Here is a 57671-nt window from a genome sequence, read left to right as displayed (position 1 = left end):
CGGCATAGCTACGCTTAGGGCGCAGCCTCTCCAAGAGTTGTATTGAGCATTGGGAATGATGAGTTAGGAGTTAGGAATTATCGCCTCTACTCCTCTGCCCCTCTGCCTCTCCACTCCCTAGTAGTCAGCTGGGAAAAATAAAGTTTAGATAATGCCGAGATTAGTCAATCCCAAAACCGTACCAACACCAATCAGGTGACCGGCACTCATTGCGGCGAGGAATGTAGCGACACTGGGATTATTGAACAGCGACGGAAAGGGCAAAGGCATCTTAGGTCCAACATGAGGATAGCGAATTGTCCGAGGAATAATCAAAAGGCATAATAGACAAGCGCCACTAATAATTGCCGCTTCAGTCCAGTTCCATGTGGTGCCAGTGTTGGGTACAGTGGCTTGGACTGCTAATAACATTGATGACATCATGGTTCTTTCTCCTGCATGAATTAACTGAATAAGTCTTAGAGAGGGGATTAATCCCATCTCTAAAGCCACGTAAATCCTCAGCTGATGAAGTAGTTGAATCCTCTCTCAATGGGAAGGTTAATACCTCCCTCATCAGTTAGAGTGACTACACAAAAGCTGACTGGCTAATGCTTATGAGTTATCTTGCTGGAGAAAGAACCAAAATCGTTTTTAGGAGTTTTGTATTGATCGCGGCGTTACTTATAACGCCTCTGTCATCGCAAAACTACAGACGACCGATGTTAGTCAGTCCTAAAACGATACCAATGCCGATAATATGACCGAAAGCCATCGCACCAACAAATGTTGGAATGCTGACGGGCAGGATAGGGAGCTTGGGGCCAACTAAGGGTTTTTCAATCCTAGTACTTAGCAAAAGCACTACTAAGCTGCTGATGCTGATGATGATCCCTACTGTAGGATTCCACGCAGGTGTTGCGGGAACAGATCCAGCTGCTGCTAGTAAAATAGATGAAATCAAGCTTTTGTCTCCTAAAATGTAGACCTACAAAATTATAAAATTACCAAGGCACAAAAGTTTTACAGATAGTTTAGACTTTTTCGATGATTATTTTAAATTTGTTAGATTTTCATGCGCGTTAAAATTTGCGGCATCACTCAACCACAGCAGTCTATAGCGATCGCCTCTCTGGGCGCAACGGCACTAGGATTTATTTGTGTACCAACCTCACCTCGCTATGTTACTGCATTGCAAATTCGGGCAGCAGTTGCAGAACTTCCGCCAAATATTGACACAATTGGTGTTTTTGCCAACGCTAGTGTCCTTGAAATCAGTCAGATAGTTGTTGATTCTGGGTTGACTGGTGTCCAGTTACACGGAGATGAATTACCAGATTTTTGCTACCAATTACGTCAAGCTTTACCCAATGTCGAAATTATTAGAGCCTTAAGAATTCGAAGTCTTGAGCATCTTGACACAGCGGCTGATTACACAAAATATGTAGATACTTTACTACTTGATGCCTACCATCCTGAACAACTTGGTGGTACAGGCAAAACCTTAGATTGGTCAATGCTAGAGCAATTTAACCCCAATTGCCCCTGGTTTTTAGCTGGGGGACTAACAGCAGATAATATTGTCGAAGCTCTAAGTCAGGTTAGTCCTAGCGGCGTTGATTTATCTAGTGGTGTAGAACGCGCACCTGGAGATAAGGATTTAGATAAAGTAGCACTTCTATTTCAGAGTCTAAAAAACATTGATTTACTTAGAAGTTAGGAGTGATAAGTTGTAAATTAACTCCTAACTTCTAATTCAGCACTTAAAAGAACGCTGGTTGGTGGCGAATTAAGTTAAAAAATTCTTCACGAGTTTTGTGCTCATCTTGGAACACACCAACCATTGCGCTAGTGACAGTCCAAGAACCTGGTTTCTGGACGCCTCGCATCACCATACACATGTGGCTAGCTTCCATCACAACGGCTACGCCTTGAGGTTCCAGAATGGTCTGAATTGCTTCGGCAATTTGGCGGGTTAACCTCTCCTGCACTTGTAAGCGACGGGAATACATTTCAACAATGCGGGCCAGCTTACTTAGTCCCACAACTTTTTGGTTGGGGATATAAGCAACATGCGCTCTACCCATAAATGGCAGCATGTGGTGTTCGCACAGACTAAAGAAATTAATATCTCTAACTAATACCATCTCGCTATGCCCTTCATCAAAGATGGCATCGTTAACGAGTTCTTCAAGGGATTGGGTGTAGCCACTGGTAAGAAACCGCATTGCTTCGGCCACTCGCTTGGGTGTTTTGAGGAGTCCTTCGCGTTCGGGGTCTTCGCCAACTCCCAATATTAGTGTCCGCACGGCGTCCTTCATTTCCTCCAGCTGTTCCTCTTTTGGCGGGAACACATCCGCTTGTCGCCCGTTATGGGTGTTGCGATCGGGTCTAGGAGTTATGGCTTCTGCCAAGTCGGGAATTAGAGGTGATTGAGAGAAATTGGAACCGTTGGAACTAGCGATAGTCATGATTGAGTCTTGGTTATGGTTTAGTCATTAGTCATTGGTCATTAGTCATTGGTCATTAGTCATTTGCAAAAGACAAAGGACTAAGGAATAAGGACTAATTAGAGTGCGCCAGCACTGGGCATCAGGGTCAATTCATCAATAACTGCCTGTTGTGGTAACAGAACCGTGTAAAGAATTGACTCAGCCACAATTTCCGGGGTTAACATTTTGGAACGGTCTAAGTTGGCATGGACTGTTTCTGTATCCCACAGTTCGGTATTGACTGCACCAGGACAGATAGCTGTGACACGAATGCCGTGGGTGCGTTCTTCTTGTGCCAGGGTTTGAGAGAGGGCAATCAAACCAGCTTTGCTGACACTGTATGCTCCCCAACCGGGAAAGGGTTGCTTGGCGGCAATTGAGGCGACGTTGATAATTGTGCCTGTGCCCCGATCGCGCATTGAAGGTAAAATCCCCACAATGCACTGAAACACGCTAGTAAGATTCAAGTCAATTACCTGCTGCCAGCCTTCTAGGGGGATTTCGCTCAAAGTAGCTGTATAAGCTATGCCAGCATTGTTTACCAGAATGTCTATATCACCAAAGTCAAGGGCGATCGCTTGGATCTTTTCTTTTACTTCGGAGATCCGCGCTAAATCGACAGCGTAAGCTTTCGCTTCCACCCCAGTATGCTCGACTGCTTCTCTTACCGCCTCCAACTTGTCCCAAGAACGGCTGACTAAGGCGACATCTATTCCCGCTTTCGCAAAGGCTAAAGCCGTTGCTTTCCCAATTCCACTACTTGCCCCTGTAATCAGGGCGCGTCGTTTTTGCTCAACACTCATAGTGTCTCCCAATTTTTTGGCAGTTCCCAAAGCCTATTACCACCCAATTATTTACATTTCTCGGTTTGGATAGATTAAAGGAATCTAAAAATCTGATGATTTCCATTAAGCAACTGCTATAATGCAGTGCAATAGTAGGTAGATTGTGAGTTTTACCAGTGAAGACAACAAATAGTCGCCTGGAAAACCACGCCGTACACTCAAATTAGATTACTTAATAATACAAAATCCACTCAATCAAGTTGAGTAGATTTACCAAACATGCAAATGCCTATGGCTAGATTGTTAAAAATCTTTAAGCACATAGGCAATTATAGCATTGCTGCTTGGCTAATCAATCATTATCCAGTGTCTAATGGGCAACTTCTGTAAAAACACCAATTTTGCGGAATTTTTCATAGCGCAGTTGGCGGCGTTCTGGAGCGGTTAAACGATTGAGTTCGTCCAAATTTTCTAGCAGCACTTGCTTGAGAGTGGTAGCGGCTTTTAAAGGATCGGAATGAGCGCCACCAGTGGGTTCAGGTAGTATTTGGTCGATAATTCCCAACTTTTTCAGGTCGTGGGAAATAATTTTCAGAGCAACGGCGGCTTGGGGAGCCTTACCAGCATCTTTCCACAAGATGGCGGCACAGGCTTCGGGAGTAGCGACAGTATAAACGGAGTGTTCAAACATGAGTAGGCGATCGCCTACGCCAATACCGAGTGCGCCACCGGAACCACCTTCACCAATGACTGTGCAGATAATTGGCACATCTAAGCAGAACATTTCCCGCAAGTTGTAAGCGATCGCTTCTCCTTGACCTTGGTGTTCTGCTTCTACCCCAGACCAAGCTCCCGGCGTGTCGATAAAAGTTAGTATCGGCATACTAAACTTATTAGCGTGTTCCATCAACCGCATGGCTTTGCGGTAGCCGCCAGGGTAAGGCATTCCAAAGTTACGGGCAATATTGTCTTTAGTATCGCGACCTTTTTGATGACCTAACATCACCACAGGTTGTCCACTCAGACGACCGACACCACCAACTAAAGCCGGATCGTCACCACCACAGCGATCGCCATGCAATTCCATCCATTCATCACTAATAGCCTGAATGTAATCGAGAGTACTGGGGCGACGCGGATGACGAGCGACTTGCAATCGCTGGGACGGGGATAGACTAGTGAAAATTTCCTCACGCAGTTGCATAGCGCGTGCTTCTAGTTGACGAATTTGACCAGAAACATCGACGCCATTTTCTTCTGCAAGTTGCCGAATTTGATCAATTCGGGTTGCGAGTTCTGCTAAGGGTTTTTCAAAATCTAACAGTAGCGGTTTACGCTCGGTAGTTGCCATCGTAGGGGTTATGAATTACGAGTTATGAGTTATTTATCCTTTGTCTTTTGTCAGTTGTCCTTTGTCAGTTGTCCTTTGTCATTTGCAAATAACAAATGACCAATGACTAATGACCAATGACTAATGACAAATGACCAATGACTAAACCAGCAGCGGTCTAAATCCATGTTTTACTGATACTCGACCAATCTGCTCCATTTTGTCTACGGTAATCTGATTCCGTCCCCACGAAAAGTTCGTGTATAACTTCTCAAATTCCAGCAGCATTGATTCGGCAAAACAAGCAAACAACTGGCGGGCTGGCACGTCCATATTGACGATTTTCATAATTTTCCAGTCAATATCCAGGGAATGCTCTACAATTCCACCATTTAACACGTGTACACCAGGATGCTGAATTTTCGTCGCTAAGTTTTTAGGATAGCCACCATCAATCAACAAGCAGGGTTGTTTTAAAGTGGTGGAGTCAATTTCCACGCCTTTAGGCATACTGGCAACCCAAACTACCACATCAGCTTGGGGTAGTGCTTCTGTCAAACCCATGATTTTTCCCCGCCCCAGTTCGCCTTGCAACTCTTTGAGACGTTCTTGATCGCGGGCGATCAACAAAAGTTCTTGGACATCTGTTTTCGCATCTAGCCAGCGTGTAACTGCACTACCAATATCCCCAGTTGCACCACAGATAGCAACAGTCGCTTTTGATAGATCAATTCCCAGTTGTTTTGACGCTTCTTCCACCTGCTTACAAATAATGTAGGCAGTATGCGTGTTTCCTGTGGTGAAGCGCTCAAACTCTAGTTTAATGTTGCGGACTTGGCTAAACTGCTCTAACTTAAAATTTTCAAAAATAATCGAGGAAAATCCGCCTAAAGCTGTGATGTTAATACCATGCTTCTGTGCATGGGCCATGGCGTTGAGGATTTTGCGCGTTGCGGCTTTGATGCGGCGACTAGCTAGCATTTCCGGCAAAAAGCAAGATTCTACATACCGTCCTTCAATTTGTTGCCCAGTTACACTGGTGACAATAATACTATCGACAATTTGCGGTGGGGCGCTGCACCAAAAATCTAGCCCTTGATCCGCGTATTCTGGGTATCCCAATTCTTGAGCTACCGCTTGAGCGTGTTCTAAACTAGTCAGATGTCCAATTAGACCAAACATGTAGTGATTATTAGGCTTATTCTGTCTTGAGCGCGTGGAATTTAGTAGAGTTGGGAGTTAGGAGTTAGGAGTTCTGAGTTCTGAATTTCATCTACTCAGCACTCAGCACTCGTTACTCAGCACTCTTTTAAACGGCTATGAGTCCATAGGCTGACAAGCGCATAATATCGCGAGTCGTGAAACCGATGTTACTTAATGCTTCACCGTACTGGATCATGAAATCTTCTACCAAAGCATCTTTTTCCATTGCCATTGTGTGAGCATCACCCTCGACTTGGTTGAGCATTCTCCAGACGATGGGTAGGTTCTGGCGATTTGCAAGTTCAAGTTCAGCTTTGGATTCTGTAAAATGTTCTTTCAACCAAACTTCTCCAAAGTTGAGGTGGCTATATTCTTCTTTTACTACTCCCTCAGTGATTTTGCGGGCAAAAGCATCGGCGACTGGGATGTAAATGTTGTATGCTGCGATCGCAAAACATTCAATAATTAAAGACTGAATCAACAGACAAGTAACTACCTTCCCTTGCGCCGCCGCCGTTTGGAAATTTTGGTGTAGTCCAGAGAAAAACTCCTTGGCAAATTCCAAATCTGGGGTGACTTCCAAATTACGCCCACAAGCTTCAAATCCCTTTTTATGGCGGCTTTCCATCTTGGATAGGCGAATCAATTCATCATGAGATTCTGGCAGCAGTTGGGCTAGTGTGATGTAATTCTCATGGGCTTCTTGTTCCCCTTCAATTACGATCGCATTAATCCGACTATAAGCATCTTTGTATGTTTCGCTTTTGAAGTCTAATTCTTTAAATTGGTCTGCAAGCTGCTGCATGGTTATGTTTACTCCTGTAAATCTGAATTATTTGACACCAGGATTCAATTTACCCTATGAACTGAGGGTAACAATCACTGTGGTTTAATTTAACTTAACAAGTAACTATGTTTATAGATTAACTGTTGCTGGGGGCGATGCTCTAGTCCTAGCGAAACAAATGCTTTGCAGCTCAAGTTATGTCCAAACCAAACCCGAATCTGAAATCTGGTAATCTTTTGAGCCTAGTAGTGTTACTACTAGGGGCATTTATCGTTCTACTACCGTTGTTTGTGGTCTTTCTCACCTCCTTTGCACCAACCGCCGCCAGCCCAGAAAATTTGTCCAAAAATAACTGGTCTTTAGCAAATTACCGCGTTGCATGGCAACAGGGAAAATTTTTGCTGGCGTTTGCTAATTCTACCTTGGTAGCGATCGCTGTGACGGCGTTTCAGATTGTCACTTCCGCTTTAGCTGGTTACGCCCTAGCACGGTTGAAGTTTCGGGGACGCCAAGCACTGCTATTGGTCGTTTTAGCAACTTTGGTGATTCCTTTTCAGTTATTGGTGATTCCTATCTTTTTGGTTTTGAAGTGGGGATACCTGATAAATACATACTGGGCGCTCATTTTACCCACTGCGGTCAACGGATTTGGGATTTTCTTGTTACGTCAGTATTTCCAGACAATTCCTGTGGAGTTAGAGGAAGCCGCGGCTATAGATGGGGCGAACCGACTACAAATTTTATGGCGGGTGATATTACCTTTAGCCCGTCCGGCGTTGGTGACACTGTTTTTGTTCACCTTCATCGGCGAATGGAATGATTTGTTTAAGCCTTTGGTATTTACGACACGACCAGAACTAAGGACGGTGCAGCTGGCGTTGGCTGAGTTTCAAGAGCAATTTACGAATAATTGGCCTTTGATGATGGCGGCGGTGACAATAGCGACAGTTCCAGTGATGGTATTATTCCTCATCGGTCAGCGTCAGTTTATTCAGGGTATTGCCACGACGGGAATTAAGAATTAGCAATGAAACTGTAGGAATTTGAGATTTTAGATTTTGGTGAAGCATGAAGCAAGTAACGACAGGCACTTAAGCTGTCGATGCGTTGGCGTAGCCCACCATACCTTAATCTTAGAGATTTTTAACAATAAATAAATTATCCAATCTTATAGGGTGGGCGAGACACCCACCGCACAAGTAGTTAGATATTGTTTTATTTAGAAATCCCTTATAGATCATCAATACTTAAAGTAAATCCAGCAGAAAAATATTAAGTTTTGTAACGCTATGCATAATTGTTCCTAGCCAAGCCGAATCAACAATCATACACATCCTGTAGGAAATGGAAACAGTTATGAACTCTGAAACATTACAGCAGTTAAAAGACGAGATTCAACAGAAATTACTTGAAAGCGTTCATAACGCTGACTTATACTCAGTGCTTCAAAAGTACGGAGTATTAGATGATAGAGCTTTGACCGTTCAGTGGGAGTGTAATCTTGACCCAAATAAAATCAAATCTGGTAATGCAGTTAATGAACAGCAACCTAATGAATTATTGCCAGCAACCCCAGGAGAAACAGAACAGGCAATTGTGCTAATGCAAAAATCATGGTGTATCCCTTGCCCTTCAACTGGCAGTCCTCTCGGCTGTAACTGCTAAATAATTTAGTAACGTACTATTTATCTCGGTGCGTTACTTTCAAAATATTAATTTTTGCCATCTGTCATCTATAGTTGACTTACTTCCTATGTATCATACTTAAGTTTGCTAAAGCAAAGAGGTGCAATATTAAGTATGAATAATTTTTGGTACAGCTTTAAAGGTCTAGGAATTGCAATAAGTGGTGCGGTAGTTTTGTCTACAAACTCTGCTATTGCTCAAATTGACCAAAACATCAATCTACCTAAGAATTATGGCGTTACAGCACAGGACAATATCGAAATAATTCCAGGTAGCACCCAATATAAAACTAATCTGTCTAAAAGTTTAAATGTATGGTGTATTCCTTGCCCCTCAACTGGTAGCCCTTTAGGCTGTAACTGCTAAATAATTTAGTTTCCGTACTACAAAAAGTTTATTCCAATAATTATAAGAATGCTGAACTTTGCATTTACTAGTTAGGCTAAAAAGATAATCCTAAGTATCACCATACCTAATTAGCAAAGAGCAGTATGTCAATATAGTCTTATTTTTTGGGTGCAAGTTTGTAATGTCTGGATACCGAAGCAGTTGGTGCTGGGAGTTAGGAATAGTGAGTACTTTAGCAATTGCTGGAGTGCTCACTTTCTTTGAGAGTTTTGCCTTAGCCCAAATACAAAAGGATGACACCCTTGGATCTGAAAGTTCAATCATTACACCAAAGCTAATCGATGGTCAGCCTATAGACCAGATTGATGGTGGGGCAGTTCGTGGAACAAACTTGTTCCACAGCTTTGAACAGTTTTCTATCTCTGCGGGAAGGACAGCGCATTTTAACAATGCAATAAATATTCAAAATATCATCAGTCGGGTGACAGGCAATTCTATTTCTAATATAGATGGCATTCTGAAAGCTAACGGCACAGCCAACCTGTTTCTGATTAATCCTAATGGCATTGTTTTTGGGTCTAATTCTTCTTTAAATATCAGCGGTTCATTTGTGGCAAGTACGGCGAGTAGCTTGAATTTTGCTGATGGTACAAAGTTTAGTGCTACATCTCCTCAAACTACACCTTTACTGACACTAAGTGTTCCCATTGGTTTACAATTCGGCGCAACTGCGGCTCCCATCCGCAATCAATCCCAAGCCAAACCAGATGGTGCAGTTAATATCTTCAGACAAGGCGTTGGTCTACAGGTGCAGCAAGGCAAAACCTTGGCACTTATAGGCGGCGATATCACGCTAGAGGGGGGAAATATCACCGCAAAAGACGGAAGAGTTGAGTTAGGAAGCGTAGCAGGTAATAGTCTGGTCAGTTTAAGTCCGACAAACCAAGGTTGGACATTTGGATATGAAGGTATTCAAAATTTCCAGAACATCGAACTAATCCAGTTAAATAAAATTCGATCTACTGTAGATACTCATGGAGAGGGTGGCGGCAATATCCAGGTGCAAGGCAGGCTTGTGCGGGTAGCTGGCAGTTTCCTAATTCTAGTTAATCCCTTTGAAGTGCAACCAGGAGGGAATTTGACAGTGAACGCCTCAGAGTCTGTAGTACTTGAACAAGACTCGCAACTGTTTACTCAGAGTTTCTCCAACGCAAACTCTGGAAACATAAATGTCAATACTAAGAAGTTGGTGGTCAAAAGTGGAGCACAATTGCAGGGGCAATTGACCATAAACGCCTCAGATTCCGTAGAACTAATCGGCGGCACCTCCATTCCTGTCTTCCGAGATGGTAGTGATTTAATATCCAGTGGATTATTTAGTGCAACTTATGGCGATAAAAACGCTGGCAGTATCACAATTAACACTGGAAAGTTGCGTATCCAAGGAGGGGCAAGAATATCAACAAGCTCTGAGGGCATATATAGGTATATTCTTAACCGACTTACACCAGCTACAGGAAAAGCAGGAAATTTGACGGTGAATGCCTCAGAGTCTGTAGAACTAATAGGAACCTCACGAAATGGTTCTAGGCTCAGTGGCTTGTTTTCTGAAACTCAAGGGCCTGGAGATGGCGGAAACTTGACTCTAACTACAGGGCGATTGATTATCAAGGATGGGGCTGCAATAACTGTGAGCAGCCAAGCTCGAAAAAATGTAATCTATGTCGGAGATCCAAATAACTTAGGGAAAGCTGGCGATTTAAATATAACCGCTCGCTCCATACTTCTGGACAACAAAGGAAAACTTACAGCTGAAACCGAGTCAGGTTTAGGCGGGAATATTACGCTACAGGTGCGGGATTTATTACTGATGCGTCGCGAAAGTCAAATAACCACTAACGCAGGTACGACAGGGCTTGGCGGAGATGGCGGTAGTATCACTATCAAAGCGCCTAATGGCTTCCTCGTCGCTGCTCCCTTTGGAAATAGCGATATCACTGCTAATGCCTTCTCTGGCTCAGGTGGTAAAATCACAATCACCACTAAAAACATCTTTGGATTTGTGCCCCGCACTCGTGCAGAGGTAGAGAGACTTGATCCAGAAGAAATAAATCCGAATAACCTCCGAACAAATGACCTCACGGCATTTTCTCAGCAAAACTCTTCATTAAGTGGCAATGTACAAATCAACTCACCAGATGCTGACCCCAGTAAAGGATTAGTGGAATTGCCCATAAATCTGGTTAATGCTTCGCAGCAAATTGTCGCTGGTTGTAATTCTGGTGGAAAAACAGGAAGGAGTTCATTGATTGCTACTGGTCGTGGAGGACTAGCACCCGATCCCACAGAGCCATTGATAGCTGATGCAGTGCTTGCAGATTGGATCACACTCTCTCCAGAGAGTCAGAATCGTGCTGGCGATATTCAGAAAAGAGGGGTTGTTCAGGCGCAGCGAAACACAGAAGAAAAATCGCAAAAAGTTAATTCTGTCAATGAGCCTACTCAAATTGTGGAAGCCCAAGGATGGGTAATGGATGCCAATGGAAACGTGGTTCTGGTTGCTCAAGTACCCACTGCGTGGCCCCATAACTTCTCGCTCACTGCTACATCTTGTGCTGCTAATTAGAAATTGACTTTGTTAACTTGCCGTATTCAACTAATTGGTCGGTGCGTTGGCGATGCCTGCGGCGGGCTGCGCCTACGCAATGACGGATCAGATTCGGGTACTCTCAAAATCAGGCTTATTGCGTTTGCTCTTAACGCTTTCTGAGAAAGCGATCGCTCAACTGAACCAAGCATTGTTGATTGCTCTTGATCTGTCAGGGCGAGATGATGATTAATCTCTTCACCTCACCAACTGGGCGGCGGAATTGAAAAATTGACGACACAACCCCTTAGTGATTAAAACTGTTGTCAACAAGTTAGCAAAAGCAACCATGAACATAATTAAAATCTCATAAGATACAGCATCCAAGGGTTTCACACCAGCTAGCAACTGTCCGGTGGTAATTCCTGGGATTGCGACCATACCGATGAGGATCATTTGATTGAGAGTGGGAATCAATCCGGCTCTGATGGCGTCTTTGCGGTACTGGCTAACTGCTTGCTCTGGAGTTGCACCTAAGCTCAAATGAGTTTCTATTTCAAGATGGCTGGAATTAATGGTGCTGACAAGGCGATCGCCTGCGATCGCAGCCGCATTGGTAGCATTACCTAAGACTATCCCTGCTAGGGGAATTATATATTGTGGTTCATACCATCTCTCTGGTTGAACGATCAAGAAGTTGGTGTAAAGCACTGTCAAGACGGTACTAATTAAAATTGCACCCCAGACCAAAGGCAACACATGAGGAATTTTTTGGCTGATGCGATTTCGTGCGACAATCGCCGTAATTGTCAGCATTATTGCTAATAGCGCCAAAACTGCCCAAGCATTGTCTAAAGCCAAGATGAAATCTAAAATGTATCCCAATACAAGAAGTTGTAAGATGGTTCTCCCAGTAGCAAGGGCTAAGTTCAACTCTAATCCTAATTTTTCCCAGGCAGATAAACCAATGGCGATCGCCATCAATCCCACAGCAATAGTTAAATCCCCGAAATCCAGCTTGATCAGATCCTGCATGGGTTCTCTTTCTCCTGGTATTTTCTTCTCAAAGCAGCCCACACACCCGGAACTTTGATCCGAGGTGTTGGATCTTGGTTGATATATATCACTTTCATCAATTCAAAATTCAAAATGGTACGACCTTAACATGGCAAACACCTAGTATGCCTACTATCTGTAAATTAAATGTGCGGTAGTTTCCCGCGCCACAATTTAAGTAAAAACCCTAATAGATGCGTATCTTGGGCGATAGTCTTTTAGTAGCTCCTCTTTGATTAACCATTCAATCAGCAAAAATTGACTGTCGAAGTGCATCCTTTGTATCTCCCGATAAAATGAGAACTCATGATCCAAAGTGTAAATCCCATCCCTGCCTTTGATATCAAGCAGCAATACACCGCCATCGAAGCAGAAGTAAGTACAGCTGTCCTAGAGGTTTTGGCTTCTGGTCGCTATATCGGCGGCCCCTTAGTTGAAGGCTTTGAACAACAGTTTGCTGCTTATAATACTGTTAGTGAATGTGTGGCTTGTAATTCTGGTACTGATGCACTCTACTTAGCGTTACGAGTCTTGGAAATTGGTGCAGGCGATGAAGTGATTACAACGCCTTTCACCTTTATTGCAACATCTGAAGTGATTAGCGCCGTGGGTGCAAAGCCTGTTTTCGTTGATATTGATGCTACTACGTTTAACCTGGATGTAGAGCAAGTAGCGGCGGCGATTACACCCAAAACCAAAGCGATTATCCCGGTTCACCTATTTGGACAACCTGTGGATATGACATCATTGATGGCGATCGCTCAGTCCCACAATTTGTCAGTAATTGAAGATTGTGCTCAGTCTACAGGTGCAATGTGGGCCGATCAAAAAGTAGGAAGTATTGGACATATTGGTTGCTTTAGTTTCTACCCTACCAAAAATCTTGGTGGTTGCGGCGATGGCGGAGCAATAACGACTAATGACCCAGCGATCGCCACTAAACTGCGGATACTACGAGATCATGGCAGTAGAATTAGATATTTACATGAAGAAATCGGTGTAAATAGCCGCTTGGATGCTCTCCAAGCAGCCATTTTGCAGATTAAGCTACGTTATTTAGGTATTTGGAACGATCGCCGCCGAGATATTGCCAATTATTACTACCAGTACCTGTGTCAAGTTCCAGGGATTGTTCCGCCCCAAGAATTACCTGAGGGTATTGGGGTATGGAATCAATACACTATTCGCATATCAGGCGAAGGGCGAAATGGTTCTAGCGCCAAATATCGAGATTGGGTGCGTAGTCAATTGCAAGAACAGGGTGTGAGTTCAATGATTTACTACCCTCACCCTTTACATTTGCAACCAGTTTATCAAAATCTGGGCTATAAAATTGGGGACTTACCAACAGCAGAGCAAGCTTGCCATGAAGTCATCTCTTTGCCTATGTTCCCAGAACTGACAGAACAGCAACAAGACCAGGTGATTTATGCGTTGAAAGAAGTTATGAGTTAGAAATTAGAAATTAGAAGTTAGGAGTTTAAATTTTGGAGTTTTGAATCAATAAATTTCTTCAATTCATCACTCCTAACTCTTGTACAGACGCGATTAATCGCGTCTCTCCAAACTCCTAACTCTTGTACAGACGCGATTAATGAGCCAGCGCGTTGCGGGGGTTCCCACGCCACTTCCTTCAAGTCGGCAAAGCCGCCCAACGGAGTGGCTCCCCGTTGTAGCGACTGGCGTCGCGTCTCTCCAAACTCTTAACTCATTACTGCATTTGCAGTCGCTAAGGCTTCTACTAAGCCACGCACAGCGGCAATCATTGCGATTTCGCTATTGAGTTGGTTGATGGCGGAACCAACACCAACACCAGCAGCACCAGCAGCGATCGCTAAAGGTGCGGTAACGCTAGAAATGCCTGAAGCACACAATACAGGCACTGATACCACACGGGAAATCTCAAAAGCTGCTGCCAAGGTGGGAGCAGCTTTTTCAATTAATCCTAAAGTTCCAGGGTGAACTGGGTTACTGCTAGTACCACCTTCGGTTTGGATAATGTCCGCTCCAGCTTTCACCAGTTCTTCTGCTAACTGCACCTGTTGATCTAGTTCCAGGATGTGGGGAACGGTGACAGATAGGGTGATTTCCGGGAGGAGAGCGCGGGTTTGCTTAGTCAGCGCTAGCACTTCTGGAGCCTCAAAGCGGCGTCCTTGAGCATAGAAGGAATCGAAATTCCCGATTTCAATTAAATCAGCACCAGCTGTCACAGCTTGCACAAATTTCTCTGCTTCTACTGCTGACACACAAATTGGTAAATTTGTCAAACTTTTAGCTAACTGGACTAAGCCCGGATCGGCGGCAATATCGACAAAAGTAGCACCGCCAAATTCAGCAGCTTTGACAGTAGCAGCGACGCTAGCGGCGTCGAAGTTATTCAAACCGCTGATCACTTTTAGAACGCGGCGGTTAGTAAATGCACGTTGGAGTGTGGAATGCATCGTCATAGTTTGGCTGTTGAAGCTACGAAAATTAGGTATATTCTACCGTCCCTTCGCTGATGAGGGACTAAATAACTATGGCAGTTCCCAAATCTTGATAGTTTTATTTTTGAATTTTGAATTTTGAATTACGCTTTGCAGTACTATAGCAATCCATTTATATCTGTAGGATCTTTTACCACTATCCTAGTCAAACTCTGGAGGCCACAAATCTGCAATTGGTACTTCCCATCCTGGGAGCAGTTCGGGAACTGTTAAAATATCGCCATCACGAAGTATTATTGCCTCTTGTCCAAAGTTGTAAACTTCAACAATCCGCTCATCTGGATTGAGCAAAATTCCTACCTTAGTTCCCAAACCCAGAAATTCTTGAATTTTGGCTCTCAGATCCTGTAAATTATCGCTAGGGGACTTCACCTCTACAGTCAAATCGGGAGCCAATTGAGCAAAAGACTTCGGACTGCGACGCAAGCGTTCGGCTAAAACAAATGAGGCGTCGGGTGCGCGCAAATCTGAATTTGGCAATCTGAAACCAGCACTAGAAGCTGCTGTTCGTCCCAGTTTGCGCGGTCTAACCCAGTTACGTAACTGGGCTACCATTTCAGCTGCGACTTCATCTGATTCGTATCCTGATGGACTCATAACAATAATATTACCCTTGACTAGTTCCATACGGAAGTCAGGATACTGTTGCTGCATTTGTTCCAAGTCTTCAAGCGTTAGCGACATAAAACCTCTAATTATCACACGCCTTGTATCTATATTATGGAGACAACAGACCTCTCCAGGAGCGATCGCCCCATGAATTTCCCAGCCATCGCTAAACGTATCACTCCAAATACTTCCTACGTTTTGCTGTAGAATGTCAGTTGGAAGAATTAGAAAAGCTGGATGTATCTCTAGAAGTTACAAGTGGCTGACGAACTAACTTATTTAGATTAAATTTTAGAAATCAAATAGTTAGTATTGCTTATTTTTCAAAACACTCCATTGCTGTTTGTAATTTCTCAACTTGCCTGGGTGCTTACATTTCGCTAAAAAGTGCGTAGGCATAGCCCGTTGCAGACATCGCTTGCACAAAAATTTCCCTATTCTGAGCAATTTCACCCATTTTTTTATGAGTCAATGCCAACTGATAATAAGCCTCAGCTAAGTCTGATTTAGCACCGATTTTATCCAGAATTTCTATTGCTTCTGAATGATGAAAAATTGCTCTCAGAAATTCTTCCTGTTTTCGAAAAAGTTAAGTTAAGCGATCGCTTACGTTCTATCCAGTGGTTTAGGTATCTTACAAATCATACCCATACTGCTGTATCTTTTACAACAGTTTTTGCTCTATTGGGAATTATCCTGTCGTGCTTAATTACAATAGCAGTAATTTTTGAATCCCTGCGTTAAGAATTGAGGGAATAGGGAGTGAAGAATTGTCTCCCTTATCTCTCTCCCTTTCCCCTCGCGTTCAAAAACTTCAACTGGTGGTATAAACAGCTAATCTGTAATAAATCCACACCTGCTGCTTGGGCTTTTCGTAATGGGTTGCCGAAAATCGCTTCTACCTCCAAGGGACGATTTTCGTCGTAGTCAATTTTCATGCTGGGGCGGTAAGGCGTCATCTTGACAGTATAATCCAGCATTGTTTGAATGAAGCGATCGCTGATGGTTCGCCCATAACTTTTCGCCCCTGCTGCTACTTCATACATCAACTGTTCAACTAACTTGCTAGTATACTCATGCGCCATTAATTCATCTGTTCTAGCGTTGAGAATCACAGATAGCCCATTGTAGGGGATATTCCATACCAGCTTTTTCCAGCGTGCTAGTAGCAAATCTTCAGCTAATTCAATTGAGATATCAGCGCTTTCAAAGTTATCAGCAATTTGCTGCATTCTCTCAGTTATCTCACTTGGCTCATAATTATAAGCATATTCACTTAATGTAATCTGCCCATAGTCTAGGTGGTGTATATGTCCTGGCCTCACTTTGTTAGAACACAAAAAGCACAACCCACCGATCACAGTTACATTACCAACAATTTGAGCAACTTCCTCTTCTACACCGAGTCCATTTTGCAATACCAATACCACCCCATCGTCTTTAACCACAGGTGGCAACATCTTTGGTAGTAAATGGTTTTGCGTAGTTTTCAGTGCCACCACCACGACATCGCATTGTGGCATCTTTTCTACGTCGTTGTAGGCGTGAACTTTGGCAAGGGTGAAGTCGCCGTCTTTGGACTCCACCACTAAACCATATTTGTTTACATGTTCGTAATCACTCTTGAGCAAAAAGTGGACATCTAACCCAGCTTTTTGCAGTCTGGCACCATAGAACCCACCCAATGCTCCAGTTCCTAGAATGGCATACGTGCGATCGGACATTTCTTCTATAAGGGAATTTTTTTTGAAACATCATAAAGTGATGTCCGAAGGGGAGTACGCGTCTACATGTAGTTTATTGACTACCTGCTTTGAAATTTATTTTATTTAATAAAACTTAAAAGAGGTTTATTATCCTTTAAAATCTTTTGCAGAGATTTAGGTAAGATATATGGCTGATATTGTTGATATTGCAGTTACGGCTGAGTCTTTCAAAACACTGGTAGCGGCTGTACAAGCTGCTGGCTTAGTAGAAACATTAAAAAGTCCTGGCCCGTTCACTGTCTTTGCGCCAAATGACGATGCTTTTGCCAAGTTACCAGCGGGAACTATCCAGACTCTGTTACAAAATATTCCCCAGCTAACGCGAATTTTAAAGTATCATGTCGTTCCGGGAAAGCTGCTACAAGCTGATTTGGCACAACTCGGTACAGTTAATTCTGTGGAAGGTTCACCGATTAAAATTGATTCTTCTGATGGCTTTGAAGTAAAAAATGCCACAGTTTTAGCAGCAGATATTGAAGCTGATAATGGTGTGGTACACGTTATCGATACGGTGATTTTACCAGGTTAATTCAGCTAGGGTGGGTGTTTTCCACCCTACTTATCCAAAATCTTTATAATTAACTAACTATTGGTAGTATCAAAACGCAGCTTAATAGTTTAATTTATGTTATATTTGCAAAGTGATTACTCACTCAGATGTTAATGTAGATTTCGTTAGTTTAAAATAATTAAATTCTTAAAAAGCTAACATCTATCCCAACAAATTAATGCTCGATTTTAACACCCTAGTTGAGTTCTCTCGTGGCAATTGCGTGAGTATTTGTGCATTTCTCGTACCAGCAAACTTGCTTGTCACAATTTTAACGATGAGCCTAGTAGCGTTACGTCGCCCATCACATCAAGTGTGGCAATCTGCTGGAATTGCTAGCTTTTTCGCTTCTGTAATGATATTGCACGTATATACTTGGTTCATGATTGGCGTGGTGATGGCTCCTACTTATATCTTGCTGTGGCTAGCAATCACCTGTTTAGTAACTAATTTTGCAGCAATTCTTTTTCAAAGACGCTACAGCAATAGCCCTAGTCTTTCCAACTGAAGTCTATCAGGCGTCTATGGGTAAGATTTCCAGAAAATGATCCTTTGACGCCTCTCCATTCATGCTCAAGGATGGCATATAGCCAAGAGTCTCGCCATTCTCCTTTAATCCAATGGTGTTCTCGCAAATATCCTTCTTGTTGCATTCCGATTTTTTGCATAACTCGTGCTGAGGCAATGTTTTCTGGGTGACAAGTCGCAAAGACGCGATGTAGGTCTAACTCCTGAAAACCAAATGATACAACTGCTTTTACAGCTTCAGTTGCATATCCTTGTCCCCAGAATTCCTTAGACAAACAGTATCCAATAGAGCCTGTTTTATTGATAGTATCCTTAACGGATATACGATAGATACCAATTAATTGCTTTTGAGCTTTCAAAGTTACTGCCAAAGCAAAATGCTGACGGGGTTCTTTTCCTTGCAATGAAATCTCTCTTTGCAAAAAATTTTTGGTATCTTCTTCGTTATTAGGGCCAAAGGTCAAATAGCGCACAACTTCACGATCGCTGGCGTATTGATGAACCGCTGGCCAGTCTGATTCTACAAAGTCTCGTAGTATCAGACGTTGGGTTTCTAGTGGAATCATTTGGGAAATTCTGCACGTAACTGATTGACTACCCGATCTAGTCCCACGGAATGGGCGGCTTTGAATAATAAACGATCGCCTGCTTGCACAAATGTCTTCAACCTAGCCACCAAATCAGCATGAGTTGCAAAGCATTCCGATGGCACACCTTCGGCACTAAGGGCGATCGCTTCGGCATCTTGTCCATCTACCAAAACCAACAAGCCGTCTAAATTCAACTTTCGCACTGTTTCTCCCACGCGCTGGTGCAACTGCTGCGATCGCTCTCCCAATTCTTTCATTGCACCCAATACGGCTATCTTCCGCTTTCCGGGTGTGTCTGCCAATAATTGCAACGCAGCGATCATAGCTTCTGGAGCAGCATTATAAGTTTCATCTAAGATTAGCACATCGTTGGGTAAGCTAAATCGCTGCGATCGCCCTGTGGGCATATCCACCATCACACCTGCTTTAAGACTTTCCCAATCGATCCTCAAAACCTTTGCCACCGCTAAAGCCGCCAAGAAATTAGTCGCATTGTGACGCCCAGGCAACGGCAGAGGTAGTTGGATTCCTGCAACTTCCACAGTCTCGTTATCAATTAACTGCCCTTGAATATCCCCACCAGACAAGCCATAAGTTACAACTTGTCCTGCCCAAACTTTCGCCGCTGTGGCCATTAATAGGGGATTATCGTGGTTGAGAATTGCCACGCTATCAGCAGACATTTCGGCTAGCAACTCACATTTTGCCTGAGCGATCGCTTCTTCGGAACCCAGTAACTCAATATGCGCTGTCCCCACATTGGTAATCACTCCAATTGTTGGACGCGCTATTTGCGTCAGTTCGGCAATTTGTCCTCTACCCCGCATCGCCATTTCAATCACGGCGTAGTCATTTTCTGCGCCAAGTTCTAGGAGAGTTTTCGGAACACCGATTTCGTTGTTGTAATTTCCATAAGTTTTGTGAACTCGTCCTTTTGTTGCCAAAACTGCGGCGATCAATTCTTTGGTTGTAGTTTTACCCACCGAACCGGTAACGCCAATTACAGGAATATTAAAGCGATCGCGCCACCATCTGCCAATTTTTTGATATGCCTGAAGGGTATCTTTTACTTGTAAGATAGGAAATCCTGGATTTTCGTATTCAAAATCCACAATTGCAGCTAAAGCACCCTTTGCGATCGCTGTTGGCACAAATTCATGTCCATCAAACTTATCGCCTCGCAAAGCTACAAATACTTCGCCCGGCTTCAGGGAACGGCTATCTGTTTGTATACCGCTACTTAGTTGTGTTAAAGCAGCTTCAGATAAGTTTACAGTCCGAGCCAAAATAACTTCAACCAATTGGGCTAGGGTGGCAGAACAACGCATAAGTAATTTACAATTTAAAGTTCAAAATTAGAAAATCGAATTATGGCACAACCCTGTATTGAACAACAAGATTTGCGACTTCTCGAAGAAATGAGGAATCTAAGCCTAGTCACAATAACACCAAAAATAGTGCCAAAGAAGCTTAACTCCTTTGGCACACTTTGTTTATAAGCTATTTATATAGTTTAATTAAGCATATATTCTATCGTCCTATCCCCGGTTTTTAATTAAGATTACTTGCACAACTTGTATTGCTATCTCACTAGAAACCCCTAAAGCTTGATATAAATCATTTAAGAAGTTTTTTTCTTCTTCAGCTACAATACCTTCAGCTAGAACTAGATCGGTGGCTACTGCAAAGGCTGCTTCCCGTAAGTCTTGAGACAGAGAATCTTTTGCTGCATTAAATAAAGCGTTAAAACCATCGCCCTGGAGAATGCCTAAGATTTTGTCAAACAGCCTATTCATCATCTCATGATGATAACTTTTAAAAAGTTTCATCCGAGACAGCACATAAGTGATAGAATTTGCTTGCTCAACAGAAAGGTAACCGTCTGAGGCTGTTGCCGTCAAGATAATGACAGCAAAGGCTTCCGCTGGATTGAGTGCTGTTTGGGTTTGGCTTTCTGTACCCAACACAGCGTCGAATAGACCCATTGTAGTAGCTCCTTGGTTAGAGTCTCAATAGCGCTACAGTTACCTGTGTTTTTGGTAGATTTCCAGGTAAGAATGCAACGCTGTGAGACTTTCATGCTTTAGTGTTCCCAGGATTTATTCACGGCGAACACTTGCACCCAATGGTTTTTGGCAATAAATACATTGCCATCTCTAAACTTAGCGTTCTCCTGCCTTTTCTATTGTTTCAATTACCGCCAAACCTATACCAGAAGCAGCTATTAACAGTACTCCTGATAACAAATAGGCGTTGGTCAACATCCGTAGAGCTTCATCGAAAAAAATGTAGGTGGTCATTGCTTCACCTTTTGAAATTTGTGCTGCTAGTACTTTTTATTTCTCCACACACCGATAGGTGAATTTCGCTGAGAAACTGCTAGCAATTGCATCTTAACAAAACTTTAGCTCTTTCAGAACATCATTCAAACTTTTTATTTCTGAAGATTTGATGAATTTTAGAGAGTGTTGGTAAAAGAAATTACTTAGGTTGATTTAGAGCAAAATTTGTCTCACCCTAAAATTACGTAAAGATAGTTGTTAAATTAGTCAACTAACTCACAAAGAATCATGACAATAAATATGCACAAATTGCCTATTTTTATCGACTTTGTTGTGAAATTCCAAGGAAATATACAAAAGATTCCCGGTTTCTGAGAGAAGTCGGGAATCTGAGCTACAAATCAAATAGGATTACTATGATCTCAGTGCATATACGAAAGTTACTCAATCAGGAATTCCGAGGTTTCACCTAAGGGACTTCCAACTAAAAAAATGTCCCATCGCTGTGTAAGCAGGGGGAGCAGGGGGAGCAGAGGAAGAAGAGGAAGCAGGGAAGGAAGAATCCGATCATAGTCTTCGCTCTAAAAATTGGATAATTTAATTTCTGGAAATCCCTAAAATAAACAGCGCTCAATTGTCGCTACAACTGATTGAGAAAGAGAATCAAAGTCGTAACCACCTTCTAAGCCAAACAGAATTTTACGAGTTATCCCTAGACAATAATCAGTAAATAAAGCGTAGTCTTCTGGCTGCAAATTGATACTTGCCAAAGGATCTGCGGCATTAGCATCGTAACCAGCGCTCACAATCAGTAAATCTGGCTGAAAGTTAGCTAAAAACGGTACGACTTGTGTTTCAAATAGTGGTTGATATACTTCAATATCACTACCAGGGGGTACTGGTAAATTTAAGACATTATTATGAAAGCCGCGTTCTGTCGATCTTCCAGTACCGGGATAGCAAGGATACTGATGTAGGGAACAGTAAGCGATGCGTGCTTCAGTTTCGACGATCGCCTGAGTCCCATTACCATGATGTACATCCCAATCGAGGATGGCGACGCGGTTAATTCCGGGTTGTTCGAGGGCAAATAATGCTGCGATCGCAGCATTAGAAAATAGGCAAAAGCCCATCCCCGCATCACTTTCTGCATGGTGTCCTGGGGGACGCGCTAGGACAAAAACTGGATTAGCCGACTTTAACACAGCCTCAACTCCATCCAACCATGCACTGACTGCCAACAATGCCACATCATAACTGCGTGGAGAAACTGGCGTATCTCCATCCAAAGGGCCACCGCCACTAGAGGCGATTTGCCAAAGTTTTTTGATGTAGGCTGGGCTATGTGCTTTAACCAACGAAGACATCAGTGATGGCTGTTCTGATGCTGATGTAGGCGATCGCCAGACAATTTTATCTGCGAATGTAGCTGCTTTTAAGGCAGTAGCGATCGCACTCAAACGTTCTGGTTTTTCAGGATGGTATTTTCCAGTCTTGTGATCTAAAAATTCGTCGGAATAGATGACTGGCAGCATAGGACGAAAAAGTTTGGCAGCAAGACAATGAATGCTATTGTATCGTCACTGGTACAAACAGTTTTTCCTTAGTAGTGGTCTGCCAATCCAAAAATGCGCTTGTTAGGATTGGGGAAAGGTTAAACGGTTAAAGGGGAACGGATAAAACACCTTTCCCCTTTACCCAGCCAAGTTCCGTTGGCGCTACCCACGTAACACCTATCTCAAACCCAAAAGCGATCGCCTTGTACTTTAATCCCAAATCGAGTGACTAATCTTCTCGTTTCAAGATATCATCATCAATCGAGGGCTTATCATTAATATCTGGATTTTCTCGTGTCCAACTATCATCTGTTCCAGGAGATTCAGAAACTATCACAAACTCAGTTTCGTTTCTATGGTTATTTCCCCATTTATCTAAAACATCTTTAATCAGCACTTCTTGCAACCAAATCTTAGCGACAACAGTTAGAGGTAGCGCTAGAAATAATCCTAAAAAGCCAAAGAAAGTAACAAAAAATAATTGGGCAATTAAGGTTATGGCTGGCAGCAACGAAACTTGATGCGCCATCACAACGGGCGTGATGAAATTACTCTCGACCTGTTGAATAATAAAGTAGAGAATCAAGACAGCTACGGCTTTCCAGGGATCATCTAAGAGGGCGATCGCCATTGCTGGGATGACACTAATTGTTGGCCCCAGGTTGGGGATTAAGTTCAAAAACCCTGCCAAAATTGCTAAAGCTAGTGCTGCCTTTATACCCAAAATTGATAAGCCAACTAGACTCATCAGCGCCACTACAAACATGGCAATGAAAGCGCCTGTAATCCATCCCTCCAAAGAGACTTCGCACTTATTTAAAATTCCTTCCACCCGCCGCCGATAAAATGAGGGGAAAAGCCGCACAAAGACTTTGCGGTAAGCCACGGGGTCGGCTAAGATCATTCCTGTTAAAACCAACACTAGCAAAATCTTGAGGACGACTTCCAAAGAGCCAGATACAAAGGCGAAGGAGTTTCCCAGTACCCGATTGACGAAGGGCTGTGCTTGTTGGATAAGGCTATTGATATCTGGGATGTAGGGAACTAACTCAGGAGGAATACGAGTTCTCAGGGCGTCAAGCCAACTATTAAAGCGTCCAAACCCTTTAGGAACCTGATAGGTTAGTTCTTGAAACTGCTGTGCAAATGGTGGCACAATTAGCCAGAAAAAACCCGCGACACCTGCCAAAAAGATAGCTACTGACAGGAGGACGGCAAATCCACGCCTCATCCCCAAGCGTTGGAAGCGTTTTGCTAGCCGATTTAAGGTGGTGGCTAACACAACTGCGGCAAACATTAGCAAAAGCACTTCCCGTATTTGCCACAGGATGTATAAAGAAAGAACTATGGCGATTAAGCCGATCCATTGACCGAGGTTCACAGGCTGACTCCCAACGGTTGGCGAGATGCAATTTTCTTGTAATTAAGCTAGGTTAGCCGATTTTAGGAACTTGTGCGTAGATGCTCTCGAGTTAATTTTGTTTCTGTGCTTGGAATCGCCACAGTAGCGCGATCGCTATAATCACAATCGGCAGTAAAATTATAATCAGCGCGTTGGTTGCTGTCGCCGGAATTGATAGACTTGGCCCTACGTACTTAATCAATAGCGATAACAAAGCCGAGAGTAAAAGCAGTTTTAGAACAAATCCTAGTTGATTTTCCATAACAGTACGGTAATACACATTTTTATGTTGGGTATACACGAATTTAGGCTACACTATCTACTTTCTAGAATAAAAACTAAATAGATATAAAGTCTTTCTTACCCACATTCTTGACTTATAACTGCCACGATTCTTAACAACATAATCACTACTTCAGCATTTGTTGAATTACCTGACATAGCATCTTTAGATGTATTTTTGTGCGATATGACACAATCATAAATTTCTTAATCTGATGATTTACTTACCAGTTTCATTACTGCTATTTCTAGTGTTGTTACTACTACTACCATTCTTTTGGTTTGCTGTGGCAGTAGATGTGGTAGAAATCGCAGTAGCCAAGCTGGGGTTTTCTCCCAACATCGCTTTTTTATTGCTTGTGCTAGTAATTTTCACAAGCACTATCAATATACCGTTATACCGTCTAGTAACTGACGTTCAACTAGCAGGTGACTTTGCAACCTTGTGGTTAAGGGAATTTTGGGGTATTCCTTTAAGGAAAATGCAACGCTCTACTGTGGTAGCGCTGAATGTTGGTGGTGGCTTAATTCCGGTGGTATTGGCACTCTACCAATTTACTCACGGAAATGCTCTAGCAATCTTGCTAGTAATTACCATTGTCACCATCGTTAGCTATTATGCAGCGCGAGTAGTGCCAGGAATAGGTATCCAAATGAATCCTTTACTGGCTCCCCTGACCGCTGCTTTATCTGCAATGTTAATCGCTGCACCCCATGCTGCTCCTGTAGCCTTTGCTGGTGGTGTACTCGGAACTTTGATTGGTGCTGATTTGCTACATCTCAAAGATATTCAAGCCATGAGTGCAGGAGTACTCAGCATCGGCGGTGCTGGTGTATTTGATGGCATTGCTTTATGTGGTCTATTTGCTCTGTTATTGAGCTGAAAAAGAGTCATTAGTCATTTGTCCTTGGTGAGCCAGTGCGGTCTTGGGGGTTTCCCCCATGAGCAACTGGTGAACCCGAAGGGTCATTGGTAATTTGCAAAGGACAAATGACAAAAGACAAAGGACAAATTTGGAGGGTACATCAAAATGCCTGTTGAAACTAATAACAAAAGCTCCATAAAACCGCCCAAAGTTAGGCAGTTTGGTGGGAGTTTCTTCATTTTACTAACCCTGTTGTTACTACTGAACCTTATTGTTCCGAGTTTTTTTGGGTCGCGATCGCTACAAGTTCCCTACAGCACTTTCCTGGCTCAGGTGGAAGCGGGGAAGGTAGATCGAGCGATTGTAGGTGGCGATCGCATTGAATACACGATCAAAACTCAAACTCCAGATGGTAAACCCACTGAACAAGTGTTTACCACCACACCAGTAGGCATTGATCTAGATCTGCCAAAAATTCTGCGTGAGCATCATGTCGAGTTTGCTGCACCACTACCAAACCCAAATGCTTGGATTGGCACTTTACTTAGTTGGGTTGCACCACCTTTAATTTTCTTTGGGATTTGGGGCTTGTTAATGAGTCGCCAAGGTGGCCCGGCTGCGCTAACGGTAGGTAAAAGCAGAGCTAGGATTTATTCTCAAGGCAGCACTGGTGTCAAATTTAGTGATGTGGCTGGTGTAGATGAAGCTAAGGCGGAATTAGAAGAGATTGTCGATTTTCTCAGAAACGCTGGTAAATACACCATACTAGGGGCAAAGATTCCGAAAGGTGTGCTGCTGGTAGGCCCTCCGGGTACTGGTAAAACATTATTGGCAAAAGCGATCGCAGGTGAAGCTGCTGTTCCTTTCTTCAGCATTTCTGGTTCAGAATTTATCGAACTGTTTGTGGGTGTGGGTGCTGCACGAGTCCGTGACTTGTTTGAACAAGCCAAAGAACAAGCTCCCTGTATTGTCTTTATAGATGAGTTAGACGCACTGGGTAAATCTCGTGGCGGTGCTGGGCCGATTATGGGTGGTAACGATGAGCGGGAACAAACTCTTAACCAGTTACTCAGCGATATGGATGGCTTTGATGCCAACACAGGCGTGATTATCATCGCTGCCACCAACCGTCCAGAAATTCTCGATCCGGCTTTACGTCGTCCTGGTCGATTTGACCGACAAGTTGTCGTTGATCGCCCTGATAAAATTGGTCGGGAAGCAATTCTCAAAGTCCATGCTAGAAACGTCAAATTAGCTAATGATGTCGATTTGGGCAAGATTGCTGTTAGAACTCCTGGTTTTGCTGGGGCAGATTTAGCCAACCTTGTGAATGAAGCCGCACTGTTAGCTGCACGGCGAAATAGCCAAGCTGTGACGATGGCAAATTTCAACGAAGCTATTGAGCGTCTGGTTGCTGGCTTAGAAAAACGCTCCCGCGTGCTGAATGAAACTGAGAAAAAGACTGTCGCCTATCACGAAGTTGGTCACGCTATTATCGGTGCGTTGATGCCGGGTGCTGGTAAAGTTGAAAAAATCTCCGTTGTCCCTCGTGGTGTCGGTGCATTGGGTTATACAATTCAGATGCCGGAAGAAGACCGCTTTTTGATGCTGGAAGACGAAATTCGCGGCCGCATTGCTATCCTTTTGGGTGGACGTTCTGCCGAGGAAATCGTTTTTGGCAAAGTGTCCACGGGTGCTGCTGATGATATCCAAAAAGCTACTGAGTTGGCAGAACGCGCCATTACTCTTTACGGGATGAGCGATCGACTTGGGCCAGTGGCGTTTGAGAAGAATCAACAGCAGTTTCTTGAAGGTTATAGTAACCCGCGTCGTGCTATTAGTCCGAAAGTGGCGGAAGAAATTGACCGCGAAGTTAAGCAGACATTAGATAATGCTCACCACATCGCCTTGAGTATTCTGCAACATAACCGTGACTTACTAGAGCAGACCGCAGAGGAACTATTGCAACGAGAAATTCTTGAAGGCGCAGATTTGCGCGATCGCCTCACCCAAGCTAAAGTACCGGGTGAAATGGCAGAATGGTTGCGGACGGGTAAGGTATCGGAAGATAAGCCGTTGCTGCAAACACTGCTGGTTTAATAATTGCAGATTGAATTGAAAAGCGATCGCCTACTTCAAGAGCGATCGCTTTTTTACGTCAAACTCAACCAGCCAAAAACTTGTTCTACAGTTAGTTCCAACTCAATACCCTCCAGGATGAGTAATTTATCAGCACCTTCGTATAATTCCACTCGCTGTCCAGGAAAAATCCCCAGCACACTTTCATCTTCTGCGTTGATTAACCAGCCAAGTTCAGTACCATTGCGCGAACAATGAAATAATTTACTCAACACTTTTTTTAATCTTTGGTCTGGAGACAGAATTTCAATTGCCCAGTCAGGATGAATTTCAAAGCGATTAACAATTCTGCCAGATGGAGTTTTAGGAATTCTGTCCCAGCGAAACACAGACACATCAGGAACGATAGAAGCACCACCAAAGGTGCAACGGAGTTCTGGGAAAGCGTAAGCAATTTTTTGGCTTCTAGCTATGCCGTTAATTGTTTCGCAAAGAGTAGCTTGGAGTAAGCTATGTTCACCTTGAGGCATAGGTTTTTGAATGATTTCTCCGTTGATAAAGTCTGATGCTGGTTCAGTTTCCGGCAGTTTGAGAAACTCGTCTAAGGTTAGTTGGGGTTGAGTTGCGATCGCCATAAGCAAATAGCATAGAGGGGATAGTTTTATTATGGGCGTGCGATCGCCTAATACAGTTCATTAAGGCAAGAGACGCGATAAATCGGCGTCTTTACAATAATCAGTCTTTTGTAGAGACGGCGATTTATCGCGTCTTTGTCTAATTACGAATTGCGAATTAACTTAAATCCTCAGTTTCCCGCAATTTTTCTAATTCCTCTGGGGTGAGTGGATTATTTCCTAACTTCAGTGCTTCTATCCAGCGTAGCCGTCGCTGCTTCACATCTTCTGAGTAGTCAAGTGCGCCACTGTCTACAGCAGCCTGAAAGTCTTCTAATGACCCAACCAAGTCGCCTATCAGTACTCTAGCAAGCCCTCGACTGTTTTGATAAATTTTATTGTCAGGGTTTAAGGTAACAGCTTTTTCACAGATGGAGAGAACATTTTTAGCATAGCCGTGTAAACAGCCAACCCAGCAGATGCTATTCCAAAATTCAGCAGAGTTTCTCAAACTTTTGTCAAATATTTGGGCTTGCTTGAAAGCTTCTTGTGCTTCTTTAATTTTGCCTTCTTTCACCCAACTGATGCCTTGACTCAAGGCAACCGCAGCCGCAAAAGCTTTGTCTTGCGCTAACTTTGGAGATACGCCTGCTGCTTCATGTAGCCCTCTAGCATTGAGCCACCTTGTGTCACTGTTCCATGCAACTGCTTCGAGGTTGGCACGGCTAAGGTTGGTATGGTTGAGGTTAGCACGACGAAGGTTGGCACGGCTGAGGTCGGCACCGCGGAGGTTGGCACGGCTGAGTTCGGCACTGCGGAGGTCGGCACGGCTGAGTTCGGCACCGCGGAGGTCGGCACCACTGAGGTCGGCACGTCTAAGGTTGGCACCATAGAGGTTGGCACTGCTGAGGTCGGCACCACGGAGGTCGGCACGGCTGAGGTTGGCACCACGGAGGTCAGCACCGCTGAGGTTGGCACCACGGAGGTTGGCATCACTGAGGTCGGCACCCCTGAGGTTGGCATCGCTGAGGTCGGCACCCCTGAGGTCGGCACCACTGAGGTTGGCACCGCTGAGGTTGGCACCGCTGAGGTTGGCGCCGGGGAGGTCGGCACCACTGAGGTTGGCACCACTGAGGTTGGCACCGCTGAGGTTGGCACCGCTGAGGTCGGTACCACTGAGATTAGCAGCGCTGAGATTAGCAGCGCTGAGATTAACAGCGCTGAGAAATAATCTTAAGTTGTTTTTAAAAGCAGAGACACCCAGGCAGTGACTATAGCCGATAATACGAAGCAAGCGTTTTGAGTCAAATTTATCACTTTTAGGTTGACCGCAGAGGTGAAAGGCAATTTTGTCTTTGAGGTCGTATTTTGTTTGGGCATAGCGATGCAACTCTAGAAGCAAAATCATCACATTCAGCCCTGCATACACATCCACTTGACGCAATCCCAAGTGAGTTTCTCGCTCTGGTAATTGCTCCCTCAATTGTTTTTTCTTCATCTGAGGTAGGTTTACATCTTCTGCATCAATAAATTCCCCACCGCACCAACGCAAGTAGAAATCCTCTAATCTTTGGAACAGTCTGCACAAGCGTTCCACGTCTTGAAATCCTGAACCCTCAGCCAACAACCCCACCAAATATTCCACAATTGCAGGGGTTAAATTCCCATAACCTAATAAATCGTAAATCTGCCAATCCATTATGATTGTGCTAACCAAGTCTTCTTCGCGCTGACGCTTGCTTACCTTGACTGTCCAATCTACAAAGCTTTCTAATAACCGTTCTGCAAATAAAAACTCGCAAAAACTCTTGTGGACAAATTCCACGGAGCCACTGCGATCGCCTGAAGCTGGTTTAATATAAAATGCCGTCAACAAATTATTGAGTTGCTTATCTTGTTGATTTTTTTCCGAGGCATTCTCCTGTCTGGCTTGCTGAATTAACTTTGCAGCTGGGTTGTTGCTATCTTTGAGCCGTGTTTCTAACATCGTCACTCTCGCAGATTCATTCCCAGACTGCACCACACACAAAGCGGCTTCAGTGAGAAACTGCCGCAAATCTTCACTCTCCAATCCAGTCAAGCGGGAGTTATCATTCTGATTTTCACTATCACGCTGTTTTTCTAGTACCCACTTCACCGATTCATCATAGATGCGGATTTTTGCCTTAATACCGTCTGCACCTGCAAACATTTGGACATTGAGACGATTGTCTCGGTGCATCCGCGCCAGTAAATAGAGTAGTAAGGGTTCTCGTGCTAGTTTATTTTTGACTTCATCAGGGCAAGCCTGCAAAAATTCTTCAAACTCACTCTTGTTAATTTGAGCTGCAACTGACCACTTTTCCAGCCATTTTTGTTGAATTGAATCATCCATTGGCTGAAGTTCGACGCGCTTCAAGTTTTTGGTTTGTGAAAGTAGCCGCTCAATTCCTTGCAGCGCTAGGGGACGACCAGTAATCAAAAACTGATGACGGCAAAAGGGGTCTTTTTGAAACTGTTCCACCTGTTCTAAAAATTCCTTCAAGCCGCCGCTGGCTCGTCCTTCTAGTAATAACTCGTCAAACCCATCCAGTAAAAATAAAAAGCGAGTATTTTTATCGGTCAGCCAGCCTGAATCACTGGTGACAAAATCAAAAAGTTGTAAATAGTTTTCTAAAGTATCAGTTAAGTTATCTTTTAGTACGCGCAAATCCCGCAACCGAATCAGAATTGGGGTAAAGCTGGGATGTAATTCGCGCTGTACCCAATCGGCAAACATCCGACAAAAGACACTTTTCCCCCGTCCGGCTTCGCCCTGAATAAACAAAACTTGTTTGTGTTTTGCATCTGGGTCATTCAGTATTGCCTTAACCCACGCTTCCAGTTCAAGATTTGCATCGTCGTTGACATCGAGTTCTTTGACTTGCAAAGGTACATACAAATCCTGAAAAGTAATATGGGTTTCATCAAAAATGTTTTCTTCTGGCTTTGGTTTAATTACCTGTTCCAAATAATCTTCAATATTCAGATTCTTCTCTAGCTTTTCTTTTCCTCCGGCGCTATACCATTTCCAAAGTTTGTCCGCTTTCTCTCCGACTTCTACCAATGCGTCTTGCATATTTTCATCGGTGTGACGCGCTACCCGTTCAGTTAAGGTTTTTGCTTCTGTCTCCGTTAATCCGGCTTCTTGTAAGCGTTGCTGTAAAATCTGATTAAATGATTCTGCTAGTTGAGATTCGTGGAAATAGAGAATGGCTTTTTTCACTTCCCGCTCATCAAATTCTTGCTCACCTAATTTCTGAATCTGCAAAGCTAAAGCATGAGAAGCTGGAAGGTCTCGATCAATTTTCTTGAGTAATTCGGAATCTTGTTTGAGAATATCCTGAAAGCTATCTATGTAAGCAGCCTGACTAACTAGTAGCACACAGCTTTCTAAACTTGGCTCTTTGTTGGTTGCATCAATAATGAACTTTAGGATAGTAATGGCGATGGGTGCAAAGGGAATTACTTCTTTACTAATTTGACCGAGAGGAGAATTAAATACATCTAATAGCGACGAAATCTGTTCTACATAAGGTTTGAAGTTTTGAACATTGGGTTTTTGCTCTTTAATTGCTTTTGCCAAATCAAACACGGCTTTAGCAGCTTCGGCCCCAGTCTTTGTTACCTCTACGCCTTGTCCCCAATTCAAATCCTGAATGTTTCGCAAAAACTTCCAGAGTTTCGTCATCGCCATAGACTATTCTCCAACAGCATCAATTTGGTAAAAATGCACCTGTGTAGCGCTTCTTGTTTGTATGCAATAGACTTTGACCTCTCTCCAAACCTCTCTCCTAAAAGGAGAGAGGCTTTAAATCTTACTCCCCTTCCCTTGTAGGGAAGGGGTTGGGGGTTAGGTCTTTATTGCACTCAACTGAGAACCGCTATATTACTTAACTCATATTCAACCAGCTAAAAACTTGTTTAACTGCCAGTTCTAACTCGGTATGATTGAGTATAGGCAACTGATAAGCTATTGTATATAATTTCACTGACTACTTGTAAAACGCTGTTAGCACAGTTTTAAGTTTCATGCAGAGGCGCAGAAGCCCAGAGAGTTTTTAAAGTTTGTTGTCCACGAGTATCAAAGACTCTCCCGCGAATATCAAAGACTCTCCCGCGAGTATCAAAGACTCTCGCATGAATATCAAAGACTCTCTCGCGAGTATCAAAGACTCTCCCGCGGGTATTAAAGACTCGTCAACAGAGTCCAAAGACTGAATAATTACGAATTACGTAGCTTGCTTCTCGCCGGAGGCGAGTATTACGAATTACTAACTGCGTTGCCAAATTTTAATTGTCTTATCCAAACTCCCACTAACCAACATCTCGCCGGAAGCTGTGAAGGCTAATGCTGTGACTATATTCCCATGACCTGTAAAGGTACCCAACAATTCCCCGGTTTGTAGATGCCACAACTTAATGGTTTTATCAGCACTCCCGCTGGCGATAATTTGACCATCAGGACTTAAAGCGATCGCATATACTCTATCTCTATGTCCTTTAAGAGTATGAAGTAATTCCCCAGTCTCCAATTGCCAAATTTTAATCGTTTGATCCCAGCTACCACTCACGAGCATTTTACCATCTGCACTAATAGCTAAGGAACGAACGATGTGAGAATGACCCATGAGGGTATGCAGCGGTTGTGCATCCTTTAAACTTTTGATACCCGTCTGGGGTAAGGTGTGCCAAACTTTGATTTTGCGGTAGCTACCTGTAACTAAAGTTTCCCCGTCTCGACTCAAAACCAGGGAATGAGCAGCTGTATCATCTAAAGAAAGTGCGATCGCAACCTGACGTTGCATCAAATCCCAAAATAGAATTTTTCTGTCATCTCCGCCAGTAGCTAACATTCTCCCATCTGGGGTAAAGGCAGCACACCGCACTACCCCATTGTGTTTGTGCAAAATATCTATCAAGTCTAAAGCGCCTACATGCCAAAGCTTAATTGTCGAATCTGCACCACAACTCACTAAAGTCTGTCCATCTGAACTAAAAGCCAGGGAATTCACTTCATCCACCAGCCCAGACATCACCCAAGGATACTCTGATAATGTCTCTATTAATTCACCCTTGCTTAAATCCCAGAGTTTCGTCTCTCCACGACTACCACTTGCCAATATGGGTAAGGCTTTGCCATTCTTACACCCCGAACTGAAAGCCAAGCAATTAATGCCTCTGTTGTGTCCTTGCAAAGTCTGCCAGCATTCCCAGTCACCGACTATACTTTTAAGGCAATGCTCTGATGGTAGAGTCTGTATTGTATCTGCGATCGCTCTCTCAATAATTACTGGCGACGCATCTTTTTTGCCAACAAGTGATTCTAAATACCAACTTAACCCCCCTGCATACAACAAGTTACTCGGATTAATGTAGATTTTTGGTTCAGTAAGTTCAATTTGATTTGCAGGTAAAAAGCCTGTAATTATACTCTGTTTTTCGTCGTATCCTAACTTACCTGTAGATGGATAAAACAAACAAAGAAAAATTAATACTTGGTGCTTTTTTAAATCTTCTTGAGTAACCGACCACTTAATTTTGTCTTTCTTAATACCATTAAAACTTTCTCCATCAGCAACATAAACTTGAACACTTAGCTGAGGATTATCTTTTAGTAAATAAGAAAATTTGCTTTCGCCACACAAATTTCCCTCATCATCTAAAACCATGCTTTGCAAGGTATCACAAGATACCTTTTTTACCAACTTCCCCAAACGTTCAGTTATCACCCGGTCAACAATATGCTCCCGTAAAAAATAATCTTCCGCTTGTCGTTGGAAGTATTTGGGAAAAGGTATTGTCCAGTCAGGAGGCTCAGGATATTCAGGCGGCGTCGGCGGCGGATTTTTGGCGAGAACTTCTGCTTGTTGGCGAGAAAGTTCTTGGAGTCTAGCCAATGGCTCGCCCCAAAAAGCCATAATTTCAGTGTGACAACCTTTGACTTGACTTTCCAGCAAAGATAAGTCGTAAGTTTTAGGTTTTTTCACACGTTGAAGGAAGTCAGCTTGTTGAGCTTTAAGTAAGCTAATCCAATCCATCTGCATTCCTGCGGCAAACTATTGCATACCTACGGTAAGCTATACCAATGCAATTACTCAAGTTTATAACCTTAGTTAATTAAAAATTCAGTAATGTTAGCAGTCTAATAAAACACAGCCATTGGCAGATGTTTCCGGGAAAGAGATAGATGGATAGCACTTAGACATTTCATGAACTGATGCAGTTGAATGAAGTATATAGAATTAAATGATGTCAGTCAATTCTAACGAAGATAGAGAACGAGATACTGTTTCTAGAGAAACAGTTCTAGCTGCAAAGGAAAGTTTAATCTGAGAGAGATTTCAAAGGTTGCCGTAAGGTTAAGTCAACAAATACCTACACGAAAATAACCTAGTAATGATGATTCTAGGGTATATTATCTGACATCGGCATGAATGGTGAAGATTGGCTAATTTTAACCTTTGCGTTTTGGTTGTCTGGGTGTAGTACTTACATCAGAGGAGTCGCCAAAAGTATCCCTTGCCTCAATCTGTTTAATTTTCATTTGCAAGTTCAAGTCATCACTGCTAACAATTGTTTCTAAATTCGCTAATCTCCGCTCTAACAGTTCTATTTGCTGCTGTTGTAAATAGTTAGTTTTTGATTTTTGCTCATCAGAACGCCAAACAGCAACTGTACCAACAGCAGCGCCACCAATTGCAACTAAAGGAAGAATAGCACCACTTCTAGTAACTGCTGAGAGTGGGACGCAAACTCCGAGAATAGCGACTGTAATTACCCAAATTCTTGTGGTGGCAGATAATCTGACATCTTGGTATTGTTCTAGATTTGTTTGAGATTTTTTAGCCATAAGTAAATTTAAAGAAAAGTTATTTGCTAGGTTGACACAATTGCTTACTAAAATACTTCCTACAATTGGGTTAAATCTAATTACTTAGTAAACTTTATGTAATTATAATCACTACATTATTTCATCTCACTAGATTGGGATTGCTAGGAGCAGTTGTACCTGGGCAATAGAAAAATTTTCAATCATATCAGGAAGAACCAGATGACAGTTCGTGCTTTTTTCCAAGCTGCTAAAGTCGAGGGTTTCCAGTCTCCTTACGATACCATCCACCTGAAAATTTTCTATCCAGCACAGATATCGAAGCGTAAGGGAGAAAGAAATAGGGAAATTTTGCCAGTTGATTTAGAAAAGGCACCTTTTCCAGTAGTGATTTTCTTCAATGGCTTTAACTGTGATGCTCAACAATATCAATGGTTGGCAGTTAAACTCGCTGAACGTGGACTAGTGGTGATTCTCTTTAACTGGATTGCGGAAATGATACCAGGAATAACTAGTCTGACTCCAGGGGTTGATTTTGAAAAGATGAAACCAACAATTTATCGTACTGTTCCCACTACTTTGGCTTTGCCAACACTGCTAGCGAAAGTGGAACAGTTACAGTCTGAGGGTATTTTAGCTGGAATGCTTGATCTACAAAGAATAATTTTAGGTGGACACTCCGCAGGTGGTAGAGTAGCGATTGAAAATGCTGATCCCGACTTTTTCCCTCAAATTGCAGCATCTTTTGGTTATGGTTTACACACTATGGCAACGTTATTATTGGGGTACGAGGCGGGTACTATCTTATCCTTACCAGACTCCCTACCACTTCTACTGATGGGAGGAACCTGTGATGGAGTAATTATGAACAACAGCGATCTCTACGGTGTGAGTCCTGGAAATACTACCACCCCAGTCATCCGTACATTCCAAGAAGCTATTACTGGAGGACGAAATGATAGCTATCTGGTACTTCTGGATGGGGCAAATCACTTTTCGATAGTTGATCGGCTAGACTCCACCCTAGAGACACCCTTGTTGGACTTTCCCGCCACCCAACCTCAAGAAAGCTTCCGTTTGCTGATGGGTGAAATCATTAGTTTGTTTATTGACACTTATGTTCGCCATCAACCAGAAGCATCTCAGTCGCTTGAGCAATTATTAAATACTGCCAATCCTCTGATAAAATCCTTTGAGCGTAAATAGTTAAGCTAATTATGACAAGTGCATCTTATATTTTTCTGGCTGGGGCAAGTCGCGGTGTTGGTCGAGAAATTGCTCAATATCTCACAGCGCAACAGCTAAAGGTAAAAGCACTCCTGAGAACAGCGGCAGTTGCTACTGAACTAGAAAAAATCGGTATTGAAGTAGTTCTAGGAGATGCCTTGAATGTTGGCGATGTAGAACGCGCAATGCTTACAGATGAACCTATTCACACCGTTATTAGTACAATTGGCGGTTTACCATCAGAGGGAGAAAGGGCAGATTATCCTGGTAATAGAAATCTGATCGATGCAGCAGTTAAAGCTGGAGTACAAAAGTTTATTCTTGTATCTTCTATTGGTGCTGGTAATAGTATTGTTGCTCTGTCACCCCAAGTTTTAGCAGCACTGGGAACAGTTTTAGTTGAGAAAGACAAAGCTGAACAACACTTAATTGCCAGTGGACTCACCTATACAATCATCCGTCCTGGTGGACTCAAGTCAGAACCAGCAACGGGTAATGGCGTTTTGACTGAAGATCCCCACATTATTGGTAGCATCAATCGTGCAGATGTCGCGCAGTTAGTTGGTCGCAGTTTAAATAGCGATCGCACCAATAATAAAATTTTGTCAGCCGTAGACCGAAATATGCTGTTTGCACAAAGAGAATTTGCAGAATTTACTTTGGAGTAATTTAAGCACGCCAGCGGAGTATCTGACCCTTGACAGGATTCACAAATTCTCGTCCTTCAGCGACAGACCGAGCATACTCCCGCTTTAACTGGTAGTACCACTGCGCTTGCATATCTGAGTCTTTAATCAGCCGTAGCACAGGATTATATTTCAGGCCAATCTGCTGTTTTTCCACAACCGTCCGGTCTTGACCAATGAAAGTTCGTGCCAGCACATGTAACAGTGGTTTGAAAAATCCCACCCAAGGAAGTGTCCAGTAAAGAGCAAAAGTTACCTCAGTTTCTGTGTCTGAAATAGGTGTAACTGCCGTTAAATTAACGACTCGATGGTTGCCAATTGTGGTTTCTTCTATTCTGACTCCAGGTAAACGAAAAGAAATTTCTGTTTCCGGTACACCACCACCAATCAGCCAGTATAATCGACCACCATTCGCTGGTAATCGGTGTCGTCGCATTGTGAAGCCGTAGGGCGAAGCATCAAATTGTTTTACTTCCTCGTGCAATTGCTCATTTCGCCACCACCAAGCGCGATGAACGTAGGGTGAATGAGCAGGATCCATCAGGCCTACCACTGCATGATCTATAAAACAAGGGAATTTTACCACCTCTACAAACTGGTGCGATCGCTCCCCAAACCCTGGAATTACCGGAATTTCCATCTCAGAAGCAGGTTGAGGGTTATCGGGATCAGCCATATATATCCAGATATTTCCTTGGGCTTCCCGGATTGCATAGGACTGCACGTCAAAGCGACTCAAATCCATTTGCTGTTCCTCTACAAGAGAAGGTATCGCAGTACAGCGCCCAGCGGAGTTAAAGCGCCAACCGTGGTAACAGCATTCAACTTCCTGCCCATTGAATCTACCACAACTCAAGGGCACACCACGATGGGGACAAATATCCGTCATCGCAGAGACTTTACCATCCTGGCTGCGAACTAACAGCACTGGTTCTCCCAAGAAAATGCGGCTGATCATCATACCTGGCTTGATCTGATTACTAGGCAGAGCATAGTACCAAGTATTACGTAATACAAAATTATCGTTATTTTTCATAACTAATTGCGTCTGCCTTTGACACAACGAAAGTCCTGGTTTGTGGAAAGGAAGATTATGCTTGAAAACATTTTTTCAGGTTTTTGATTGCTGTAAGTAAATTCAACTGATGCACTTGTTGGTCGTGTTCGTAATTCTCTCAGATTTAGGTTGTTCTAGGAGGATTGCAGGTGTGATGTAGCATTATTCGCCAGAAATTTGGACAAATACCGTTCTTTTACGCGGGCCATCCAACTCAAAAAACAACACAGATTGCCAGGTTCCCAAAGCTAATTTACCATCCACAATAGGAATTATCTCACTCGTGGTCAGCATCATTGCCATTAAGTGAGAGTGAGCATTAATCGGCTCATCTTCCGGGACATCTCTTAAATGCAAGTCATTATGCAAATAGCTGTCTGATTCCGGTGCTAATTTTTGCAAGAACACTTTTATATCTTCTAACAATCTGGCTTCATTTTCGTTGATAGCTAAAGCTGTTGTTGTATGTCGAGAAAATACTAAAATTTGTCCATTTTTAATGTATGTTGAAGCCAGAAAATCTTGGATTTGTGGTGTGATATTATAAATATTAATTTTTGGTTCCGTTTCAATTTCAATTAACTTATTAAAAATCGGCATCTTTTCAATTTTATATTTGGGATTGCGGACGAGATACGCTAACACAGCTTAACGCTTTCATAAATTTAAGAAAAAATCTAAAATTTAAAATCCAAAATTGAATGACTACTAACTCCTAACTATAGTTTCCAAACCTTGCACTAATCTCTCTATACCTTCTTTTGCCGTCTCTTTTTGCAGCGCCCCATAGGCAACGCGTAGATAGCATCCGTCATCCATGCCAAAGGTTGTACCTGGAATAACTGCTACTTTATGTTCCTGGATTAGTCTTTTAACTAACTCAAAAGCATCTATTTGAGTATTAACTTTGAGGAAAAAATAGAAAGCGCCATTGGCGGGGATAATACTACATAAACCTTGTAAGCAGTTAAGGAAATCGAGTACTAGTTGCCGAACTTGAGCTATTGCACCTATATTACTCTCCAAATACTCCGCTTTTGCTTGCAATGCCCCTAAAGCTGCATATTGGGAAATTACTGGCGGACAAATCAAAATTGTATCCTGGACTTTTTTGACGGCGACAAGTAAGTGTTTGGGAATCACCATGTAGCCAATGCGCCAACTAGCAAAACCGTATGCTTTGGAAAGGCTATAGAGAGAAATGGTGTACTCGCTACTATTAGCAAATGCACCAGGTGAAATATGTTTTACCCCGTTATAGGTAAAGTATTCATAAGCTTCATCGCTGATGTGGTAAATGCCGCGAGTGCCACAAATTTGATTTACTTGGCGCAATGCTGCTTCAGAATAGACAACTCCAGTCGGATTATTTGGTGAAATTGTGACCACAGCCCGTGTTTTGGGTGTAATTGCTTGAGCGATCGCTTCTGGACGCAATTGGTAATTTTCATCTGTCGCCACTAATACTGGATGACAGCCAGCCATTGTGATCGCCATTTCATGGTTGAAATAGTAGGGTGTATTCAGAATAATTTCATCGCCTGGGTTAGTAATAGCAAGAATGGCATTCATGAATCCCATATTGCTTCCCGCTGTCACGACAATGCAGTTTCCCCCATTGATTTCAATCCCGTTGAAGGCTTGCAATTTTCCAGCAACTGCTGTCAGCAATGCAGGAATTCCCTCAACTGATTTGTATAGATTATTGGTTGGTTCAGCCAGAAATTTGGATAAAAATTCTATGGCTTCAGGTGGTGGGTTGTAAGAAACAACACCTTGTCCAAGAGAGATTGTTCTAGGAGAATTTTTAATCAGCTCCCCAACCACAGGAATAATCGGCGACTGTACCGCGTGCATACGAGAGGTTAGGGATTCCATGTTTCGATGCCTATAGACCTGGCTTTAGTATTTTTGTAATAGGATAAAAACCGACTAGTCGTGATATTCATTTACTGATCGCAACTGGTCGGGCGTAGTTCTATCAAGTTGTTTTGTGCTTGATTATTTCTAGTCAATTTCAGCTACTGAGTCTTGTTTAACTAGAAAACAATTTACTATTTTAAAAACCATCATTGTTAAAAGTCTTGTTTTTTCGACCAACTACCTCGGGGATTATCCTCTCGCGGCTTGGCTTTATTAACTCTGAGTTGACGACCCATCCATTCTGCACCATCTAATTCTGTAATGGCTGCATCTTCTTGAGCATCTTCAGTCATATCAATAAATGCAAAGCCCCGTAGTCGTCCTGTTTCGCGGTCGGTAGGCAATACAACTCTTTTCACCTCGCCGTAGTCTGCAAACACTGCTCTTAAGTCTGCTTCAGTGGCGCGGTAGGAGAGATTTCCAACGTAAATAGTCATGTGGGATCACGTAATTTTCAACAAAGAGCAATTAGTTCAGCTAAAAAACAGATTTAACAAAATTGCAAATATTGCATAACCCTCCATGATTCACCAATGTTGCGGTGAATGTTTTAGGAGAGTAGTCAATCAAATGGCATTGGCTGAACTTACACATACGCTCATATAATAACTGATTGTGACATTTTTCAAAGTACGAGATTTGACAAACTCTTATTACATGAAAAACTCCAACCTAAGAGTGGGTTGGAGTTTTTGGGAATGGGGCATGAAGAAAAATTACCAATGCTCCAAGTGACGGGGCGGCTATCTTGATTTTTCACAAGATGTGGAAAGTCAGATAAAAAGTCTAGCGTTGCGTCGCGATCGCCAAAGAAGGTACTTTGGTTCGTTGCGCTATCGAACAGACAGGCAACAGACTAGTACACTGTGGTGGAAGTTTGCCTACCTTTAACACTTGATTAAGTGCCAAGTTTTGTTAATTGAGATGGTACTTAGATTTTGCAGTCCTGTACTAGTATTTTCCCTGAGCAATATGATAAGATTCTACAAAATACTACGTGAACATACTCTTTTGGTAGGTAGAAAATAAATTCTTCCCTTCTGCCTTCTGCTCTTTACTTTTATTCGGTAAAGGTTCAATCCGTGATGCGGAATTCCTAATATCGTTTCTTTGTGAAGTTGTATATATTTATCCCCCGGCTACGCCGTCCCCCCTTATCAAGGGGAGACTACATCGGGGTCTTGTTATGTGTATCTTCACACAGGATTGGTATAAGTCAGGAAAAAGATAAAACCGAATGAATAAGAGAATGGGTCTGAAAAAGCTAGTCAGCTTTGGAATTTTTGTGCTGGTCTTCGTCATTGGGTTTGGTTTCACGTCAATTGCCCGTGGTTATGACTATCCACCCCCAACTCAGAAGATTGAGTTTGCCCAACAGACGAGCGATCTCATGCTCAACACGTTGTTTGCAGCGCTGACGCAGGAGTTTGACGAAACCACGGCGGATAACGTGGAGCAGGGTAAGCAGTCCATCTCGCTGATATTTAACGATCAGAACAAGGATATGCGGTTGGTCGGCACCGTCGGCCCACTTCGGGAAAACGATCGCCCCCGCGACAACTTTGAGCGTCAAGCAAACGCGCTGGCACTGGCAGGGCAGGCATACACGTCCATCCAGCGCGTGGACAATAAATGGTACTATTGACGCTCAATCCCCCTCAGCAACTTTAGGGCGGAGTGTGCCCTTTGCCACATAAATTTCCCAGCCGGCCCCACATCTGACTTGGTGGGCGCACTCATGCTCAGAGTGCCAATCAAGGAGTAAGGGACTTCCAAAAAATAAAATAATCATTGCAGAAAGTAGGAGTCAGCGCTACCGAAGGCAGCTCTGACTCCTTTTTTTGTAGTAAATTTAACTATGTATGCTTGAGGTTTTTAGTCAATCGAAATCTGCTGAGGGCCAGTACCTTTGCCGTTATGCGCGTCCGTTGTGTTGTTGGTGTAACTATTTGAGCGGATCTGTTTATCCAGCCAGCTTTTAACAGGATCGTCAGCAAGGTTAAGCCGAAGCACACCAGAGAAGAACCCACCCACAAATGAGACTGGATGCTGAGTAAATTCTCTGAATATAGGTGACAATTCATTAATGAACATTAAAAGACTCCTGGCACTGCCGTAAAAAATTATTACTTCTTAATTGATCGTAACGTGTTATGGCATGGGGCATGGGGCATTGAGTACAAGAGGCAGAGGTGCAAAGGGGCAGAGAGAGGGGAAGAGGGAAAGAGGGGAAAAACTTACTGCAACTTCTCCCCTGCTCCCCAGTCCCCAGTCTTCAGTCATTTCACCTTATGAAGTTGGTTGCTGATCGGGAAACATACACTTATCAGAATCACAACCACTAGGACCGGCCTCTGTCATTTCGCCTAAATCGTAGCGGCTTAGTACTGCACAGAAGTCATCTGTTTTACGCCGCGCTTTCACCTCTTGAGTCAAGCGATCGTAGGTTGATTTGTCTATTGGTTCAAACGGCAAACGTGGGAATGATTGCAAATCATCAAACCGGGCTAAAAGAGCCGCTGAAATATATCCCTCATCATTCTGGATGGTTTCATAGATACGCTGCCCCAAAGACTCAATTTCATCAGAGCGGAGTTCCAAAGTAGCTGATGTGTTGTGAGTCACGTACCAACGTTGAACCTGGAGGACAAAATCAAATTGGGCTAAGGCTGAAAACTTAGAAACATCAATTTCATCAGCCCCTGGTAAATCAGCCCAAGTTACAGAAACAGGGATTTCCACCAGCCATTCACTCACCCGTGAATCAAAGGGATCGTTAAGCAAATTGCCCTGTTCATCTTTGTCTGATTGAGAGGGAATGACGTTGTAACCATAGTCAATACAAGCTAAAGCTACTGGGTCATTTTTTCCGAAGGTGATCCGGCGAATAAATCTTTGTGCTTTGGGGGGATGCCACCCTGAACTAGCATTAGTTAATAAAGCCTTAGTACCACTGGGTTGAACTGTGGTGCAACGATTTGGACGTTTGAGATTGTGGCGATCGCAATAATCCCAAACAACTCGATGTACAGTATCTTTCCAGAAACTTAGGTATTTCTGTTCCTCGCGCTTGAAAGCCAATCCTTGTGCAGTTGCGGGTCTTCCTTCTTCCCACCAGCGTAGCCAATCAACACCAAACGCATGGACAAAGAAATCAAATAAACCGGTAAAAGAAACTCCCACAATCGGGTCTAATTCACGGCTGTATTGATAGCGTGGTTCCAGAAATTTGTGATTTAAAAGTGCTGCTACAGATAACGCCCCAGCAGTGAAAGCCTCTTCTTGTTCTTTGTAATTATGTGGGTCGATTTGATTAAGGTGAACCTCTGACAAATTACAGTGGAAGTTACTACCGATGATTTCCAGATTTGTTACCCTAGAGGCTTTTTATCCCCTAGTTCTACTGCTTGATTATTTGCAGTAGCTCCGCGTACATTTTGCAGATGTGACTTCAGATCATAAAAGTATTTTTCACATCCGCCCCCGCACTCTTGGAGAGATTATATTCTAGACACAAATTTTTTATTTAATCTAGTTTCACTCTCTACGCTGTACGGTGTCAAAGGCTTTTTACTTCCTTTGATTACCACGGGATTAGCATCTCAGCTTTCCCCGTTTTTGCGAGGTTTTTAACGTGAGGCAAAATCAATTACCACACGGATTTAAACCGTAACGAGCTAAACGATGTTCTAGCTCATTAGCATCAAGATTGGGATAACGTTGTTTTAACCAATCTTTTGCTGTTCCTTGTTCATAAGCTTGCAAAAAACTAACTTTCAAAGCTTGTGTTGGCAGCAAATCAATGTTCGATCGCGCTACGGCTTCACCAGCCCATTGAATCGCTCCCTCTCCGCTGTAATATTGTTTGCGGACAGCACCAACACATTCTTCTAAGGTTGGCTTGCGGTGAAAAACTCTGGTATGGTTTGCCATCCTGAGTGCATCACGCTCTGGATCGATTCGCCAGTTGCCACTTTCATCTTGCTGCCATAAATTATCTTTGGCATCGGCGAACAAACTATCTTCGCTAGAACCTTGCCTCATACCAGCTGAACGCCTAATATTACCGGCAACAATTGTTACAGCAGCTTGATCGATTAATAGACAGCATTCAACTGAATTTAATTGTCGTCCTCTAGCTTTATTTAGGATGGAGGCACAACGCTGATAAAGTCCGGGCAATTTCACCGGATTCGCAACTCCTCCAAAGCCGTTGAGAGTTTCTCCTGCTTTGCGGACATCGCTGATATCAACTAATACTTCAACTTCTGTTGAAAATTGCTCATCAGTGGAGAGTTCTAATAGGGCTTGATATGATTCAACCCAACCTTCACGGCTATCTCCAACGTGAATAGTGACGTTATTGCCTTCTATATGAGTTTCAGTATATTCACGCCGCTGTTGAACAGGAGTACTGCCAATTTCACCTTGTACAGTGATATTAAGTTGATTACGGATGGGGGGCAACTGGTTAATAAATTGTGGTTCTAGGACAGCTCCAGTACCACAGCCCATCATTGCCAAATCCATCATTAATCCGAAGGCACTCCAGTCTTCGAGATTAGTAGAGGTGCAATTATAAGCGCCAGAAAAATTCTTTGGCTTGGTTATCCAGTCTGTACCACCAACCCACAGCCAGCGTCCACTGGGCATAGCTTTCAAGTTGCGCTGCATCTGATCCAGTATGGCAGCTTCTTCTTGAGTTAGCTTTCCCAACTTGATTAAGCCGAGTAGAGTGCGATCGCATACTTCATCCCATGTTTCCCTTAGTCCCGCCTTTGTACGGCGGCTATAGGTTCTAAAAAATACGGGATTAGCAGCCGGTGCAGTTTCTGGAAACCTTGCACTCTGGCGTGTTCTTTCGAGATTCTGAACCATATATCAAGTGTCTTGCGTTCTTGTTGCGTGCGGACAGATTATGACTATACGCCAAGTAGTTTGAGTATTAAAGATTGTCAAATTGTCCACTTTACGCTAGCTCTACCCTGCACTAATTACAACAGAAATTTATGATGTATAATGTCCTTCACCCTTGGGTATGAGACATATACTAAGTTTTAATTAGCACAGATTAAGTTACGAGTATAATTACTTCTATCGCCTCATCTTTAGCCTGATTCTCACGACTCAGTACTGGTTTAACACCCTGCTACCGCTAACGGTGCTGAGAATTTTTCATTACTTTCCCCCAACTCAGTGGTGACAGTTAAATAAGTTGTGGCTGCAAAAAGTTAAATCCAAACAATTAATTCCAAACTCTTGGGAACTATAAATTGAGTTACAGGAAATTGATTATGAATCATGAATGGGAATCTCTAAATCCTGATGATGATGTTGTGCATTTTCACCAAGAAGTATTTGAAAATTTACCCCGAACTCAAATAGTGTTTCAGTTATTAAAGGAAGTCAACAAAATTTGGGCAAAACACTGTACATCTTCGGGGTCAAGAATATTTGGAGAAGGATTTGAATATTGTGTTTTAATACCTGGTCAACAATGGCGAACAGGTAAAATTAGATTACGTCTAGAATTTTGCCCTGATGAAACTGAAATCGAAGACAAACAAAAAAATAATCGATTAGAAATAAAACAGGAAAACTCTCCGCTCGACGACCTTCGCCAGCAACTCAAGTAAAGTGAAAATTAATATCAAAATTGTAACCGCCGATGCACGTTGGTAGACACCGATATAATAGAAAATTATCTGTGTCCGTGTGCGCTGAAAAAAACCAAAATGGTATGGACTCCTTTACATGCAAAAATACATCGCACCATCCGATCGCGCCATTTATTTGAGCGCAATCAACGGCTATTAATCGCTGTCTCCGGCGGACAAGATTCTCTGTGTTTAATAAAATTACTTTTAGATTTACAATCCAAGTGGGGATGGTATTTAGGTATTGCTCACTGCGATCATCGCTGGCGTCTCGACTCCGAAGCTAATGCTCACCACGTCGAAAACTTGGCTAAAACTTGGGGTATATGCTTTTATTTAGAAACAGCCAACAAATCTATAAATAGTGAAGCTGCTGCACGCGATTGGCGCTATCAAGCTTTAAGTGCGATCGCTCAGGCAAATAATTATCAATATATAGTTACAGGACACACCGCCAGCGATCGCGCCGAAACTCTCCTCTACAATTTAATTCGCGGTACTGGTGCTGATGGCTTACAAGCCCTGACTTGGCAACGATCCCTAACTACAGGCATTATGCTAGTGCGTCCACTTTTAGAAATTACTCGTTCACAAACAGAGCAATTTTGTCAAGAGTTTAAATTACCGATTTGGGAAGATTCCACCAATCAAGATTTACAATATGCCCGTAACCGCATTCGCCAAGAATTATTACCATATTTGCGAGATAATTTCAACCCCCAAGTAGAATCAGCCTTAGCCCAAACAGCAGAACTTCTCCAAGCAGAAGTGGAATATTTAGAAAAAGCTGCCCAGGAGTTGCGGGAGAAGGCGATGGGTATGGGGCATGAAGGAGATTCCCTTACTCCTCTCGTTCCCTTACAGTTAAATCGTCGAGTATTGCAGAAAGCACCATTGGCGTTGCAACGTCGCGTGATGCGTCAGGTATTGCAGCAAATACTGACTGATGCTCCTAGTTTTGAACACATCGAAAAATTAAGGGCTTTAATTATAGCGCCCAACCGATCGCAAACTGATCCATTTCCTGGTGGTGCGATAGCTCAAGTAGAAGGCGACTGGATCTGTTTGAAATAGTTATTTAAAGGCTTTTTCTTATCAGGGACTATGCACATTATTAGTTTTAGAATTTTCAATATTAAAGGAAATAAATATCTAGCAATCCTAAATGAGTTGTGAAAAAAATGAACCAGACATAAATATAGCGATCCTAAATCATTTATGAAATTGTCTGTTTGTTTTCTTGGCGCTCTTGGCGGCTTCTCTACGAGACGCTACGCGAAGGCGGTTGATAATTTTCACAACTTAAATAGGATTGCTATATCAGTGGTTTTAGCAACTACTTTGCGTAAATGTTTATTAGACATATTTGGCTCCTTGACAAGACATAAATGTAGTTAATTTCTAGCTAAATCCCAACATAGCGAGACTGTAAAAACAGTTTTTTTGTACTTATATTACTAGCTTTATGGCGATATTTTTTGTCATGTTACTATCAAGTCTGAACCTTATATGTTTACCCATAGCTAAGACCGCAAAAAAAGTGATGAAAGGGATAATTTTTTATATAATAATACCAGTAGTAATCTCAGCAATCATAGGATCGCTCTGGGCAATAATTTATTTACTGTATAGCCAAAATATTCAAGTAACTCTTAAGTTATTTTTCTACTCATTTTTGGGAGGATTGCTTGGTGGAATAGTTGGTGGTTTTATTGGCCATTTAGTTGGTTCAAGGACATCTAAAGAAGCATCAGGTGATATCTTTATTGGCGCTGAAGGCTTCAACTGGTTCTTTTGGATTTTAAATTTCTGGATTATAGGCATTATTGAAGGAGCAGTTTTAAGAGGATTGATTTTTATCAGATTTTATTCATAATCCGTTTTTGATAAATACGTGTTTATAGATGCTATTCGTGCGTATTTCTTTTATTTTTTGTCGAATTCCGATCGTTGCTTTTATGTGTTTAACTAGAAAATTTTACGGTTTATAATACTATACATATATAAATGAAAACTCAAAGTGTCATAGCAATTGTAACGACTCCAACAGTAATCTCAGGAATGCTTGGAGCGATTTGGGCAATATTTTATTTCAGATATACCCAAAATATTCAAGCAAGTTTTGAATTGTTTTTTTACTTCTTTTGTGCTGGTTTAATTGCTGGAATAGTTGGTCTAATTATTGGTATTTTATTTCAGTCGATTTAAGTTATTAAAGTATCAGGTTTGGGATGCTCATAGTTCGTACTTGGGCTTTAGTTAGGCTAAAGCCCAAGTACTTGTTAAGACGCTAATAATTCTGGCTGAGGCATTAAACTTTGGAGAGTATGGCGCAACTGAGCGATCGCTTGGACTTGATAATCACCAGTTTCCTGGAATTGATCCAAAGATTCTCCAATTCCTTGCAGCTTTTGCCGTAATTCATCTAGAGAATCCTGAATTGGTTGTAGTGCTTCTTGATAAAGATTCACTCGACCACAATATTCAGCAGTTGTTCTTCGTAGGGATAGCAAGTTTTCCTCGAGCGCTTTCAGTTCTTGGCGCTTTTCATCTAGATCGTGAGTTTGATTGTCAATCATTCCCTGATTTAGCTCAACACCAGAACGAATTTGCTCAATCTCACGTTCCAGCTTTTGGATTTCCTGTGAATATTGTTGTCGCTGGGTTTCAATTTGTAACAGAATTGGTTCTAAATTAATTTTGTTGTTGCTTTCTTCTTCTTCAGCAACAGGATGTCCTTGGCGCCGCAGCAGTACAGTTTGGTGTTGCTTGAGAAACTTCTGATGCTGTAGCATATTGCGGCGTTGTCCCACCAAGCTGGAGTTTAGCATCTGATAAAGGTCTTTTTCATCAGTTAGTTCTAGTTCCAAATTGATGTGATCGTGGTCAGATGCCTGATTTAATTTAGTTTGGAGTTCTTCTATAGCTTCTTGTTTATATTTCAGTTCTTGTTCTTGATCGTGAACAAAGCTAGCGTCTATTTCTAACTTATGCTGCAAGTCTTGCACTATCTTTTGTAGTTCTTCTAAAGGCATTTTCTCCAAAGCTTCCAGATCAGCTTGCTGGCCGAGAACTACATCACCAGATGTTGCAGCTAAAGAGTGCATCTGTTGATATAACTCTTCGGCGTTTCTTAACTGCTCTTTAATTATCCGAGCATATTCTTGCTTGCTGGTAAGGTCTGCTGTATTTATCTGCAATTGGGCTGTTTGCTGAACTAGAGTATTTTGTGCTTCTTGCAATGCATTTTGGCGATCGCTAAAGGTTTGTGATAAACGCTCAACTTCTTCTTGCTGTTGTGCGATCGCAGTTTTTTCCTCCTCCAGTTTTTGCCAGTGCGGAGTGAGAGTAGCTTGCTGCTTTTCGACCAATTCCAAGGCTAGATGCAGCTGTTCTCTGACTGTTTCCGTGGGAGCAACACGACTAGACAAGCGATCGAGTAACTCACTCATTACCCGACTTTGCTCTTCATCCAAAACCGTCCCTTGTTTAAAATCTGCTTGACGTTCCTCTAGGCGACGCTGCTCACCCCGTAAATGCTCCCAAGCCCCTTCCAACTCTTGGCGGTTGCGCTCAACTTCTGTTTGTAAGCGTTCAATTTCCTGGCGCGAGGTGTCAACTTCCTGTTTTTGCTCCTCCAGGTGTTGTACCTCATCCTCCAATTGTTGCAACTGTTCTGCTCGTACTTCCATGTCCATTTCACGGCGATTCAACTCTTGCGCCTGAAATGTTAGCGACTGTTTCCACTGATCGATCTCATCTTCCTTGAGCTTAAATTTCTCCAACTGGCGGGAAAAATTCTGCAAAATGTTGACTAGTGGACGCCCTGCTTCTTGAATCCGCTGCACTTGACGATTCGGATTCATTTCAACCAGTACCAAAGCACCATCATTTAATTTGCTTGCGTCCTCAGCGGCAATCACTTCTTCCGACACAGTACTCCAATTCTGGTCAGTTCGCTGACAAGCTAGCAGTTTCAGTTCGGTTTTGGCACCGCCACTGAGTAAACCACCTTTCTGTTTTTGTACTTCTGCTAAATACAGCACACCGTTAGTCCTTTATTGATGCACTTAAAGTTCGTGTTTTGGGATATACCTTAAATAATTCTGTTAACTTGCCTCACTAAACCGAAGTTTAGGAAAACAAGACAGACAAAACTATAGACGCAAGATATTACGTCTTGATACTTATAAAAGCGACTTAGTCGCGCCTTTATATTTTGTACTGATGACAGTGATGATGACTTCCGTGTTAACACTAGCTTTGTCGAAGTGTATTACGAAAGATGAAGGTTTATAGTTTAATGTATTCCCTAATGACAATCAGAACAGAGTCAAAATCTTTCCAATACTCGATAATCAATACTTAAAGAAGGATTCAGATATCAGAAATACTTAAGGAGTACTTTTTAGATAAATGCAGGGAAATTTAAATGAAATTGATATTTGCAGTATCCTGCAATTGATTGAGTTAGGACAGCGAACTGGGCAACTATGGGTAGAAGCTCATAGCTCTCACCATAACAACAAACTAAGTGGAGACGGAGCAAGCATTTATCGCCCCAAACAACAGTCTTGGTTCGTCTTTTTCCTGAATGGTCAAATTATCTATTGTCAAGAAGGCGAGAGTAGTTTATCCAGAATTAGCGATTATTTACGTCATTACCGAGTTGAGATGCGACTCACTGACAAACAAATTGCTTCCCTACCACCAAGCGACTCGCCAGAGTATGCATATCTTTGGGCACTCTTGGAGCGGAATATCATCAACCCAAAAATAGCTGGTAGTATCATTCACGGCTTGGTGCATGAAACTCTCTTTGACCTGCTGAGTTTACACCAAGGTAACTTCATTTTCCATCAGGGTGTAGCACTTGCGCCGCAATTAAACACTTTCGAGATTGCTCCATTTGTGACAAAAATTACGAAGCAGGTGCAAGAGTGGAAGCAACTCTATCCACACATTCAGTCTCCAGAACAATTGCCAGTGTTATCTGACAAAGTTCAGCTACAATCTTCCCTACCAGAAGCAACCGTGAATAAGCTACAACATTGGGCTGATGGGAAAACATCCTTGCGACAACTGGCTCGCCATCTCAACCGAGACATTTTGACAGTCGCTAAGGCAATATACCCATACGTGCAACAGAGTTGGCTACAGTTAGCATACGTAGATACAACTAAACTAGATAAACACAGTGAGAGCTGGGAATTGAAGGGAAAACAGAGGGGGCGGATAGTATGTATTGACGATGCGATCGCCATCGGTGAGACTATAAATTCCATCCTACAACCACAAGGTTATGAAGCGATCGCTCTCACCAATCCCTTAGAGGCACTGAGTCTGGTTTTTCAACTCAAACCAGATTTAATTTTATGCGACATTGCCATGTCGGAATTGGAGGGATACGAGGTTTGCGCCATGCTGCGACATTCAACAGCATTTCGGCTCACACCAATTATCATGCTTACTGGTAAAGATGGATTTATTGATCGAGTCAAAGCTAGGATGGTCGGGGCTACAGATTATTTAACAAAACCATTTACAGACACTGAGTTACTCATGCTCGTGGATAAATATATTAACAACCAATGAAAATTGGGCATTGGGTATGGAGCAAAACAGTTCCGTTAGCGGATAGCTAGGGTTTAGTCCGTTCCGAGTAAAAAAGTGAGATTCTCCACTCACCACTCAAAACTCCTAAGAGGGATTGGACATATAAAGAGATCGAAGATTTGTTGATCTACTAAAAGATGAGTTAAAAGATGTTATCACAGAGTCAGCCAACTCAGTGAAACCTCAATATCCAGAAAAATAGTGAAAACATAGAATTAATTTATACAGTTAATACTTGCGGAGGAATCAGGGAATGTTCCAAATAGGAACGTCTACATCAGGAGGTAAATAGACACTTATGAGTACAGTTCTGATTGTGGAAGACAGTATCGCGCAAAGGGAGATGATTACAGACCTCCTGAAAGCAACTGGCTTAACAGTGACCCATGCCAGTGACGGATTAGAAGCATTGGAGGCAATTCAAAGCGCACCTCCTGATTTAGTGGTATTGGATATTGTCATGCCCCGGATGAACGGCTACGAAGTTTGTCGGCGGTTAAAATCCGATCCAAAAACCCAAAATGTCCCTGTGGTTATGTGTTCTTCCAAAGGCGAAGAATTTGATCGCTACTGGGGCATGAAGCAGGGTGCAGACGCCTACATAGCCAAACCATTTCAACCAACCGAGTTGGTAGGAACAGTCAAACAACTGCTGCGAGGATAAGGATAAAAACAACATGGTCAGCAAACCGGACTTTTTAAGTGGCAGCGGTCAAGACCACTTCCGACCAGAATTACAAGTAGAAAGTCCTGAAGGTGAGTTACATTTGAGGTTTTACATTCCCTCGCATCAGGAGTTTGCACTACAAGCAACTGGCATCCGGGAAGTAATTGAACTAAGTCCTGATAGAATCACCCCGATTCCTAATGCTTCTCCTTTACTTTTGGGTACTCTAAATTTACGAGGTCGAGTTATTTGGGTGGCTGATTTGGGCCAATTTCTGGGGGAAGCAAGTGCATTAAATACGGATAGAGCTGAAATTTCGGTGATTGCTATTGAAGAGCAAGACACAATGGTGGGTTTAGCAGTAGAGGAAATCGGTGGTATGGACTGGTTAGATGTCCAGAATCTCATGCCACCAACTAGTGTTCCAGATACTATGGCTCCTTTTTTACGTGGAGAGTGGTCATTAGGTGCTAAAAACAACCAATGTCTACGGCTACTCGATCAAATGGCAATTTTACGGAGTGCGCGGTGGGCAGGATGAAATTGGAGGAGGAAATGGCAGCAAGTATTGATAATTACGAGCCAACATATCAACAGGCGATGACCGCCTATGTTCAAAGGAATTATGAGGTTGCCGCCACTTTAGTTGACCAAGTGGTGCAAAATTTACCAGATGACCCCAACTCTCATTTGTTAAGGGGTCACATCTACTATGTTTTACAGCAGTACGATGTCGCAAAAGAAGAATATCAAAAGGTATTGCGCTTGACTAACGATCAAGAAATTATTGGTTTTGCCAATAATGGAATTGAGAATATCAATCAATATTTACAGTCTTTCGGTGGGCAGATTGATAGATCCGGAAGTCAAGAGCAAATAAATTCCTCAGAGATGTCTGATTCACTGGAATATAGCGAATCAGAATTAGAAAATTTGGGCACTAGTGAGGAGTTTGACAGCAATAACCTTGATTTAAACTTTTTTGGAGAGCATCAAGAAACTGTGGATGGCGTTGAAGAGATATCTTCAAAAAGCCCATTTGACATACCCACAGAAGATAGTATTGGAACGGTAAAAATATCAGATTCTTCTACAGCTTTTGGTGACGATCCTTTTGCGTTGGATGAAGAATCACAGAAACAAGAATCAAATAGCAACTGGGAGGAAAACACAGAATTAGAGTTACCTGCTTTTTGGCAAGAAGATTTGTCAGAAGATATTCTGGAAGAATCATTAGTAAATAGTCAATTTTCAGATAATGGGATAAGTTCTTATCACGAAAATTCAACTATTGACAATAATAACTCTTCATCTTTTAATTCACAAGCTGGTAATAGTGAGAATAATTTCCCTGATTTGTTGAGTGAGTCAAAGTCTCCAGAGCTTAGTATTGGGGAATTAGAATATAAAAAATCTAGTTTTGGAGAGGAAACTTTACTAATTGTTGAAGAAGAACTTAGAAATGGTTCGGCAACAAATAAGTTGGAATACGGCAGTCAAGATAATTTGCCAGAAACCGAAGCACATAGTTGGTTGAAACCAACAGATTTTGCAGCAGAGTCAGTTTATCAGCCTGATTTATCTGATAATTCTTCATCTTTTAGTAGTAATCTACCTCGTGAAGAAAAGCAGTTTAAATCAGGTGAATTCATCAGTCAGAATAGCTTTGATGACGATGAGAATTTTGATATGGAAGCATTTGAGTCTGCCTTTGGCTCAGAGGGTTTAAGTTCTTATGAAGACTCAAACAATATACTGAATGGAGAAAATTCCAAGAGCAATATCGAGTTTTTAGATGACTTTGAGGAATTTGACGATTTAGGCAACATTCCAGGGTTTGACCTGATCGAAGGAGATTCTAACTTCGGCGATCTAGCAATGCATTCTGCTCCAGCAGAAACTAGTGATAGTGGACGCCCTAAAGTCGTCGAGGCTTTTCCAAGTAATACGGCCGATCGCGAAGAGGAACTATTCTCGATGACTGGTTCCCATGAAGGCGTTCCAGTCTTTAGCCAAACAGATGTCTCGAAACTAGAACCCAATGTCAGCATTGAGCAAGGATGGTTAGCACCGTTAGAGAATGCCTCCATTGAAAGGAAACAATGGTTAATTGCTGGAAGTGTGGGCATTGTTTCAGCGCTGGTTGTAGCCACAGTTAGCTTTGTGGCCACCACATTTTCGCCACCCCAGCAACGAGAATCAGTACGAAACACAGGTTGGGCAATGTCATTAGCTGCTGGGATTGCAGGTTTTGCTACCGCAGGCTTCATGGGGAATCTGGCACTTAAACAAATTCGCCGCACAACTAATGATCTGCAAGCTCAGTTTGAAGCTGTACGTCAAGGAAATCTAAATGCTCAAGCCACAGTGTTTTCCGAAGATGAATTGGGCCATTTAGCCACTGGCTTTAATGAAATGGCGCGGGTAATTTTCACAACCACAAGTGAAGCCCAACGCAAAGCCGATGAACAAGAGGAAGCTAAAGAAAACCTGCAACGTCAGGTAATTCGTTTGTTGGATGATGTGGAAGGAGCTGCTAGAGGCGATTTAACAGTCCAAGCTGAAGTAACAGCAGACGTACTGGGAGCCGTAGCTGATGCTTTTAACCTAACAATTCAAAACCTGCGGGATATCGTTCAACAGGTAAAAGTAGCAGCGAAAGATGTAACAAAAGGTGCAACCAACTCCGAAACCTTTGCGAGAGCCTTATCTAGTGATGCCTTGCGTCAAGCAGAAGAGTTAGCGGTGACGCTGAATTCTGTACAGGTAATGACTGACTCGATTCAGCGGGTAGCAGAGGCAGCGCGGGAAGCTGAAACCGTTGCTCGTGATGCTAGTACGATCGCTCTCAAAGGTGGCGAAGCAGTAGAAAATACCGTGGCGGGGATTTTAGAAATTCGAGAAACCGTTGCCGAAACCACCCGGAAAGTGAAGCGGTTGGCAGAATCTTCCCAAGAAATTTCTAAAATTGTGGCGTTGATTTCCCAGATTGCTTCGAGAACAAACTTGTTAGCGCTCAATGCTAGTATTGAGGCGGCAAGAGCCGGAGAAGCTGGACGCGGGTTTGCGATCGTCGCAGATGAAGTGCGCCAGTTAGCAGACAAATCTGCTAAATCCCTGAAGGAAATTGAACAAATTGTGATGCAAATCCAAAGCGAAACAGGCTCTGTAATGACCGCAATGGAAGAAGGCACACAACAAGTAATTAAAGGGACAAAATTGGCAGAAGAAGCCAAGCGATCGCTCGAAAACATTATTCAAGTAGCGAATCGCATCGATATTCTTGTGCGCTCTATTACCAGCGATACTGTGGAACAAACTGAAACCTCCCGTGCCGTCGCTCATGTAATGCAATCAGTAGAACTCACCGCACAAGAAACTTCCCAGGAAGCCCAGCGAGTTTCAGGTGCCCTACAACACTTAGTAGGTGTATCCCGTGACTTGATCGCCTCCGTTGAACGTTTCCGAGTGGAAACTATGGAAACCAGATAAATTGTCATTTGTCTTTTGTTATTTGCTAATGACCAATACTTCTCTACGAGAGGCTGCGCCAACGGCAAAGCTCAGTACAAGTGACCAATGACTAATAACTAATGACTAATGACTCTTGACTAAAAAACTATGCTGCCGGAACAACAACAGCGGATTTTGGGTTACTTTATTGAAGAAGCCAGGGATCACCTGAATACCATTGAGCAGGGCTTGCTGAATTTAGAGGGTACTCTGAACGATCCGGAAATGATCAGTGAAGTCTTCCGGGCGGCTCACTCCATCAAAGGAGGAGCGGCGATGCTTGGATTGACTAGCATCCAGCATACCTCCCACCGTCTGGAAGATTGTTTCAAAATTCTCAAAGATAATCCGGTTCAGATTGACCAAAAATTAGAGTCTTTATTTCTTGGTGTATCTGATACCCTAAAATCGCTGTTAGAGCATTTGAGTGGACCTTATGGTCTTTCTGAAGATGCAGCTAATACTTTGATGTCAGAAACTGAGCCGGTCTTTCAATGGCTGTATCAGCATCTGGAACTACTTGTAGAACAAGCAAAGAGTGGAGTAGCCAGCAGTCCTGACGCAACAGAACTACACACAACCTCTGTAGAGAATGTCTCCACACTGACAGAACTTTTCCTGCGGCGAGATATTCCCAGTTTGGCAGAAGACACCCATCAGGAATCTCCAGACTCGGTAGTACCCCAAGAGACGCATTTCCCAGTCACTGCTAAAGAAAATAATAACTGGAGCGAGTTTCAAGCCCAAGTGCTGCAAATACTGCGGGAAATGTTGCAACTATTTAAGCAAACCACAACACCCTCAACTCGGCAAAACCTCCAGCAATGCTGTCATCAGTTAGTCAAACTTGGTGAGACTTGGAATTTGCCCAACTGGTGTGGTTTGTGTCAAGCAGCAGCCAGTGCGATTGGTAATCCCGAAAATACTTATCTGACTTTAGCTAAAATTGTCATTACCGAAATCAAGCAAGCTCAAGAACTAGTCTTGCAAAGTAGGGAAGCCGAAATTGTAATTAGTCAGCAACTAGAAGCACTTTTGAGCTTTGCAGAAATTGAGTTATTAGAAGTTACCCCTGATTTATTTGATGAACAGTCTACGACTTTGACAGAATCATCAACTGCGTCAGAGCCAATTTTTTCTGATAACACTAAGCCGTTAGTCATAACTAATCTAGCCCAGGCAACTGAAGAACTTAATCTCGACGAGGATACTAGCGTACGCCCCTATCTCCAGTTACAAGGGACACAACTAAGCGCTGCGACTACTAGTCTTACTTTCACCACACATGAAGAAGCGCATCCAATCAGTAACAATCTTGACCCCAATGGGCCAGAGGTAGGAATAGCTGAGTTAAATACGCTTGCCGATTTATTTGAAGGTGAGACTCCCGAACTAGATGAAACTTGGCATCAAGAAGAAACTTTAGATATTGTTGCCACTGATGACTTTGGAATTGATTTCAGTAGCAGTGATACTGAAGCTGCTGATGGCGATTTATCCGATTTACTCTCCTTTGATGAAGACATAAGCAACGCGCAGCACCCAACAATTACAGCCACTACAGAAGATATTTCCCTGTTATTTGGCGACAATTTCCTAGAAAAAGAGAATTCAGAACCGCCAAATCAACAAACATCTGCTACAACTCTAGAGTTGAGTGATATTAACGTACTTGATATAAATTTAGATTCTTCTTCGAAAAATTTACAAGAATTTATTGATATTCCTAGTGAGACAAATCAGCCTCCTGAGGAGATTGTCCAAAATAATGTAGTTGAAGATTTATTGGCACTGGCTCTAGATGATGCTGAAGTATTGCCTACAGGCGAAGTGACTCAACCAGAAACTGAGGCGTTCGCCAATGTGGAACTATCTAACAACCAACAAAACAGTCTTGATAATTTATTCTTAGAAACTAGAAATGCAAATTGGGTAGAAGAAATTACCCCTAGTGACTACATAGAATTACCCCAGCCAACAGGCTTGTCTTTGGACAGCCTGTTTGCTGAAATGGAAGAACAGACACTACTGCCTACAAGTGAACCAGAAATCGGTGATTTATTTGATACATCTCCAACAGCAGTACCTGAGTTTTCTCAATTAGAAAATGATCTGAGCAACTTTTGGAGCCAGGAAATCACAGAGGAACAGGATGAATTCGATTCCTTAATTGAGCAGAATGTAGAAAGGGCGTTAGATGAGAGTTTGTTTACTGCGGCGGCTGATGATATTTTTGCCGATAGTCAGCAGCCCATACCTACTCCTATAGCGAGTTTTGACATAGAAGAAGATTTTGATATCAATTTCCAGCACCAAGAGCAGCTAGATTTGATATTCTCAGCAGATTCGGAAGATGATTTATTTGATGAGTTATCACCGAGTAACTCAACTATTTCTCCTGCAATAAACGATGCCTCCACGACTGAAACACCGTTGTTCGTCCAGCATCCAGGAGAAGAAATTCTCAGGCGATCGCAACAACCAGAAGCTTTAGATTTTGTTCCAGAATTTACCAATCAGCCGCCAGAGATATCTGCTGTTGATCTAGAACTGAATTCATTCGGCTCTTTCGGTGAAAATCCGCAACTGCTGTTTGAAGATGTCGACTCTAC

General features: G+C 42.7%; 51 protein-coding genes and 1 pseudogene. 23 read left to right on the top strand and 29 right to left on the bottom strand.

The genetic code is table 11. The features are described from left to right. Positions 1-144: 144 nt before the first annotated feature. Positions 145-423 carry a photosystem I reaction center subunit PsaK gene (gene psaK / locus RM347_RS10115; RefSeq protein WP_322716298.1) on the bottom strand — a complete coding sequence of 93 codons (279 nt, stop codon included), beginning with the start codon at positions 421-423 and terminating at the stop codon, positions 145-147. Positions 424-688: 265 nt separating this feature from the next. Then, entirely contained in the window at positions 689-943 is a 255-nt protein-coding gene (psaK, locus tag RM347_RS10110; protein WP_322716297.1) for a photosystem I reaction center subunit PsaK, read from the bottom strand. A 111-nt stretch (positions 944-1054) separates the two neighbouring features. On the opposite strand from psaK (RM347_RS10110), the gene RM347_RS10105 reads away from it, so the two are divergent. After that, positions 1055-1699, top strand: coding sequence for a phosphoribosylanthranilate isomerase (locus RM347_RS10105; protein ID WP_322716296.1), 645 nt, complete (start codon positions 1055-1057; stop codon positions 1697-1699). A gap of 43 nt (positions 1700-1742) precedes the next feature. Here the strand turns inward: RM347_RS10105 and folE are convergent, their stop codons facing one another. The 5 genes from folE to RM347_RS10080 all read right to left on the bottom strand — a co-directional run bounded on the left by folE (position 1743) and on the right by RM347_RS10080 (position 6594). Continuing rightward, entirely contained in the window at positions 1743-2450 is a 708-nt protein-coding gene (folE, locus tag RM347_RS10100) for a GTP cyclohydrolase I FolE (RefSeq protein ID WP_322716295.1), read from the bottom strand. A gap of 98 nt (positions 2451-2548) precedes the next feature. Then, on the bottom strand, positions 2549-3274 hold the full coding sequence (locus RM347_RS10095) for an SDR family oxidoreductase (protein ID WP_322716294.1): 726 nt from the start codon (positions 3272-3274) through the stop codon (positions 2549-2551). A 352-nt stretch (positions 3275-3626) separates the two neighbouring features. After that, positions 3627-4607 (bottom strand): acetyl-CoA carboxylase carboxyltransferase subunit alpha, encoded by a 981-nt coding sequence (locus tag RM347_RS10090; RefSeq protein ID WP_185586002.1) that lies wholly within the window; start codon positions 4605-4607, stop codon positions 3627-3629. A gap of 141 nt (positions 4608-4748) precedes the next feature. Then, positions 4749-5768, bottom strand: coding sequence for a long-chain acyl-[acyl-carrier-protein] reductase (locus RM347_RS10085; protein WP_322716293.1), 1020 nt, complete (start codon positions 5766-5768; stop codon positions 4749-4751). 127 nt (positions 5769-5895) lie between these two features. After that, the gene (locus tag RM347_RS10080; RefSeq protein WP_322716292.1) at positions 5896-6594 is read right to left on the bottom strand and encodes an aldehyde oxygenase (deformylating); all 699 of its coding nucleotides are present in this window, start codon (positions 6592-6594) and stop codon (positions 5896-5898) included. Between the two features lie 179 nt (positions 6595-6773). Here RM347_RS10080 and RM347_RS10075 point away from each other — a divergent pair, with 179 nt between their 5' ends. From RM347_RS10075 to RM347_RS10055, 5 genes are all read left to right on the top strand, one after another. After that, entirely contained in the window at positions 6774-7601 is an 828-nt protein-coding gene (locus tag RM347_RS10075; protein WP_322716291.1) for a carbohydrate ABC transporter permease, read from the top strand. A gap of 331 nt (positions 7602-7932) precedes the next feature. Further along, complete coding sequence (locus tag RM347_RS10070; RefSeq protein WP_322716290.1) at positions 7933-8241, top strand: hypothetical protein; 309 nt, start codon at positions 7933-7935, stop codon at positions 8239-8241. Positions 8242-8376: 135 nt separating this feature from the next. Further along, a complete protein-coding gene (locus RM347_RS10065; RefSeq protein ID WP_322716289.1) occupies positions 8377-8628 on the top strand; it encodes a hypothetical protein in 252 nt (83 codons plus the stop codon). 163 nt (positions 8629-8791) lie between these two features. Beyond that, on the top strand, positions 8792-11236 hold the full coding sequence (locus RM347_RS10060; protein ID WP_416211868.1) for a filamentous hemagglutinin N-terminal domain-containing protein: 2445 nt from the start codon (positions 8792-8794) through the stop codon (positions 11234-11236). 52 nt (positions 11237-11288) lie between these two features. Beyond that, positions 11289-11450, top strand: coding sequence for a hypothetical protein (locus RM347_RS10055; RefSeq protein ID WP_322716287.1), 162 nt, complete (start codon positions 11289-11291; stop codon positions 11448-11450). Positions 11451-11455: 5 nt separating this feature from the next. Here RM347_RS10055 and RM347_RS10050 read toward each other — a convergent pair whose 3' ends face one another. Beyond that, positions 11456-12232, bottom strand: a complete 777-nt coding sequence (locus tag RM347_RS10050; protein WP_322716286.1) for an ABC transporter permease — start codon at positions 12230-12232, stop codon at positions 11456-11458. Positions 12233-12559: 327 nt separating this feature from the next. Here RM347_RS10050 and RM347_RS10045 point away from each other — a divergent pair, with 327 nt between their 5' ends. Beyond that, positions 12560-13708 (top strand): DegT/DnrJ/EryC1/StrS family aminotransferase, encoded by a 1149-nt coding sequence (locus tag RM347_RS10045; protein ID WP_322716285.1) that lies wholly within the window; start codon positions 12560-12562, stop codon positions 13706-13708. 248 nt (positions 13709-13956) lie between these two features. Here RM347_RS10045 and RM347_RS10040 read toward each other — a convergent pair whose 3' ends face one another. From RM347_RS10040 to RM347_RS10030, 3 genes are all read right to left on the bottom strand, one after another. Then, positions 13957-14700 carry a DUF561 domain-containing protein gene (locus RM347_RS10040; RefSeq protein ID WP_322716284.1) on the bottom strand — a complete coding sequence of 248 codons (744 nt, stop codon included), beginning with the start codon at positions 14698-14700 and terminating at the stop codon, positions 13957-13959. Between the two features lie 180 nt (positions 14701-14880). Beyond that, a complete protein-coding gene (locus tag RM347_RS10035) occupies positions 14881-15423 on the bottom strand; it encodes a Uma2 family endonuclease (protein ID WP_322716283.1) in 543 nt (180 codons plus the stop codon). Between the two features lie 704 nt (positions 15424-16127). Then, positions 16128-17072, bottom strand: a complete 945-nt coding sequence (locus tag RM347_RS10030; protein ID WP_322716282.1) for a putative 2-dehydropantoate 2-reductase — start codon at positions 17070-17072, stop codon at positions 16128-16130. 169 nt (positions 17073-17241) lie between these two features. Between RM347_RS10030 and RM347_RS10025 the strand changes: the two genes are divergently transcribed. Next, entirely contained in the window at positions 17242-17643 is a 402-nt protein-coding gene (locus RM347_RS10025) for a fasciclin domain-containing protein (protein ID WP_292871282.1), read from the top strand. A gap of 199 nt (positions 17644-17842) precedes the next feature. After that, positions 17843-18172 carry a hypothetical protein gene (locus RM347_RS10020; RefSeq protein ID WP_322659546.1) on the top strand — a complete coding sequence of 110 codons (330 nt, stop codon included), beginning with the start codon at positions 17843-17845 and terminating at the stop codon, positions 18170-18172. Here RM347_RS10020 and RM347_RS10015 read toward each other — a convergent pair. From RM347_RS10015 to RM347_RS09985, 7 genes are all read right to left on the bottom strand, one after another. Continuing rightward, the gene (locus RM347_RS10015) at positions 18156-18758 is read right to left on the bottom strand and encodes a GNAT family N-acetyltransferase (protein ID WP_322716281.1); all 603 of its coding nucleotides are present in this window, start codon (positions 18756-18758) and stop codon (positions 18156-18158) included. The genes RM347_RS10020 and RM347_RS10015 overlap by 17 nt on opposite strands. Then, positions 18755-20110, bottom strand: a complete 1356-nt coding sequence (locus tag RM347_RS10010; protein ID WP_322716280.1) for a UDP-N-acetylmuramoyl-tripeptide--D-alanyl-D-alanine ligase — start codon at positions 20108-20110, stop codon at positions 18755-18757. Before RM347_RS10010 ends, RM347_RS10015 begins: the two co-directional genes overlap by 4 nt. Before the next feature lie 210 nt (positions 20111-20320). Then, on the bottom strand, positions 20321-20767 hold the full coding sequence (locus RM347_RS10005; protein WP_322716279.1) for a tellurite resistance TerB family protein: 447 nt from the start codon (positions 20765-20767) through the stop codon (positions 20321-20323). 177 nt (positions 20768-20944) lie between these two features. Continuing rightward, the gene (locus RM347_RS10000; protein WP_190889848.1) at positions 20945-21082 is read right to left on the bottom strand and encodes a hypothetical protein; all 138 of its coding nucleotides are present in this window, start codon (positions 21080-21082) and stop codon (positions 20945-20947) included. Between the two features lie 596 nt (positions 21083-21678). Further along, on the bottom strand, positions 21679-22599 hold the full coding sequence (locus RM347_RS09995; protein ID WP_322716278.1) for a histone deacetylase family protein: 921 nt from the start codon (positions 22597-22599) through the stop codon (positions 21679-21681). Between the two features lie 250 nt (positions 22600-22849). Then, positions 22850-24001: an AI-2E family transporter gene (locus tag RM347_RS09990; RefSeq protein WP_322716277.1), complete on the bottom strand. Its 1152-nt coding sequence runs from the start codon at positions 23999-24001 to the stop codon at positions 22850-22852. Positions 24002-24092: 91 nt separating this feature from the next. Continuing rightward, on the bottom strand, positions 24093-24284 hold the full coding sequence (locus RM347_RS09985; RefSeq protein ID WP_322716376.1) for a hypothetical protein: 192 nt from the start codon (positions 24282-24284) through the stop codon (positions 24093-24095). Positions 24285-24519: 235 nt separating this feature from the next. On the opposite strand from RM347_RS09985, the gene RM347_RS09980 reads away from it, so the two are divergent. Both RM347_RS09980 and ftsH read left to right on the top strand, forming a co-directional pair. After that, positions 24520-25188: a DUF1614 domain-containing protein gene (locus tag RM347_RS09980; RefSeq protein WP_322716276.1), complete on the top strand. Its 669-nt coding sequence runs from the start codon at positions 24520-24522 to the stop codon at positions 25186-25188. A 147-nt stretch (positions 25189-25335) separates the two neighbouring features. Next, positions 25336-27270, top strand: a complete 1935-nt coding sequence (ftsH, locus tag RM347_RS09975; RefSeq protein WP_322716275.1) for an ATP-dependent zinc metalloprotease FtsH — start codon at positions 25336-25338, stop codon at positions 27268-27270. A gap of 53 nt (positions 27271-27323) precedes the next feature. On the opposite strand, the gene RM347_RS09970 is transcribed toward ftsH, so the two are convergent. The 4 genes from RM347_RS09970 to RM347_RS09955 all read right to left on the bottom strand — a co-directional run bounded on the left by RM347_RS09970 (position 27324) and on the right by RM347_RS09955 (position 34734). Next, positions 27324-27884, bottom strand: coding sequence for a Uma2 family endonuclease (locus RM347_RS09970; RefSeq protein ID WP_322716274.1), 561 nt, complete (start codon positions 27882-27884; stop codon positions 27324-27326). A 157-nt stretch (positions 27885-28041) separates the two neighbouring features. Then, positions 28042-31578, bottom strand: a complete 3537-nt coding sequence (locus RM347_RS09965; protein ID WP_322716273.1) for a pentapeptide repeat-containing protein — start codon at positions 31576-31578, stop codon at positions 28042-28044. Between the two features lie 577 nt (positions 31579-32155). After that, entirely contained in the window at positions 32156-33928 is a 1773-nt protein-coding gene (locus RM347_RS09960) for a WD40 repeat domain-containing protein (protein WP_322716272.1), read from the bottom strand. Positions 33929-34338: 410 nt separating this feature from the next. Beyond that, positions 34339-34734 (bottom strand): hypothetical protein, encoded by a 396-nt coding sequence (locus tag RM347_RS09955; RefSeq protein WP_322716271.1) that lies wholly within the window; start codon positions 34732-34734, stop codon positions 34339-34341. Between the two features lie 201 nt (positions 34735-34935). Between RM347_RS09955 and RM347_RS09950 the strand changes: the two genes are divergently transcribed. After that, complete coding sequence (locus tag RM347_RS09950; RefSeq protein WP_322716270.1) at positions 34936-35919, top strand: alpha/beta hydrolase family protein; 984 nt, start codon at positions 34936-34938, stop codon at positions 35917-35919. 11 nt (positions 35920-35930) lie between these two features. Further along, a complete protein-coding gene (locus RM347_RS09945; protein WP_322716269.1) occupies positions 35931-36608 on the top strand; it encodes an SDR family oxidoreductase in 678 nt (225 codons plus the stop codon). Position 36609: 1 nt separating this feature from the next. Here RM347_RS09945 and RM347_RS09940 read toward each other — a convergent pair whose 3' ends face one another. The 4 genes from RM347_RS09940 to RM347_RS09925 form a co-directional block, all read right to left on the bottom strand. After that, on the bottom strand, positions 36610-37662 hold the full coding sequence (locus RM347_RS09940; protein ID WP_322716268.1) for an aromatic ring-hydroxylating dioxygenase subunit alpha: 1053 nt from the start codon (positions 37660-37662) through the stop codon (positions 36610-36612). A gap of 183 nt (positions 37663-37845) precedes the next feature. Then, positions 37846-38283, bottom strand: a complete 438-nt coding sequence (locus tag RM347_RS09935; protein ID WP_322716267.1) for a secondary thiamine-phosphate synthase enzyme YjbQ — start codon at positions 38281-38283, stop codon at positions 37846-37848. Positions 38284-38391: 108 nt separating this feature from the next. Beyond that, positions 38392-39561, bottom strand: a complete 1170-nt coding sequence (locus RM347_RS09930) for a pyridoxal phosphate-dependent aminotransferase (RefSeq protein WP_322716266.1) — start codon at positions 39559-39561, stop codon at positions 38392-38394. Positions 39562-39758: 197 nt separating this feature from the next. Beyond that, positions 39759-40043 carry an RNA recognition motif domain-containing protein gene (locus tag RM347_RS09925; RefSeq protein ID WP_322716265.1) on the bottom strand — a complete coding sequence of 95 codons (285 nt, stop codon included), beginning with the start codon at positions 40041-40043 and terminating at the stop codon, positions 39759-39761. 812 nt (positions 40044-40855) lie between these two features. On the opposite strand from RM347_RS09925, the gene RM347_RS09920 reads away from it, so the two are divergent. Next, positions 40856-41251, top strand: a complete 396-nt coding sequence (locus RM347_RS09920) for a hypothetical protein (RefSeq protein ID WP_322716264.1) — start codon at positions 40856-40858, stop codon at positions 41249-41251. Between the two features lie 230 nt (positions 41252-41481). On the opposite strand, the gene RM347_RS09915 is transcribed toward RM347_RS09920, so the two are convergent. Both RM347_RS09915 and nrdJ read right to left on the bottom strand, forming a co-directional pair. Then, positions 41482-41700, bottom strand: a complete 219-nt coding sequence (locus RM347_RS09915) for a hypothetical protein (RefSeq protein ID WP_322716263.1) — start codon at positions 41698-41700, stop codon at positions 41482-41484. Between the two features lie 195 nt (positions 41701-41895). Next, positions 41896-44484: pseudogene (nrdJ, locus tag RM347_RS09910) on the bottom strand (ribonucleoside-triphosphate reductase, adenosylcobalamin-dependent). Between the two features lie 416 nt (positions 44485-44900). On the opposite strand from nrdJ, the gene RM347_RS09905 reads away from it, so the two are divergent. The 4 genes from RM347_RS09905 to RM347_RS09890 all read left to right on the top strand — a co-directional run bounded on the left by RM347_RS09905 (position 44901) and on the right by RM347_RS09890 (position 47471). Next, positions 44901-45242 (top strand): KGK domain-containing protein, encoded by a 342-nt coding sequence (locus RM347_RS09905; RefSeq protein ID WP_322716262.1) that lies wholly within the window; start codon positions 44901-44903, stop codon positions 45240-45242. 99 nt (positions 45243-45341) lie between these two features. After that, complete coding sequence (tilS, locus tag RM347_RS09900; RefSeq protein ID WP_322716261.1) at positions 45342-46337, top strand: tRNA lysidine(34) synthetase TilS; 996 nt, start codon at positions 45342-45344, stop codon at positions 46335-46337. Positions 46338-46806: 469 nt separating this feature from the next. Continuing rightward, positions 46807-47139 carry a hypothetical protein gene (locus RM347_RS09895; protein WP_428850538.1) on the top strand — a complete coding sequence of 111 codons (333 nt, stop codon included), beginning with the start codon at positions 46807-46809 and terminating at the stop codon, positions 47137-47139. Between the two features lie 131 nt (positions 47140-47270). Next, the gene (locus tag RM347_RS09890) at positions 47271-47471 is read left to right on the top strand and encodes a hypothetical protein (RefSeq protein ID WP_322716259.1); all 201 of its coding nucleotides are present in this window, start codon (positions 47271-47273) and stop codon (positions 47469-47471) included. Between the two features lie 74 nt (positions 47472-47545). On the opposite strand, the gene hmpF is transcribed toward RM347_RS09890, so the two are convergent. Next, positions 47546-49309 (bottom strand): pilus motility taxis protein HmpF, encoded by a 1764-nt coding sequence (gene hmpF, locus RM347_RS09885; protein ID WP_322716258.1) that lies wholly within the window; start codon positions 49307-49309, stop codon positions 47546-47548. Between the two features lie 370 nt (positions 49310-49679). On the opposite strand from hmpF, the gene RM347_RS09880 reads away from it, so the two are divergent. The 5 genes from RM347_RS09880 to RM347_RS09860 all read left to right on the top strand — a co-directional run. After that, the gene (locus tag RM347_RS09880) at positions 49680-50858 is read left to right on the top strand and encodes a response regulator (RefSeq protein WP_322716257.1); all 1179 of its coding nucleotides are present in this window, start codon (positions 49680-49682) and stop codon (positions 50856-50858) included. A 319-nt stretch (positions 50859-51177) separates the two neighbouring features. Then, complete coding sequence (locus tag RM347_RS09875) at positions 51178-51543, top strand: response regulator transcription factor (protein WP_191759837.1); 366 nt, start codon at positions 51178-51180, stop codon at positions 51541-51543. A 13-nt stretch (positions 51544-51556) separates the two neighbouring features. Beyond that, the gene (locus RM347_RS09870; protein ID WP_322716256.1) at positions 51557-52087 is read left to right on the top strand and encodes a chemotaxis protein CheW; all 531 of its coding nucleotides are present in this window, start codon (positions 51557-51559) and stop codon (positions 52085-52087) included. 14 nt (positions 52088-52101) lie between these two features. Then, entirely contained in the window at positions 52102-55038 is a 2937-nt protein-coding gene (locus RM347_RS09865) for a methyl-accepting chemotaxis protein (protein ID WP_322716255.1), read from the top strand. Positions 55039-55167: 129 nt separating this feature from the next. Then, a partial coding sequence (locus RM347_RS09860; RefSeq protein ID WP_428850537.1) for an Hpt domain-containing protein occupies positions 55168-57671 on the top strand: 2504 nt, incomplete at its 3' end.

Origin of the sequence: Nostoc sp. ChiQUE02, assembly GCF_034531305.2 — a bacterium.
In the GTDB taxonomy this organism is placed as follows: domain Bacteria; phylum Cyanobacteriota; class Cyanobacteriia; order Cyanobacteriales; family Nostocaceae; genus Nostoc.
Note: the sequence above shows the minus strand (reverse complement) of the source record. Positions and strands in the feature narration are given on the sequence as shown.

Excerpts from the sequence above, each read along its gene's own strand:
- psaK (WP_322716298.1), bottom strand. The coding sequence starts at position 423 with ATGATGTCATCAATGTTATTAGCAGTCCAAGCCACTGTACCCAACACT.
- RM347_RS10105 (WP_322716296.1), top strand. The coding sequence starts at position 1,055 with ATGCGCGTTAAAATTTGCGGCATCACTCAACCACAGCAGTCTATAGCG.
- folE (WP_322716295.1), bottom strand. The coding sequence starts at position 2,450 with ATGACTATCGCTAGTTCCAACGGTTCCAATTTCTCTCAATCACCTCTA.
- RM347_RS10095 (WP_322716294.1), bottom strand. The coding sequence starts at position 3,274 with ATGAGTGTTGAGCAAAAACGACGCGCCCTGATTACAGGGGCAAGTAGT.
- RM347_RS10090 (WP_185586002.1), bottom strand. The coding sequence starts at position 4,607 with ATGGCAACTACCGAGCGTAAACCGCTACTGTTAGATTTTGAAAAACCC.
- RM347_RS10085 (WP_322716293.1), bottom strand. The coding sequence starts at position 5,768 with ATGTTTGGTCTAATTGGACATCTGACTAGTTTAGAACACGCTCAAGCG.
- RM347_RS10080 (WP_322716292.1), bottom strand. The coding sequence starts at position 6,594 with ATGCAGCAGCTTGCAGACCAATTTAAAGAATTAGACTTCAAAAGCGAA.
- RM347_RS10075 (WP_322716291.1), top strand. The coding sequence starts at position 6,774 with ATGTCCAAACCAAACCCGAATCTGAAATCTGGTAATCTTTTGAGCCTA.
- RM347_RS10070 (WP_322716290.1), top strand. The coding sequence starts at position 7,933 with ATGAACTCTGAAACATTACAGCAGTTAAAAGACGAGATTCAACAGAAA.
- RM347_RS10065 (WP_322716289.1), top strand. The coding sequence starts at position 8,377 with ATGAATAATTTTTGGTACAGCTTTAAAGGTCTAGGAATTGCAATAAGT.
- RM347_RS10060 (WP_416211868.1), top strand. The coding sequence starts at position 8,792 with ATGTCTGGATACCGAAGCAGTTGGTGCTGGGAGTTAGGAATAGTGAGT.
- RM347_RS10055 (WP_322716287.1), top strand. The coding sequence starts at position 11,289 with ATGCCTGCGGCGGGCTGCGCCTACGCAATGACGGATCAGATTCGGGTA.
- RM347_RS10050 (WP_322716286.1), bottom strand. The coding sequence starts at position 12,232 with ATGCAGGATCTGATCAAGCTGGATTTCGGGGATTTAACTATTGCTGTG.
- RM347_RS10045 (WP_322716285.1), top strand. The coding sequence starts at position 12,560 with ATGATCCAAAGTGTAAATCCCATCCCTGCCTTTGATATCAAGCAGCAA.
- RM347_RS10040 (WP_322716284.1), bottom strand. The coding sequence starts at position 14,700 with ATGACGATGCATTCCACACTCCAACGTGCATTTACTAACCGCCGCGTT.
- RM347_RS10035 (WP_322716283.1), bottom strand. The coding sequence starts at position 15,423 with ATGTCGCTAACGCTTGAAGACTTGGAACAAATGCAGCAACAGTATCCT.
- RM347_RS10030 (WP_322716282.1), bottom strand. The coding sequence starts at position 17,072 with ATGTCCGATCGCACGTATGCCATTCTAGGAACTGGAGCATTGGGTGGG.
- RM347_RS10025 (WP_292871282.1), top strand. The coding sequence starts at position 17,242 with ATGGCTGATATTGTTGATATTGCAGTTACGGCTGAGTCTTTCAAAACA.
- RM347_RS10020 (WP_322659546.1), top strand. The coding sequence starts at position 17,843 with ATGCTCGATTTTAACACCCTAGTTGAGTTCTCTCGTGGCAATTGCGTG.
- RM347_RS10015 (WP_322716281.1), bottom strand. The coding sequence starts at position 18,758 with ATGATTCCACTAGAAACCCAACGTCTGATACTACGAGACTTTGTAGAA.
- RM347_RS10010 (WP_322716280.1), bottom strand. The coding sequence starts at position 20,110 with ATGCGTTGTTCTGCCACCCTAGCCCAATTGGTTGAAGTTATTTTGGCT.
- RM347_RS10005 (WP_322716279.1), bottom strand. The coding sequence starts at position 20,767 with ATGGGTCTATTCGACGCTGTGTTGGGTACAGAAAGCCAAACCCAAACA.
- RM347_RS10000 (WP_190889848.1), bottom strand. The coding sequence starts at position 21,082 with ATGACCACCTACATTTTTTTCGATGAAGCTCTACGGATGTTGACCAAC.
- RM347_RS09995 (WP_322716278.1), bottom strand. The coding sequence starts at position 22,599 with ATGCTGCCAGTCATCTATTCCGACGAATTTTTAGATCACAAGACTGGA.
- RM347_RS09985 (WP_322716376.1), bottom strand. The coding sequence starts at position 24,284 with ATGGAAAATCAACTAGGATTTGTTCTAAAACTGCTTTTACTCTCGGCT.
- RM347_RS09980 (WP_322716276.1), top strand. The coding sequence starts at position 24,520 with ATGATTTACTTACCAGTTTCATTACTGCTATTTCTAGTGTTGTTACTA.
- ftsH (WP_322716275.1), top strand. The coding sequence starts at position 25,336 with ATGCCTGTTGAAACTAATAACAAAAGCTCCATAAAACCGCCCAAAGTT.
- RM347_RS09970 (WP_322716274.1), bottom strand. The coding sequence starts at position 27,884 with ATGGCGATCGCAACTCAACCCCAACTAACCTTAGACGAGTTTCTCAAA.
- RM347_RS09965 (WP_322716273.1), bottom strand. The coding sequence starts at position 31,578 with ATGGCGATGACGAAACTCTGGAAGTTTTTGCGAAACATTCAGGATTTG.
- RM347_RS09960 (WP_322716272.1), bottom strand. The coding sequence starts at position 33,928 with ATGCAGATGGATTGGATTAGCTTACTTAAAGCTCAACAAGCTGACTTC.
- RM347_RS09955 (WP_322716271.1), bottom strand. The coding sequence starts at position 34,734 with ATGGCTAAAAAATCTCAAACAAATCTAGAACAATACCAAGATGTCAGA.
- RM347_RS09950 (WP_322716270.1), top strand. The coding sequence starts at position 34,936 with ATGACAGTTCGTGCTTTTTTCCAAGCTGCTAAAGTCGAGGGTTTCCAG.
- RM347_RS09945 (WP_322716269.1), top strand. The coding sequence starts at position 35,931 with ATGACAAGTGCATCTTATATTTTTCTGGCTGGGGCAAGTCGCGGTGTT.
- RM347_RS09940 (WP_322716268.1), bottom strand. The coding sequence starts at position 37,662 with ATGAAAAATAACGATAATTTTGTATTACGTAATACTTGGTACTATGCT.
- RM347_RS09935 (WP_322716267.1), bottom strand. The coding sequence starts at position 38,283 with ATGCCGATTTTTAATAAGTTAATTGAAATTGAAACGGAACCAAAAATT.
- RM347_RS09930 (WP_322716266.1), bottom strand. The coding sequence starts at position 39,561 with ATGGAATCCCTAACCTCTCGTATGCACGCGGTACAGTCGCCGATTATT.
- RM347_RS09925 (WP_322716265.1), bottom strand. The coding sequence starts at position 40,043 with ATGACTATTTACGTTGGAAATCTCTCCTACCGCGCCACTGAAGCAGAC.
- RM347_RS09920 (WP_322716264.1), top strand. The coding sequence starts at position 40,856 with ATGGGTCTGAAAAAGCTAGTCAGCTTTGGAATTTTTGTGCTGGTCTTC.
- RM347_RS09915 (WP_322716263.1), bottom strand. The coding sequence starts at position 41,700 with ATGTTCATTAATGAATTGTCACCTATATTCAGAGAATTTACTCAGCAT.
- RM347_RS09905 (WP_322716262.1), top strand. The coding sequence starts at position 44,901 with ATGAATCATGAATGGGAATCTCTAAATCCTGATGATGATGTTGTGCAT.
- tilS (WP_322716261.1), top strand. The coding sequence starts at position 45,342 with ATGGTATGGACTCCTTTACATGCAAAAATACATCGCACCATCCGATCG.
- RM347_RS09895 (WP_428850538.1), top strand. The coding sequence starts at position 46,807 with ATGAAAGGGATAATTTTTTATATAATAATACCAGTAGTAATCTCAGCA.
- RM347_RS09890 (WP_322716259.1), top strand. The coding sequence starts at position 47,271 with ATGAAAACTCAAAGTGTCATAGCAATTGTAACGACTCCAACAGTAATC.
- RM347_RS09880 (WP_322716257.1), top strand. The coding sequence starts at position 49,680 with ATGCAGGGAAATTTAAATGAAATTGATATTTGCAGTATCCTGCAATTG.
- RM347_RS09875 (WP_191759837.1), top strand. The coding sequence starts at position 51,178 with ATGAGTACAGTTCTGATTGTGGAAGACAGTATCGCGCAAAGGGAGATG.
- RM347_RS09870 (WP_322716256.1), top strand. The coding sequence starts at position 51,557 with ATGGTCAGCAAACCGGACTTTTTAAGTGGCAGCGGTCAAGACCACTTC.
- RM347_RS09865 (WP_322716255.1), top strand. The coding sequence starts at position 52,102 with ATGGCAGCAAGTATTGATAATTACGAGCCAACATATCAACAGGCGATG.